The sequence below is a fragment of the Paraburkholderia sp. CI2 genome (assembly GCF_014201055.1).
Taxonomy (GTDB): Bacteria; Pseudomonadota; Gammaproteobacteria; order Burkholderiales; family Burkholderiaceae; genus Paraburkholderia; species Paraburkholderia tuberum.
In genome coordinates this window covers 1-56,159 of record NZ_JACHDL010000034.1, presented here as the reverse complement: position 1 = coordinate 56,159, position 56,159 = coordinate 1, and the positions used below count along the sequence as shown (strand labels likewise).

Below are 56,159 nucleotides of genomic sequence, written 5' to 3'. Positions count from 1 at the left end.
ATGTTCGCGCACGGCACGGTGAAGGCGCTGAACGGCGTGTCGTTCGCGCTCGACCGCGGCAAGACGCTGGCGGTAGTCGGCGAGTCCGGCTGCGGCAAGTCGACGCTCGCGCGTCAGCTGACGATGATCGAAACGCCGAGCGCGGGCCGCCTGCTGATCGACGGCGAGGACGTGGCCGGCGCGAATCACGAGAAGATCGCGGCGCTCAGGCGCCGCGTGCAGATGGTGTTCCAGAACCCGTTTGCGTCGCTCAATCCGCGCAAGACCGTCGAGCAGACGCTCGGCGAACCGCTCGCGATCAACACGCAGATGAGCGCGACCGAGCGCGCCGAGCGCATCGCGCAGATGATGCGCACGGTCGGCCTGCGGCCCGAGCACGCGAAGCGCTATCCGCACATGTTCTCCGGCGGCCAGCGTCAGCGTGTCGCGATCGCGCGCGCGATGATCCTCGATCCGCAGATCGTGGTCGCCGACGAACCGGTCTCGGCGCTCGACGTCTCGATCCAGGCGCAGATCCTGAACCTGTTCATGGACCTGCAGGACGAGTTCAAGACGAGCTACGTGTTCATCTCGCACAACCTGTCGGTGGTCGAGCATATCGCCGACGACGTGATGGTCATGTACTTCGGCGGCGTCGCTGAACTCGGCGACAAGCAGCGCATCTTCTCGAAGCCGCGTCATCCGTACACGCGCGCGCTGATGTCGGCGACCCCGTCGATCTTCGAGGCCGACCGCACGATCAAGATCAAGCTGCAAGGCGAAATGCCGTCGCCGCTGAATCCGCCGTCGGGCTGCACGTTCCATCAGCGCTGCCCGTACGTGATCGACCGCTGCCGCAGCGAGGAGCCGAAGCTGCGAGAAGTGGATGGCCGCCTGGTCTCCTGTCACCGCGCTGAAGAGGTGGGGGACGTGGATGCCTGATGTGGTGGCGGCGCGTCGTCTTGCGCGCCGCTTGTGTGAGGGCGGCTGGATAGCCGTCTTCGCGCGGCGCCGCGGGGCGCGTGCGCTGGGAGGCGCCGCGCCCTGCGGCGCATTTGCTGGAAGGTTCGCCGGCAAGTTTTTTCGCACGTTTCTCTGCGCGTTTGTTCATGCGCTCGCGCGCGCCTTTTTCTCCGTATTTCTTCCCGCGTCGCTGTCCGCTTTATTTCGCGTAGGCTGCGCGCTGTCGGTCGGCGCGGCCGTACCCTGCATCGCTCACGCGGCCGGCGCGGCGGCCAGGGCGCCAGCCCAGGCGGCCCGTCCTGCCGTCACGGTGCCAAGCCCGCCACCGCCGTCGATTGCGCCGCCCCCGATCCCCGGCACCACGGCGAGCGGACCGGTGCGCCAGCAACCGGCGCGCATGCCGTTCTATGTCGCGACGCGCGGCAGTACGACGATCTACGTGCTCGGCACGCTGCACGTCGGCGATCCCGCCGACTATCCGGCGGGGCAGCCGTTCCGCGCGCCGATCCTCGCGGCGCTCGCCGCGTCGCCGACGCTCGCGCTCGAACTGTCGCCCGACGAGCTGCTGGTGTCGCAGGACGACGTGTCGAAGTACGGCGTGTGCAAGCACGACTGCCTGCCGGGTCTGCTGCCCGAGCCGCTGTGGCACAAGCTCGCGTTGCGGCTGCGCGGCAACCCGGCCGCGCTCGATGCGATCAAAAAGATGCGGCCGTGGCTCGCGTCGCTGGTGGTCGAGACCTACGACTCGCTGTCCGCGGGGCTGCAAACGGAATACGGCACCGAAGCGCAATTGCAGAACGTCTATCTGAAGACGCGCGGCAAGATCGTCGGACTCGAAACGCTCGCGCAACAGATGCGCGCGTTCACCGGACTGTCGGCCGCGCAGCAGCGGGAGATGCTCGCGCAGGATCTGGTGCAGACGCCCGCGCAGAACGTCGAGGACGTGCGCACGCTGCACCGGCTGTGGCGGGTCGGCGATGCCGATGCGATCGCCGCGTGGCAGGCTGCCAAATCGGAGAAGCTCGCGCGCGACCCGCGCGTCTCCAATTCGATCGACAACCGGATCGTCTACGAGCGCAATCGCCGCTTCGTCGCGAGAATGTTGCAGCTCGCCGCGCCGAACAAGCCGCTGTTCGTCGCGATCGGCGCGCTGCATCTGGGTGGGCCGAAGGGCGTGCTGCAGCTGTTGCGGCAGCACGGCTTCGTGGTTGAGGCGGGTTGAGTCGGTTCGAGACTGCGGCCGTAGCGGCGGGATCGATCAGAAGGCAACTGCAGACCACCGTATAGCGCGATCGCCGTGCTGAGCCAGGCCATCGCGATCAGCGCCATGAATCTCTGGCGCATTTCTCGGCGGAGTCCGAGTCGTGTTGCATCCTGTGCCTGTTAGCTTCGTCAGAACTTTTTTTCGCAGGCGACTAACAGGAAGGAGATCCTATTGGCGGACACGCACCGCACGGAATGGTTTGCTCTTTACCACATCGACCAACACATTGATGATTGGACGTTCGTAGACGGTGTGCGACGTGGTAGCTTTCGATTGCACCCGGTAGGACGATCCGGAGATCGTTGATATTGGCCGTCGCTCTATTAGCGATCGTTAGTCATTTGCGTCGGCCGCGCCACCGTTGATTGGACAGCAGCCGCTTTCGGACGACGAGGTACTGCGTCAGATGGCCAGCACCTCGTCGATATGAAAGGAACCGCCGGATCGGATCGGCGTGCGGTGTGATCGACGGTGATGCGAACGCTCAGACGCGCGCGGCGCCCGCCGCATGCACTTCGATGCCTGCGTCGGCGAGCGCGCCGCGAATGCGTCGCGCGAACGCCAGCGCATGCGGGCCGTCGCCGTGCAGGCAGATGGTCTGCGCGTTCAACGGCACCCACTGTCCATCGACGGATTTCACGCGCTGCTCGCGGATCATCACGAGCGTGCGCGCGAGCACTTCGTCCTCGTCGTCGAGCAGCGCGCCCGGCTCCTTGCGCGGCACGAGCGAGCCGTCGGCGCGATAGCCGCGGTCGGCGAACACCTCCTCGATCGCGGTCAGGCCCGCGTTGCGCGCGGCGCTCACGAGCCCGCTGTTGGCGAGCGCGAACACCGCCACGGACGGATCGAAATCGTGCACCGCGGAGACGATCGCGTCAGCGATCTTCGCCTCGCGTGCGGCCTGGTTGTACAGTGCGCCGTGCGGCTTCACGTGCGCGATGCGCCCGCCCTCGGCCTGCGCGATCGCCGACAGCGCGCCGAGCTGATACAGCACGCCCGCGTAGATCTCGCCCACCGGCAGATCCATTTCCTTGCGGCCGAAATTCTCGGGATCGTTGAAGCTCGGATGCGCGCCGATCGACACGCCTTTCTGCACGGCCCAGCGCACGCAGTCGCGCATCGCGTTGGGGCTGCCCGCATGCCAGCCGCATGCGATGTTGGCCGAGCTCACGAGGTCGAGCAGCGCCTCGTCGGAGCCGCAGCCTTCGCCGAGATCGGCGTTCAGATCGATTTCCATGGGGATTCCTTTACTTAGTGTCACAGCGCCGCGAGCGCCACCCGGCGCGCGCAACGCTCTTCATGCATCGCGATCGCGGCATCGATCTGCCGCAGATACGTGCGTTCTTCCAGCAAAGCCTGGCGCGCTTCGTAGGGCGTCGTCGGGATGAAACGGACAGCACCGTTCAGGCGCACCTGGGCGAGCTTCCACAGATCGGCCTGAATCACCGCGCCGATCTTCGGATAGCCGCCGGTGGTCTGCGCGTCGCTCATCAGCACGATCGGCTGACCGTTCGGGGGCACCTGGATCGTGCCGGGCAGCACCGCGTGCGACAGCAGGTCAGTCTTGTGCGTGCGCTTCAGCTCGGTGCCGGCAAGGCGATAGCCCATGCGGTTGCTGTTCGGCGTCACGAGCCACTCGTCGGACCAGAACGACTGCTGTGCATCCGCGGTGAAGCTGTCGTATTCGGGGCCGCGCAGCACGCGGATCGGTATGGCCCACGGCACGCCCGACGGATGACGACCGCGCCGCAGCGGCTCGTTGACCAGCACGAACTTGCACCAGGCGGGCGCCTTCACGCCGAACTCGGACGCCTCGGGCGTGAAGCCGAGGTGGCCGCGCTGCTGCGGCGCGCCGACCGGCAGACGGTCGCCGTCGTTGAGCGCGCGGCCGCCGAGTCCGCCGAAATGGCCGGCAAGGTCGGTGCTGCGCGAGCCGAGCATCGGCAGCACGTCGATGCCGCCCGCCACGCAGACATAGCCGCGCATGCCGCGCTTCGCCGCGTGCAGCACGAGCTCCTGGCCGGCCTGCACGGGCAGACTCCAAAACGAATAGACGGGTTTGCCGTCGAGCGTCGCGCCGAACTCGGTGCCGGTGATCGCGACGCGCGTCGCGCGCAAAAAGCGCAGCGCGGTCGGGCCGAAGGTGATTTCGAGGCCGGCCGCGTCGGGGCGGTTGCCGACCAGCCGGTTGCCGACTTCGAGCGACAGCCGGTCGAGCGCCCCCCCCATCGCGACGCCGAGATGCCGATAGCCGTGGCGGCCGAGGTCCTGGATCGTGGTCTGGAGACCCGCGCGGATCACGTCGATCATGCGTGCATCCCCGCGATCGTGAAGCGCACCCGGTCGCCGGGCTGCAGCAGCGTGGGCGGACGGCGCGCCGGATCGAACAGCGGCACCTCGGTGCGGCCGATCAGCTGCCAGCCGCCCGGCGACACCGCCGGATAGATGCCAGTCTGCTCGCCGCCGATGCCGACCGAGCCCGCCGGCACCTCGAGCCGCGGCGACGCGCGGCGCGGCGTGTGCAGCGCGGCGTCGAGCCCACCCATATAGGCGAAGCCGGGCTGGAAGCCGAGAAAGAACACCACGTAGACGCCGCCCGCATGACGTTCGACGACCTCGCGCGCGCTCAAGCCCGTATGTTCGGCGACCGCCCGCAGATCGGGGCCGAATGCGCCGCCGTACTGCACTGCAATCTCGACGTCGCGCCCGGGCGCGACGGCTTTGGCCGCTGCGTTCCAGGCCGTCAGCAACTGCTCGCCGAGCGCGTCGGCGTCGGTCGAGAGCGGGTCGAACACGAGCGTCAGATTGTTCATGCCGGGCACGACTTCGAGCACCTGCGGCCAGTCGCGCGCGGCTTCGGCCGCAGCCCACACGCGCTGCTGGCACTCCAGCGTGGCGGGCGGCGGCGCTTCGCAGACGAGCGCGGCATCGCCGAGGGGAAAAATTCGTGGTTGGCTCATGACTGGGCGGCCCGGATCGAGTCGGAGGATGAGGCGGACAGCGCGGTGCGTTGGCGCATGCCCGGCACGGAGTCGGCGACGTTTGGAGCGTACATTATCAATAAAATATCGACGATTTACCAATAAGCGTTTTTGCCAGGCTCGTCGACGGCGAGCATCGTCGTACACTTGCGACACTTTTCCAGCCCATTTTCGTCACGGGAACCTCGTATGACGCGTCATCCCACCAAGATCGTTTCGTCGGAACATCTCGTCTCCGAGAACAGCGCGGAACTCTCGGAACTCGAATACGCGCTGATCATGGCGGGCAATGCGTTCAACCGCTGGATGGTGCGCTGCATGTCGGCGGCGGGCGACAAGGACATGACCGCGATCGAGGTATCGCTGCTGCACCACGTGAGCCATCGCGAACGCCGCAAGAAGCTCGCGGACATCTGCTTCGTGCTGAACATCGAGGACACGCACGTCGCGACGTACGCGTTGAAAAAGCTCGTAGCTAGAGGGTACGTAAAAAGCGAAAAGACCGGCAAGGAAGTGTTCTTTTCCGCAACCGACGCGGGCCGCGAACTATGCCTGAAGTATCGCGAGGTGCGCGAAAACTGCCTGATCTCGACGCTCAAGGAAAGCGGCCTGACCAACCAGCAGATCGGCGAGGCCGCGCAGTTGATGCGCAATGCGTCGGGCCTGTACGACACGGCGGCGCGCGCGGCGGCTTCGCTGTAACGACGAAACACCGCGCAAGCGCCGGCGGCGTCACACGCCGCGCATCGCGCGTTCAGCCCGGCAGCGCCGGATGAAACCCCGCCTCTGTGACGATCAGATCGAGCGGAATGTCATGCGCCTCGCGTTCCAGCGTGTCGATGCGGCACGCTTCGTAGGCGATGCCGACCGTGATCGGCTTGTGCGCCGCCGGCCAGCCGGCCAGCGTGCGGTCGTAATAGCCGCCGCCGTAGCCGAGGCGGTAGCCGTCCGGGTCGAAACCCACGCAGGGCACGAACAGCAGCGCGGGCAGAACCACGCGCCCCGAGGTGGGCTCGGCAATCTTGTGATGGCCGATTTTCATCGGCGTCGCGGGCGTCCAGGCATGGAATTCGAGCGCCATGCCACGTTCTTTAATGATTGGCAGACTGGCTTCGTGGTGCGAGTCCGCGGCAAGCCAGATCGAAATCGCCCCGCGCGCGTCGAACTCGCCGGCAAGCGGCCAGTAGAATCCCGCGCTGCGTACCGCGTAGTGCTTCAGCGCGTCGAGCATCCGACGCCCGAGCGCGGCATTCTTCGCCGGCTCGCAAGCCGCTTGTATACGGCTTTCCAGCAACATCCGGCGCAGCGCCTTTTTCGTTGCCGGGACAGGGTTGCATGCTATGCTTGGGTCCAATTCGCGCTCCAGAAACAACGATGTCAAAACGCCTTTTTCGAGTATATCGCGCGGCCAGTATCGCGCTTGCCGCAGCGGCACTCGTGGCCTGCAGCACTGCCTCGGCCGTCAAGCCCCTTCCGATCTCGCAACTCACGAACGACGACCAGATTTTCGTCCAGCTTCGCGAAGCCTCGCGTACTAACGACGCGGCGCGCGCAGCCCAGCTCGCGAGCATGATCCCGAATTATCCGGCGCCCTCGTATCTGGAGTACTTCCAGATCAAGCCGCAGCTGTTCGATTCGACCGGCCATGCGCGCATCGACGCGCCGGACGCGCCCGTGCTCGCGTTCCTGCAGAAGTACGACGGCCAGGCGATCGCCGATCGCATGCGCAACGACTACCTGACGGTGCTCGGCACGCGTCACGACTGGCGCAACTTCGACCAGCAGTATGCGAAGTTCGTGCTCGACGACGACACTCAGGTCAAGTGCTACGCGCTCGAATCGCGCGCGTCGCGCGGCGAGAACGTCGCGGACGCGGCGCGCGCGCTGCTCGTCGAGCCGAAGTGGTACGGCGACGGCTGCGTCGATCTGATCACGGTGCTCGGCGTGAACCACCAGTTCAGCGCCGACGACATCTGGGCGCAAATTCGTCTCGCGTACGAGCAGAACTACACGAGCACCGGCAGCAAGCTCGTCGACGCGCTCGGCGACCAGCCGCCCGACCCGGTGCTGTTCAGCCAGGCGACCAATACGCCGCCGCTATTGCTCGCGCGCGGCGTCGGACCGGATGCGCAATCGCACCAGCTGGCGCTGCTCGCCATCACGCGCATGGCGCGCAACGATCCGGCCATGGCCGCGGCCACGTTCGCGTCGGTCGCGCCGTCGCTGAATTCGCCGGAACGCGCGATCGGCTGGGGCACGATCGGCTATCAGGGCGCGCTCAAGCAGATGCCTGGCGCGGTCGACTGGTTCCGGCTGTCGGCCAACGCGCCGCTGTCGAATCCCGCGTACGAATGGCGCACACGCAGCGCGCTGCTCGCAGGCGACTGGAACATGGTGCGCTGGTCGATCGAGCAGATGCCCGAGTCGCTGCGCAAGCAATCGTCGTGGGTGTACTGGCACGCGCGCGCGCTGAAGCAGGCCGGCGACACGGCTACGGCCAGTCAGGAATTCCAGTCGATCGCGTCGAACTTCAACTTCTACGGCCAGCTCGCGCTCGAAGAGCTCGGCCAGAAGATCACCGTGCCGCCGAAAACCACCGTGACCGACGCAGAAGTGCAGCAAGCCGGCACCACGCCGGGCTTCGATCTCGCGCAGCGCTTCTATGGGCTGAATCTGCGGCTCGAAGGCAATCGCGAGTGGAACTGGCCGTTGCGCAACATGTCCGACCGGCAACTGCTCGCCGCCGCCGAGTACGCGCGCCGCATCGAGCTGTACGACCGCACCGTCAACACCGCGGACCGCACGAAGAGCGAGCACGATTTTTCGCTGCGCTATCTATCGCCGTTCCGCAACATCGTCGAGCAGGACGCGGAGTCGAGCGGGCTCGACGTCGAGTGGGCGTACGGGCTGATTCGCCAGGAGTCGCGCTTCATCATCAACGCGCGCTCTGGCGTCGGCGCGGGCGGACTGATGCAGCTGATGCCCGCCACCGCGCAACTGGTCGCGAAGAAGATCGGTCTGGGACCCGTGTCGCGCGAGCAGATGAACGACATCGACACCAACATCCTGCTCGGCACGAACTACCTGGCGATGATCTACAATCAGTTCGACGGGTCCGCCGTGCTGGCCACCGCTGGCTACAACGCAGGTCCGGGCCGTCCGCGCAACTGGCGGCAGTCGCTGCAGCGCCCGGTCGAAGGCGCGGTCTTCGCCGAGGCGATTCCGTTTCAGGAAACTCGCGACTACGTGAAAAATGTGTTGTCCAACACGGTCTACTACGCGGCATTGTTCGAAGGCCGTCCGCAATCGCTGAAGGCGCGCCTGGGTTACATCGCACCGTAAGCGCCTTGGCGCCGCAATCTCGCTTCGAGGTTGCGGCGCGCTTCGCCAGCCGTTGCCGCGGCTTCCATCAGGGAGTCGAAAAATGCGACATCAAGCCATCGCGGTCATCGGCGGTTCAGGGTTCATCGGCAGCTACCTCGTCAACGCGCTCGTCGAGATGGGCAAGGACGTGCGCGTCGCCACACGGCGACGCTACAACGCGCGACATCTGACCATGCTGCCGATCGACGTGCTCGAAACCGACGTGTTCGATCCGGTGCAACTCGCGCGCTTCGTCGAGGGCGCGGATTGCGTAATCAATCTCGTCGGTATCCTGAACGGCAAACGCGGCAAGCCCTATGGGCGGGAGTTCGCGCATGCGCACGTCGAGCTGCCGACGCGCATCGTCGCCGCCTGCGAAGGCAAGGGCGTGCATCGGCTGATTCATCTGAGCGCGCTAGGCGCCAATCCGAACGGCCCGAGCATGTATTCGCGCTCGAAGGCCGACGGCGAGAAGGCCGTGCATGCGGCCAACGTCGCGTGGACGATCTTCCGGCCGTCCGTCGTGTTCGGACCCGAGGACGCGTTTCTGAACAAGTTCGCGTTCCTGCAGCGCGTGTTTCCGGCCATTCCGCTCGCGATGCCGGACGCGCAGTTCCAACCGGTCTATGTCGGCGACGTCGCGAAGGCGATCGTCAACGTGCTCGATCTCGATGGCGCGAGCGGCCGCACCTACGAGCTCGGCGGTCCGACCGTCTACACGCTCGAAGACCTGGTTTCGTACTGCGGCGACGTGATCGGCAAGCATGCGCGCATCATCCGTCTGCCCGAGCCGCTCGCGCGCCTGCAGGCGTTGAGCTTCGAATTGGCGCCGGGCGAACCGGTGATTTCGCGCGACAATCTCGATTCGATGAAAGTCGCCAACATTCTGAGCGGGCCGCTCGCGCCCGAGCTCGGACTCGAACCGGTCAGCATCGAAGCGATCGTGCCGACGTACCTGACCGGTGCTGCCTCGGGTTCGCGACTCGACACGTTCCGCGCCAACGCCGGGCGCTGAAGCCTTTCCCTCTACCTGATAACAAGTATGAAACTGCTGATTGGTGACAAGAACTATTCGTCGTGGTCGATGCGTCCGTGGCTGCTGCTCACGCACTTCGGCATTCCGTTCGACGAGGAACTGATCCTGCTGGACGAAGCAGACACGAATGCGAAGATCCGCGCTCAGGCGCCGCGCGGACCGGGCAAGGTGCCGTGCCTGATCGACGACGCCGGGCAGGCCGTGTGGGATTCGCTGGCGATCGCCGAAACGCTCGCCGAGCGCTTCCCGCAACACGCGCTGTGGCCGCGAGACGCGGCGGCGCGCGCGCATGCGCGCAGCGTCAGCGCCGAGATGCATTCGGGGTTCGGCGAGTTGCGCTCGAAGATGTGGATGAACATCCGTGCGTCGTTCCCGGGCAAGAACGCGACGCCGGGCGCGCTCGCCGATATCGCGCGGATCGAGACGATCTGGCGCGACTGCCTCGAGACCTACGGCGGTCCGTTCCTGTTCGGCGAATTCGGCATTGCCGACGCGATGTTCGCGCCGGTCGCGATGCGCTTCAACACGTGGAAGCCGGCGTTGTCGGAGACCGCAGCCGCCTATGTCGAGCGGCTCACCGAGCTGCCCGCTGTCAATGCATGGATCGACGCCTCGCGCCGCGAAACGCACGCGATCGCCTATCAAGACCAATGCCCATGAATATCTATGCAGTAGGTGGCGCGGTCCGCGACGAGCTGCTCGGCGTGCCGGTGCAGGACCGCGACTACGTGGTGGTGGGAGCGACACCCGAGCAGATGGTCGCGCAGGGCTATCGGCCGGTGGGCAAGGACTTTCCGGTATTCCTGCATCCGCAGACGCAGGAGGAGTACGCGCTCGCGCGCACCGAGCGCAAGACGGCGGCCGGCTATCACGGCTTCCAGTTTTTCTATGCGCCCGACGTGACGCTCGAAGAAGACCTCGCGCGCCGCGATCTGACGATCAACGCGATGGCGCGCGAGGTGCGCCCGGACGGCGAGCTGACCGGCCCCGTCATCGATCCGTTCAACGGCCAGGCTGACTTGCAGGCGCGGCTTTTTCGCCATGTCAGCGCCGCGTTCCTCGAAGATCCGGTGCGGATTCTGCGCATCGCGCGTTTCGCGGCGCGTTTCGTCGATTTCACGGTCGCGCCGGAAACGCTGGCGCTGATGCGCGAGATGGTCGCCGACGGCGAAGCCGATGCGCTGGTGGCCGAGCGCGTGTGGCAGGAGGTGTCGCGCGGGTTGATGGAGAAGAAGCCGTCGCGGATGTTCGGCGTGCTGCGCGACTGCGGCGCGCTCGCGCGGATTCTGCCGGAGATCGACGCGCTGTTCGGCGTGCCGCAGCGCGCCGACTATCACCCCGAGGTCGATACCGGTGTCCACGTGATGATGGTGCTGGACCATGCCGCGCAGCAGGGCTACGCGCTGCCGGTGCGCTTCGCGGCGCTGACGCACGACCTCGGCAAGGCGACCACGCCGGAGGACCTGCTGCCGCGGCACATCGGCCACGAGGGCCGCAGCGTCGATCTGCTGAAGCCGCTGTGCGAGCGGCTGCGCGTGCCGAACGAGTGCCGCGATCTGGCGGTGCTGGTCGCGCGCGAGCACGGCAATATTCATCGCGTGATGGAGATGGGGGCGGCGGCTCTGGTGCGCCTGCTCGAGCGCAGCGACGCGATCAGGAAGCCGGCGCGCTTCGCCGAGGCGCTGCAGGCCTGCGAGTCGGATGCACGCGGGCGGCTCGGCCTCGAGATGAGCGAGTACCCGCAGGCCGAGCGGCTGAGGCTTGCACTGGTGGCCGCGCGAGGCGTGGATGCAGGGGCAGTGGCGCAGCGGCTCGCCGATGCGCCGGCCGGCATCAAGGACGCCGTGCATGAGGAGCGCGTGCGTGCGGTAGAGGCTGCGCTGGCTTCAAGTCGCGCGGGCGTAAAGTAGCGCGCGACGGCGCCTACAACACCCGCGCCAACAGCGACAACAGCATCGACAGCACCAGCGTCGACATGAACGGAAACGGATACTCGCGGCCGAACAGCCGCAAGGTCACGTCGCCGGGCATCCGGCCGATGCCGAGCTTCCTCAGCCACGGCCAGCACGACGACAGCACCGCGACGGCAACGAAGGTCGTCAAAAGCCAGCGAATCATCGCGAGTCCTCGAGCCAGAGCGGATTCACAATCACAGCGTATGCGAACGATCGCCGCTCGAAAAGGCGCGCAGCGTATCGTCGAGTCCACGCGAAAACGCGATCACCTTGAAGAGCTCGCCCATCTCCGCCTCGGACAGCAGCTTCTGTACCGCGTTGGCGGCGGGAAGAAAGCGCGCGGCGTCGGCGGGATCGATTTCGCCGAGCACCTCGGTGACGCCCGCGTTCAGCAGGAAGCGCGCTTGCGATGTGAAGCCGAGCAGGTCCGCGCCGGTCTCGACGCCCGCCTCGGCGATGCCGGTGAATTCGACGTGCGCGGTGATGTCCTGCAGACCGGGGTACAGGAACGGGTCGCCGTGCGCGCGGTGCCGGTAGTGGCACATCAGCGTGCCCTGCGCGCGCTGGTCGTGGTAGTACTCGTGGCGCGGAAAACCGTAGTCGATCAGCAAGATCGCGCCGCGCGCTAGCATCGTGCAGATGGTGCGCGTGAAGGCGCGCGCGGCTTCGTGCGTTTCTGTCACGTAGTCGTCGCCGGCCGGTTCGCGGGTCGCATCGATTTCGGTCAGCAGCGCGAGGTCGGCGGCAGCCGCGACGGGCCGGTCGTCGAACGCGAAGGCGCCGTCGCGCCATACCACGCCGCGCTCGCGCCAGACACCGCCGTTTTGCGCGAAGAGCCGCACCGGCATCGCATCGAGCACCTCGTTGCCGATCACCACGCCTTCGAAGCGCTGCGGCAACGCGTCGAGCCAGCGCACTTTCGCGAGCAGCGCGGGCGCGGCCGCCGCGATCGTTTCGCGCTGCCGCTCGCGCAGCTCACCCGATAGATCGATGATCGAATAGCTGTCGAACCCGGCGCCGAGCGTGTCGAGCGCATTGAGCAAGCCCGCGGCGAGCTTGCCGGTGCCGGCGCCGAACTCCATCACGTCGCGCGTGCCACTCGCCTCCAACGCTTCGGCGAGCGGGCGCGCGAGCGTCGCGGCGAACAGCGGCGACAATTCCGGCGCGGTGACGAAGTCGCTGCCGTCGTCGGCGCGCAGGCCGAATTTACGCGCACCGCCGCTGTAGTAGCCGAGACCCGGCGCGTACAACGCGCGCTCCATGTAGCGGTCGAACGGCAGCCAGCCGCCGGCCGCGTCGAGCTGCGCGCGGATCTCGGCGACGAGCGCGTCGGACTGCGCGAGCGCGCTCGGGCCGGGAGCAGGTAAACTATCGGGTTGGTGAGCTTTGGGATTCATCCCCGCATTGTAAATGACCGTTTCTCCGGACATCGCTGCCCGCGCGGCTGAACTGCCGCCCGAAACGCCCCGCGTCGTGCTGATTACGGGCGCCGCGCGCCGCATCGGGCGCGCGCTCGCCCTCGGCTTCGCCGCGCGCGGCTGGGACGTGGCCGTGCACTACGGTGCCTCGCGTGAGGACGCCGACGAAGTGGTCGCGCAGATCGTCGCGCTGGGCCGCCGCGCGGTCGCGCTGCACGCCGAGCTCGGCGACGAGGCGCAGGTCGCCCGGCTGCTGCCGGACTGCGCCGCTGCGCTCGGGCGGCCGTCGTGCATCGTCAATAACGCGTCGCGCTTCGAGGAAGACACGGCGCGCGACGTCGGCTACGAGCTGCTGCTGAAGCTGACCGCGATGAACGTCGGCGCGCCGCTCGTGCTCGCGCGCATGCTTTACGACGCGACGCCCGATGCGGCGTTGCGCGACGAAAGCCAGCGCGGCGTCGTCATCAATGTGCTGGATCAGAAGCTGTACAACATGAACCCGGACTATCTGTCGTACACGCTGTCGAAGGCGGCGCTGCAGACCGCGACGGTCGCGCTCGCTCAGGCGCTCGCGCCGAAGCTCCGGGTGGTCGGGCTCGCGCCCGGCCTGACCATGCAATCGGGCGACCAGACCCAGCACGGGTTCGAGGCCGCTCACCGTATGACGCCTCTTGGCCGTGCGTCGCGGCCCGAGGATATCGTCGCCGCCGCGCTGTATCTCGCGGATGCAGCCAGTGTCACCGGAACGACGCTGGTGGTCGACGGCGGGCAGCATCTCGTGCCGCTGCCGCGCGACGTGATGTTTTTGACGGGCGCCTGACCCGCGCGCGTGGCCGGCCTTCGAGGCGGCCAACGCGTGTGGCGAAGCGCCCCTTTGCGTGCCCCGCACGCTTTTTTGGACTGGAACGAACATGTTTGCCGCTCTTTCGCACCCCCGGCTCGCCGATTGCCGCCGGCTTTTTCTGCGCAATTACGAAGTGCACATCAATATCGGCGTGCACGACTTCGAAAAGCGCGGCGAGCAGCGCGTCGTGATCAACGTCGAACTGTTCGTGCCGCTCGCGATGTCCACGCCGGTGCACGACAAGCTCACCGAAGTCGTCGACTACGACTTCATGCGCTCGACGATCGCGAGGCGCGTCTCGCAAGGCCATATTCATCTGCAGGAAACGCTGTGCGACGACCTCGTGCGCGCGATGCTCGAACATCCGCAGGTGCGCGGCGCGCGCGTGTCGACCGAAAAGCCGGACGTGTATCCGGACTGCGATGCGGTCGGCGTCGAAGTCTTCCGCATCAAGGAGGACTGAGCGATGAACGCACCGGAAATCCTGACCGCAGACAACGAAGCCGCTGACGCCACCGCGGCACCGAGCGCCGCCCGCGCCCCGAAATCGCCGCTCACGCGCCGCGAGCAGAAGGAAGCGTACGAGAACAACAAGCTCTTCAAGCGTCTCGCGCGCCAGGTCGGCCAGGCGATCGGCGACTACAACATGATCGAGGACGGCGACAAGGTGATGGTGTGCCTGTCGGGCGGCAAGGACAGTTACGCGATGCTCGAGATCCTGATGCGGCTGCGCGAGCGCGCGCCGATCAATTTCGACATCGTCGCGGTAAACCTCGACCAGAAGCAGCCGGGCTTCCCCGAGCACGTGCTGCCCGAGTATCTGAGCCAGCTCGACATCCCGTTTCACATCGAGAATCAGGACACCTACAGCATCGTCAAGCGGCTCGTGCCGGAGGGCAAGACCACCTGTTCGCTGTGCTCGCGGCTGCGGCGCGGCATCCTGTATCGCGTCGCCGGCGAGCTCGGCGCGACCAAGATCGCGCTCGGCCATCATCGCGACGACATCCTGCAAACGCTGCTGCTGAACCTGTTCTATGGCGGCAAGTTGAAGGGTATGCCGCCCAAGCTGCAATCGGACGACGGCAAGAACATCGTGATCCGGCCGCTCGCCTACGTGAAGGAAACCGATCTGGAGAAGTACGCCGAGCTGCGTGAATTCCCGATCATTCCGTGCAATCTGTGCGGTAGCCAACCAAACCTTAAGCGCGCGGAAATGAAGGCGCTGGTCCGCGACTGGGAAAAGCGTTTCCCGGGCCGCATCGAGAACATGTTCAATGCGTTGTCGAACGTGGTGCCGTCGCATCTGATGGATCACCAGCTGTTTGCGTTCGCGGGGCTGCGCGCGAGCGGCGAAGCCGACCCGCAAGGTGACATCGCGTTCGACGAAGAACCATGCTCGAGCGGCGACGAAGGCGCGCCGCTCACCAGTGCGAAGACCATTTCGCTGGTCCAGTTCGACGACCTGTAACGAGCGAAAAGTGCCTGTTCCGGCGGCATTCCGGCGCTTTTCCGCTGGCTTGCAAACCCTGCCGAGGCCGCGTCTGCGGCCTTTTTTGCAGGTGCAGCATGATAGAATCGTCCGCTCCAAACTCGTCTATTTGCCGACGCCATGAACATCGTCATTTTGGCGGCAGGTACCGGCAAGCGCATGCGGTCCGCGCTTCCCAAGGTGCTCCATCCTCTGGCCGGCCGGCCGCTCCTCGCTCATGTCATCGACACCGCCCGCGCGCTGAAGCCCGCCCGCCTGATCGTCGTGATCGGCCACGGCGCCGAAGCCGTGCGCGAAGCCGTCGCGGCGCCCGATATCCAGTTCGCGGTGCAGGAGCAACAGCTCGGCACCGGCCACGCGGTGCAGCAGGCGCTGCCGCTGCTCGATCCATCGTTGCCCACGCTGGTGCTTTATGGCGACGTGCCGCTCACGCGTGCGCAAACGCTGCGCACGCTGACCGGGCGTGCCGGCCTGGACGGCTACGGCGTGCTCACCGTCACGCTCGACGACCCGACCGGTTACGGCCGCATCGTGCGCGATCAGCACGGCAACGTGCAACGCATCGTCGAGCAGAAGGACGCGAGTACCGAGCAGCTGAAGATCGCCGAAATCAACACCGGCATCATCGTCGCGCCGACCGCGCGCCTTGCCGGCTGGCTCGCGGCGCTCAAAAACGACAACGCGCAAGGCGAGTTCTATCTGACCGACGCGGTCGAAATGGCGATCGAAGCCGGCCTCGAAGTCGTCACCACGCAGCCCGACGACGAGTGGGAAACGCTCGGCGTCAACAGCAAGCAGCAGCTCGCCGAGCTCGAGCGGATTCATCAGCGCAATGTCGCCGACGCACTACTCGTCGCGGGCGTGACGCTCGCCGACCCGGCGCGCGTCGACGTGCGCGGCACGCTCGAATGCGGCCGCGACGTGTCGATCGACGTCAACTGCGTGTTCGAAGGCCGTGTGACGCTGGCCGACAACGTCAGCATCGGGCCGAACTGCGTGATTCGCAACGCGAGTATCGGCGCCGGTACGCGCGTCGATGCGTTCACGCACATCGAAGGCGCGGAAGTCGGCGCGAAGGCCGTTGTCGGTCCGTATGCGCGCTTGCGCACAGGCGCGGCGCTGCAAGACGAGTCTCATGTAGGGAACTTCGTCGAGATCAAGAACGCGGTGCTCGGTCATGGCTCGAAGGCCAACCACCTCACCTACATCGGCGATGCGGATGTCGGCGCGCGCGTGAATATCGGCGCGGGCACGATCACCTGCAACTACGACGGCGCCAACAAATTCCGCACCGTGATCGAGGACGACGTGTTCGTCGGCTCGGACACGCAACTGGTCGCACCGGTGCGCGTGCAGCGCGGCGCGACGATCGCGGCCGGCACCACGGTGTGGAAGGACGTCGCCGCCGACGCGCTGGTGTTGAACGATAAAACCCAGACGAGCAAGACGGGCTATGTGCGCCCTGTCAAAAAGAAAAGCTGATCGATACGGCGTGCCCACGAGGCGCGCTCACTGAATCCGGCACTGAAAAGGAATACACCATGTGCGGCATTGTCGGCGCGGTTGCGCAACGTAATATCGTTCCCGTCCTGGTCGAAGGACTGCGGCGCCTCGAATATCGCGGCTACGATTCGTGCGGCGTCGCCGTGCTCGGCGCTCGCGGGCCGAGCCGCGCGCGCAGCGTCGCGCGCGTGGCCGACCTCGAAGGCCAGGTGCGCGACGGTCACCTCGAAGGCGTGACGGGCATCGCGCATACACGCTGGGCCACGCATGGCGCACCGGTCACCGACAACGCGCACCCGATCTTCTCGCGGGATGCGCTGGCGTTGGTACACAACGGCATCATCGAAAACTACGAGACCTTGCGCGAAATGCTGCGCGGCAAGGGTTACGAGTTCGTCTCGCAGACCGACACTGAGGTTATCGCGCACCTGGTCCATAGCCTGTATCGCGGCGACCTGTTCGCTGCGGTGCGCGAGGCGATCGCGCAACTGCACGGCGCGTATGCGATCGCGGTGCTGCACAAGGATCAGCCGCATACGGTGGTCGGCGCGCGTCAGGGCTCGCCGCTCGTGGTCGGGCTCGGGGACGGCGAAAACTTCCTCGCATCGGACGCGCTCGCGCTCGCAGGCAGCACCGAGCGCTTCATCTTCCTCGAGGAAGGCGACGTCTGCGAACTGTCGCTCGATGGCGTGCGCATCGCCGATCGCCAGGGCGAGGCCGCGCAACGCGAGGTGCGCCAGGTGGCCGCCTATGGCGGCGCGGTCGAACTCGGCCCGTATCGCCACTTCATGCAGAAGGAAATCTTCGAGCAGCCGCGCGCGATCACCGACACGATTCCGCAGGCCGACGCGTTCGATGCGTCGATCTTCGGCGAAGGCGCGCGCCAGGTGTTCGCGGACATCGACAGCCTGCTGATTCTCGCGTGCGGCACCAGCTACTATTCGGGGCTCACCGCCAAGTACTGGCTCGAATCGCTCGCGAAGATTCCGACTCAGGTCGAGATCGCGAGCGAGTATCGCTATCGCGAGTCGGTGCCGAATCCGAAGTCGCTGGTGGTGGTGATTTCGCAGTCGGGCGAAACCGCCGACACGCTCGCGGCGCTCAAGCACGCGCAGGAGCTCGGCCACAAGCACACGCTCGCGATCTGCAACGTCGGCACGAGCGCGATGGTGCGGCAGACCGAGTTGTCGTTCCTCACGCACGCGGGCCGCGAGATCGGCGTCGCGTCGACCAAGGCATTCACTACGCAGCTGGTTGCGCTGTTCACGCTGGCGGCAACGCTCGCGAAGCTGCGCGGACGTTTGAACGACGACCAGGAAGCGAGTTATCTGAAGCAGTTGCGCCACCTGCCGGCGGCGCTCAACAGCGTGCTCGCGCTGGAGCCCCAGATCATCGCGTGGTCGGAGGAGTTTTCGCGCAAGGAACATGCGTTGTTCCTCGGACGCGGCCTGCACTATCCGATCGCGCTCGAAGGCGCGCTGAAGCTCAAGGAGATTTCGTATATCCACGCCGAGGCGTATCCGGCTGGCGAGCTGAAGCACGGGCCGCTGGCGCTCGTGACCGAAGCGATGCCGGTGGTGACGGTCGCGCCGAACGACGCGCTGCTCGAAAAGCTGAAGTCGAACATCCAGGAAGTGCGCGCGCGCGGCGGCGAGCTTTATGTGTTCGCCGATGCCGATACGAAGATCGTCAACGGCGAAGGGCTGCATGTGATCCGGATGCCAGAGCACTATGGCTTGCTGTCGCCGATCCTGCACGTCGTGCCGCTGCAGTTGCTCGCGTATCACACCGCTTGTGCGCGTGGCACGGATGTGGATAAGCCGCGGAACCTGGCGAAGTCGGTGACGGTGGAGTGACGAAGACGTAGCGGCAAACCGGGCCGCAAGCTCACGCATTCCGCCGCGCCGCCATGCGGTCCGGCGGACGAAACACCATCGGCATCTGTCTTTCCACGGTGCCTCGACGTGACGACGCCACATCGACTACCCTCTGTCGACATCCCACGTGGCCTCGTCATCATGAAGACCTCATCTCCCAACACGCTAACCGAAAAGCTGAAGTCACGCGTCGTGCTAATCGCGCTGTTCGTCGGTTCGATGTGGGCGGTGTTCTTTCTGTCGGTTGCGTTGCCGTTCCTGCGTTTGAACGAACACGGCGTCGTGCCGCGTTCGCTCGACGGCTTGCAGGGCATCCTGTTCGCGCCGTGGCTGCATGCGAGCCTCGGGCACATCGCCGCCAACACGAGCGGGCTCGTCGTACTCGGCTGGCTGTGTACGTGGCCGAACATCGCCGGCTTCTGGCGCGCGACCATCGGCGCGATGCTCGGCGCCGGTCTTTGCGCGTGGCTATTCGGCGCGCCGTATTCGGTGCATATCGGCGCGAGTGGGCTGGTGTTCGGCTATGCGGGCTACCTGGTCGCCCGCGGCTACTACACGCGCAATCTCGTGTCGATCCTCGTGGCCCTGGTCGTCGTCAGCAGCTACGGTCTGAGCCTGCTGTTCGGCCTACTGCCGATCTATCCGGATGTGTCGTGGCAGAGCCATGCCGGCGGCGTACTCGGTGGTGTGCTCGCCGCGCGTGCGGGGGCCGGCGCGGCAAACCGGGTACGCGTGCGCTGACCCATCCGCATTTTTTCGCGTATCGGCATATCGCCGGGTGATCGACGAATCCTACAACTCCGGCCGCGCCAGATCGCTCGCGACGATGTGTTCGCCATACACCTGCGCGGCCGCGAGCGCTTCGAGTCGGCTCGCGTGTGGGCCCAGTTCGGGCGCGCCATCGAATGGAAACAGCACGCGGCCGTCGGTCGTGCGCAGCACCTTCAACACGCCGAAGAAGCGCCGGTAGCCGGCCATTTTCGCGCTCGCCGAAATCTCGAAGTCGTCCTCCGACGTGCCGGGGACGCTGGAAATAAACGCGGTCTTGCTCATAGCTGAAAACATCGGTTGTTCGTTGAGGCGGCGCGCAACGATGCGCGCGGCCGACGCGCATTGTCTCAAATCGGCGCGAAGCGTGAATCGAGTCGGCAACCCGCTGGTTCGCCAATGGTTTTATCGGTGAACGAACGTCAACTTTCACGGCAATGTCATAGGCGCTCCATAAAGTCTGCCCACAAATAAAACCGCATCCCCGACAGGGCAACAAAGAGACAGCAACAGAGGGCAACGAACATGTCACACCGCATTGGGCTACGCGCACTCATCATGGCCGCTTGCGCGGCTTTAATCGCTTTGATCGTGGCCGCCTGCGGCTCGTCTTCTTCGTCCGGCGGGCTGCAACTGACCGGACAGCAGCAGATTCGCCACGTCTTCGTGATCACGCTCGAAAACGAAAACTACGCGACCACATTCGGCGCCAACACCAAAGCGCCGTATCTCGCGCAAACGCTGGCATCGCAAGGCGCGCTCGTGCAGCAGTACTACGGCACGGGCCACGTGAGTCTCGACAACTACATCTCGATGATCAGCGGCCAGTCGCCGACCAACGAGACCGACAACGACTGCATGACCTATCAGGACTTCAAGCTGACCGGCATGACGTCCGATGGCCAGGCGATCGGCTCGGGCTGCGTGTATCCGGCGAGCGTGAAGACGTTGCCGGACCAGCTGAAGGCAGCGGGCTATACGTGGAAGGGCTATGAAGGCGACATGGGCAACGATCCGTCGCGCGAAGCCGCTACCTGCGGCCATCCGACGCTGAACACGACGGACCTGACGCAGTCGGCCGAAGCGCCGAGCGCGGCCGTGCCGCTCGGCGACCAGTATGCGACGCGCCACAATCCGTTCATGTACTTCCACTCGATCATCGATTCGCCGGATTGCGGACAGCACGTCGTCAATCTGAATAACCTGCAGAACGATCTGCAATCGGTCTCGACCACGGCGAACTTCAACCTGATCACGCCGAACCTGTGCGACGACGGCCACGACGCACCTTGCGTGAACGGCCAGCCGGGCGGCCTGACGAGCGCGAACACGTTCCTGCAGAAGTGGGTGCCGATCATCACCGCATCGCCGGCGTTCCAGAAGGATGGCCTGCTGATCATCAACTTCGACGAAAGCAGCTACGCGACGGTCACGCAGTCCGCGTCGGGCGAGGATCTGGTATTTGCGGGCACGACCTGCTGTAGCCAGCAACCCGGCCCGAACCTGCCGTCGTTCCCGGAGACTTCGTCGCTCGCCTATAACGGCATCACGATCAACCTGACCAAGTCGAGCTACGGCGGCGACCAGACCGGCGCTGTGATGATCTCGAAGTTCATCAAGCCGGGCACGGTGTCCACGGTGCCGTACAACCACTATTCGATGCTGAAGAGCATCGAGGACATCTTCCAGCTGGACCACCTCGGGTATGCGGGACAGGCCGGTCTGGTGGGGTTCGGCAGCGACATCTTCACGAACCTGTAAAAGACTCGATGCTGTCTTCTGTCATGCGATTCACGGCGCGCGCGAGCGCGCGTCGGATAGCGCTCGCCGCCCTGATGGGCGGCGCGTTACTGGGGGGCGCCGGTGCGGCGCGCGCTGTTGCGTCGAATGCGACACCGGCATCCGCCGATGCGAAGCCCGTCTATAGTGACGCCGCCGCGCTCGGCAAACTGATGTTCTTCGATCCGGCGCTGTCGGCTTCGGGCAAGATGTCGTGCGCGAGCTGTCACAGTCCCGAGCACGCGTACGGGCCGCCCAACGGTCTCGCCGCGCAACTGGGCGGCGTGGACTTGCATCAGCAGGGCACGCGCGCGGTGCCGAGCCTGCGCTACGTGCTGAACCGTACGCCGATCTGGACGCATGCGCAGGCGGCGAGCCTGTCCGAGCGGCTCAGCGAAACGGACAACGCGCCGGTCGGCGGCTTCGGCTGGGACGGGCGCTTCAACTACCTGCACGATCAGGCGAACTTCCCGCTGTTCAATCCGAACGAGATGGCCAACAAGGATCCGGCCGCATTGCTCGCGAAGATGCAGCGCGCGCCATACGCTGCGCGCTTCAAGGAAGTATTCGGCCAGAACATTTTTGCCGATCCGACCAAGGCGTTCACCCAGGCGATGTACGCGATCGAGCGCTTCGAGCTCGAAGACCCGAGTTTTCATCCGTACACGAGCAAGTTCGACTACTACCTGGACGGGAAAGTGCAACTAACTGCACAAGAGTTGCGCGGCAAAAAACTGTTCGACGACCCCGCCGGCGGCAATTGCGCATCCTGTCATATCGACCAGTCGGGCGTGAACGGCGCTCATCCGCTTTTCACCGACTTCAACTTTCAGGCGCTTGGCGTGCCGCGCAACGCTGAACTGAAGGTCAACGCCGATCCGAAGTATTTCGACATGGGCCTGTGCGGACCATTGCGTACGGATCAGAGCGACAAGCTGAACTGCGGACTGTTCAAGTCGGTATCGCTGCGCAATACCGCGACGCGTCACGTGTTTTTTCACAACGGTCGCTTCCACACGCTGAAAGAGGCCTTGCGTTTCTACGTGCAACGCGATACGAACCCGGACAAGTGGTATCCAAGGGATGCGCACGGCAAAGTCGACAAATTCAACGATCTGCCGGTCGCACTGCGCGTGAACGTCGATACGACCAACGAGCCGCTGACGCGCAAAACGGGCGAGCGTCCGGTCTGGTCCGAGCGTGATATCGACGACGTCGCCGCGTTCCTCGCGACGCTGAGCGACGGCTATGACCTGAAGTCAAAAGCGGTCAAATGAACCCATCGGAAAGCGGGACGAGTTCCGCTCACCCTTGATTTAAAAGACAAAAATTGCCGAGGAAAGGCGCCGCCCGATGCAGCGGCGCTATAATGCGCGGATCTTTGCTTCCTCCGACGTCCACTATGAGCCGGTTACTTTGCCTGATCGTGCTTTCGCTCGGCCTCGCGCAAACCGCGGCGGCCGACGAAAACACCGACCGAATATCGGCGTACCTGACGCAGAAGTTCGGTGTGGGCAAAGAAAAGGCTCAAAAGATCTCCGACGCGGTGCAATCCGCCGCCAACAAATACTCCCTTCCTCCGGCGCTGCTGCTCGCCATCATCTCGATCGAATCCCGCTTCAAGGAAAAAGCCCGCGGCGCCAATGGCGCGACGGGGCTGATGCAGGTCGTGCCGCAGGCGCACCGCGGCCTGCTGCGCAACGTGAAGGATCTGACCGAGCCGGGTGCGAACATCGAAGCGGGCTCGGCGATTCTGTACGGCTACATGCGCTCGGCGAACGGCGATCTGAATACCGCGCTCAAGAGCTATGGCGGCTCAAAGGCTTATGCGCAGAAGGTGAATCTGCGCGTGGAGGATTTCGCGGCGGTTGCGACACCCGCTGACGGCGCTTCCGGGGCCGCTGGGCGGGCCGCGTCGTGCGAGGCGGATCGTTGCGCCAGCGCGAACCCGTGGGCCGACGCGTTCAGCGTGCCGGCGGCGCTCATTGCATCCGCGGCACCCGCCGCGAGCGGGGCAGCCGGGGCATCGTCGGCCGCGACCTCTGGGTCGACTTCGGCCGCGACGATTGGCTCGACGCGCACGACGTCGAACTAGGCACGCACGCGCGGTCTCTTCTCGTATTTTCACCCGTTTGCACTGCGAGGGCGCGGCGGCGTGCTTCAAGTTGACGCCCTATTTCCCGCTGTAATAGGGTCCGGGCTGTACCTTGCACGCTTTTTACGCACGTGACGCTGCCCGCTCTACAATGCATTTCCATTCGCGCTCACGAGGCGCTTCTTGCAACCGATCATGCAGAACCCCTTTTCCCGCACCACCGCCGCGGCCCTGTTCGGGCTGGTCGCGCTCACGGCATGCAGCAGCACGCCGCAACCCCAATTCACCCAGGAACTGTTCGAAACCGGCGCAAGCCCGTACGCGCGCAATTTCAATTCGAGTACGGGCGATAGCTGCGAAGCCGCGCGCCGCGCATTGCTGAGCCAAGGCTATCTGACGACGATGTCGCGTCCCGATACCGTCGACGGCACGAAGAATTTTCAGCCGACCGGCGATTCGCACGTGGTCGTCGAATTTCACGTCGTGTGCACGCCCGGCGAAGAGGCGGCCGATACCAGCATCGTGTACGTGAACGCGGTGCAGAACGGCTTCGCATTGAAGAAGAGCGATACGTCGGCGAGCGTCGGGCTCAGTGTGCTCGGTTCGCTGTCGCTGCCGATTCGCTCGAATAGCGACGCGATGGTGAAGATCTCGAGCGAGACGATTCCGTCGGGCAAGTTCTATGACCGCTTTTTCGGTCTCGTCGATCATTACTTGCAGACGGTCGTGCGCACGCAGCCGGTGACGAGCAGCCCGATCGAGACGCGGACGCTGCCGATGCCGGTAGCAGCGCCGCTTCAACTGACGATCCCTGAGCCGGTGCCCGAGCCGGTAGCGGCGACCAGCTCCGCTGCAGTTCGAGCGACGTCGACCGTGCCGGTTCAGACGACGTCACCAGCGCTCGCCCAACCGACGACCGACAAGCCTGTCGCCGTGACGCCACCAGCTGCGGCTCAGGCGGTCGAGCCAGCGCCCGCGCCAGTGCAGTTAACCGCACCCGCACCGGTTCCGTTGACGACACCGTCGACATCCTCGCCGGTCCAACCCGCCGACCCGATTGGCCAGGCTGCAGCGATCGAACCCGCGAGCGGCACGGCGCCTCTGGTGCCGTGACAGCGGCGCAGCGGCTTTCGCATCGAGGCTGATCAAGGTCCGATCAGCCTCTGATTCAGGCGCGCAGCGATATTCACCTTATGGTGTTTACTTGATACGTATACATACGTAGTAGTAGTTAACAAGGGTTAACCGATTCTGTGGATAAGTCGCAAATGTCGCGCCGCTTCAACATCATGCGAAACCTATAACCCTGCGGAACACGTCGGTAGAAAAACTACATAACTGGGATAAGTTCGAACACCGTTTGCCGACCCTGATCTTTATCAAGATTTCGCGCACAGGCTGTTCGTCGCGCTAACCCGAAGTTATTCAGAGGTCGCTGTGGATAACCACGCCTCCGACCGACACTTCCCGTTGCTCCCGCATCGACGGCTCGCGCGACGCGAAGGGCTCGCCAACGCACAGATTTCCGCCCACCGAACGCGCACATTGATAACTCGGTACGAAGATTGCACGCCGTCTTATTGCAAGCGCAACTGTTGCTATTTAGTCAAAACCATTTGCCCAGCGAACAATCCGGCATAGAGTTAAAGTGCTTTGTGAGGTTTCTGGTGCAGTGCGGGGGATGTATGAAACGCAGATCAGCACGACAGCTAGTCCGTCTTCTGTCGGACCTTCGACATGCGGCCCATTGCAGCTCGTTGCGCGCGGTCGCGACCAGTCGGATGATGGCGCTGGCAGCCGCCGAGGCCGCCGAGAACGGCGACGCCGCTCGCGACGACGACAGTCCCGAGTCCACGCGCGATGCGCAGCGCGACAAGCTGTTCCGGAGCAGATCATGAGAGCCGCGAGCGAACAGTCGTTGCGGTTTCTGGTCGAGAAGTGGCTTTCGCCATCGCCGGCCGAGCCGGTTCACGTGACGGAGTTCAGCCGCACACGTGCGGGCGGGCGGCGCTATGTGCGGGTGGAGACGTCGCCGGAACAGGGCGGGCGGGGTTTGTTCTTCTTTCGCCACGACGACGGCTGCTGGTGCGTGTTTCCGCCAACCGCCGATACGCCGAGCCCATTCGCTCATCCGCGCGCGGCATAGTTGGGCGAAGGGGCAAGACGCCTGTCGGCGCGCATCGCGCACCGAGCGTTGGCGTCGAATCGTTTTATAACGCTGTAAATCACATCACCTGCGGCGCACGCTGCCGGGCGCGTTTCCAGCCCGGCAGTATCTGACACACGATCAATCCCGCGAGCATCAGCGCAGAGCCGAACAACGCGCGAGTCGTCAGCGTTTCGCCGAGGACGAGCCAGCCCGCAAACGCCGCGAACACGCCTTCCATGCTGAAAATCACCGCCGCATGCGAGGGCGCCGCGTAGCGCTGCGCGACCACCTGGATCGTATACGCGACGCCCACCGATAACGCACCGCCGTACGCGATCGTCGGCGCGGCTCGCGCAATTATCGCGGCGCTAAAGGGTTCGACGGCAAGGCCGATCGACAGACACACGAGCCCACAGGTCACGAACTGCGCGAGTGCGAGCATCAGCGTGTCGTGGCGCGCCGCGAAGCGACCGACCAGCATCATCTGCGCGGAAATCACCAGCGCCCCGGCGAGCTGATACCAGTCGCCGTACAGCATCGAAAAGTGCTCGTCGACGCTCAGGAAGTACATGCCAACGGCCGCCAGTAGCGCGCCAAGCCACGTACCGAGGCCAGTCCGGTGGCGAAACAGCACGCCGAGCAGCGGCACGATCACCACATACAGCGAACTGATGAAGCCCGCGTTCGCGATCTTCGTGTACTGCAGGCCGATCTGCTGCAGCGAGATCGACACGGCCAGCACGACGCCGAGCAGCCCGCCCGCGCCAAGCAGTTCGCGGGCTCCGCCGGGCGCGCGCTTCGTCAGCTCGGCGAGCGCCGGGCGGCGCACGCAGACGATCGTCGTCAGCACGACGAGCGCGCCGAGCAGAAAGCGCAAGCCGGTAAACAGGAACGGGCCGATCGTATCGAGGCTCAGTCGCTGTGCGACGAACGCGGAGCCCCAGATCATCGCGGCGATCAGCATCAGCACGTTCGCGCGCAGGTGTTGGCGGGTATCGGGATTCAAGATTTCTTCTGATTTGTCTTGGGATCGCGCTGGGAAGCCGCGCAGGCGCGCCACGCGGTGCTCAGCCGGTAAGGAATCGCTCACATGATACGCGGGCGTCGCGCGCCGGGCAGGCAAAGCCTGCGAGTCGCGCGATAATCGCGCAACGGCCGTGCGGTCGCCGGCCTGCGAATCGCGGTGATCAAGCGACTTGCGGACCGGACCGCGATCCCCCGCTCCTTCCACGAGCAAACGACATGGACGACAAGGACTGGATCGCGGGCGCCGCGAAGGCGCTCGCGATCATCGAAGCATTCGACGAAGAGCACGCGCGCATGACGCCAACGATGGTCGCCGCGCGCGCCGGCCTGTCGCGCACGGCTGCGCGCCGCTATTTGCTGACGCTGCGCGAGCTCGGCTACGTCGACACCGACGGCAAGCTGTTCTGGCTCGCGCCGCGCGTGCTGCGGCTCGGCCAGTCTTACCTCGATTCGGCGCGGCTGCCGCGCACGGTGCAACCGTTCCTGCAGCGGATCACCGCGACCGTGCAGGAAACCGCGCTGGTCGCGATCCTCGACGAACACGACGTCGTCTACGTCGCGCGCAACGGCGTGAATCGGGCGATGGCGGTCGGCTTCGTGACCGGCTCGCGCGCGCCGGCGCCGTTATCGTCGGCGGGGCTCGTGCTGCTCGCGTTCCAGCCGCCCGACAGCATCGACCCGTGGCTCGCGTCCTATCCGATCAAGGTTTTCACGCCGTACACCTATTCGACCGTCGAACGGCTCAGAGAAGTGCTTGGCGAAATCCGCCGCAACGGCTACGTGGTCACCGACCAGCAGCTCGAGATCGGTGTGCGCGGCGTCGCGGTCCCGCTGCGCGACCGGCACGGTACGGTGGTCGCGGCGATCAGCGTCAGCATGCCGATCGGCGAGGAGTCGGCGAACGCCGCGCTGCACCGCGTTTTGCCGGCGCTGCAGGAGACCGCAAGCCTGCTGCGGAACCTGGTTTGAGCGCCGCGAAGCGGTCGGCGAGGCGCGCGGGCGGCGGCTTCACGGGGACCTGGTAGGGTCCTTGGTGCGCCTTGCAGGTAGATGAAAGCACGCTGAAAGCAGGCTGTCTCCCGGAAAATACATATCGAGTTTTGCGCATGACAAACCGCCTACGCCTGGGTAATACTCTCCCGCGGGGAGCACAAGGCACCTCGAAGTCCAGCCGCTCTACCGTGCAGCTGTATTCATTCACATTGACTCAGTCGTCTGGTTTGGGGATCAACACATGAAAAAAGTTATCGTCTCGCTCGCAGCCGCTTCGATCGCACTCGTTTCCGTTCAGGCTTTCGCGCAGGCATCGGATGCCGCTGCTATGGAAGCAGCAAGCGCACCGAAGAAGCACCACGTCAAGCAGCTGAAGACCCACGGCAAGAAGGCACACGTTTCCGCCGCAGCTTCGGCAGCAGGCACGAACGACAAGGGCGTGCAGAACTAAGCCAACGCGCGCTCGTTGGGCGCGACATAGCGCTGCGCCGCACCGGTTGCCGGTCGGTGCAGCCGGTGACGGCAGATGCGTTGCCAGCAAAAAGGCCAGAGCTCGCGCTCTGGCCTTTTTGCTGTTGCGGCGGATATTGCGCGCGGGAAGATCAGCCCGCGAGCCCGCGCCGGATCACTTCATCCAGCAGCCCGTTCAGGCCGTCCGGATGACTGGCGGCGCGCGTTTTCAGCTCCTCCACCAGTTCGCCGTTGAGCTTGCACGCAAACGGGACGAGGCCTTGCGCCTGATCGAGCTTGCGCTGCTCGCGCCGGTCGATCTTCGGCTCGGTCGCCGCGTTCTTGCCACCGCGGTTAGCGGTCGCCTGTTTCATCGCGTTGCCCAGTTTCAGCGCCTTGTTCTTTTCAAGGTCGGTTTTTTTCATCATCGGAAAGGCCTCTGCCAAATAGATCAACCCGCATTGTACGCAAGCGCGGGGCGTCAGCCGACACCGTCCGGTGCGCCGGCGGAGACGCTGTCCATCAACGCGCGCATCCTCTGCCAATGCGTGCCTTCCCAGAACACGCGTCTGCATACATCGCAGGTCACGAAGCGGCTGTGCCGCTGCAGCACGCCGCGCGGCACGCGCGGGCCGGCTTCCTCGCGCGCGATGCGTCGCAGCGGCGCGTTGCATACGAGGCATAGCCGAAACGGTTGCGCGCTGCGCGCGAGGTCGAGCCGCTCGAACACTTCGCGCAACTGCTCGCGCGGCCGCAGCGCGCGCACGTAGCAGCCATGCGTGATGTTGCGGCGTTTGAGCAGCTCGCGGTCGCGCGTCAGCACGATGCGCTGCTGCGCGGCGGCGAGCGCCTCGATATCGGCGTCGGGAAAGTGGTTGTCGTACAGCGTATCGAAGCCCGCAAGCCGCAGAAGCGGCGCGAGGCCGCCGAGATGCGCATCGGCGATGAAGCGCATCACGCGCAACGGCCGCTCGCGCACGCGCAGCAGCGGCTGGATGTCGAGCGCCTCGAATTTCGGATAGACCGCGACGCGGTCGCCGTCGGCGAGCGGATGATCGAAACCGACCGAGTCGCCGTTCACCAGTATCAGCTCGACCTCGGTATGCGGCACACCGAGCACTTCGATCATGTGCTTGGTCGTTGCGCCGCGCGCGCAGACGCAGGTGAACGCGCGCCGGCGCAGCGGCCGGGCGATGAAGTCGTTCAGCTCCTCGTAGAAGCGGAATGTCGCGGTGACCATGCCTGCAGTATCGCACCGCTCGGGTTGCGCGTTGTCCTGCGCTTGTCGCATGAGTGTGCTCTACTTCGGGTTCTATAGAAGACGGAGCGATAGATGGACATCGGTTTTATCGGTCTCGGCGAGATGGGCGCCGCGATGGTTGCAAACATTCTGAAAGCCGGGCACCAGGTGCGCGTGTGGAACCGCTCACCGGAAAAGGCTCAGCCGCTGGCCGGGCTGGGCGCGCAAGTCGTCGCGACGCCGGCTGAAGCGTTTGCGGGCGACGCCGTGTTCTCGATGCTCGCCGACGATGCCGCGCTGCGCGAAGTCATCACCGCGTCGTTGCTCGAACATGCGCCGCGCGGGCTGATCCACGCGAATATGGCGACGATTTCCGTGGCGCTCGCCGAGGAACTGGCGACCGCGCACGCGTCGCGCGGCGTGCATTACGTCGCCGCACCGGTGCTCGGGCGGCCCGACGTCGCGGCCGCGGGCAAGCTGACGATCGTCGCCGGCGGCCCGGCCGAATCGATCGACCGGATCCAGCCGATTTTCGACGCACTCGGCCAGAAGACCTGGCGCATCGGCTCGCTGCCGCAGCAGGCGAACGTGATGAAGCTGGCCGCGAACTTCATGCTCGGCGCGGCGATCGAGACGCTCGGCGAAGCGGCCGCGCTCGTGACGGGCCACGGCCTCGCGATGCAGGACTTTCTCGACGTGATCACGAGCGGTCTGTTCCCGGGACCGGTGTACTCGGGCTACGGCAAGCTGATCGCCGAGCAGCGCTTCGAGCCGGCGCTGTTCAAGGCGCGTCTGGGACTGAAGGACGTGCGCCTCGCGCTCGCCGCCGCCGATGCGGTGACGACGCCGATGCCGGTCGCGAGCGTGGTTCGCGACAGCCTGATCGAGGCGATCGCGCACGGCGACGGCGAGAAGGATTTCGCGGTGCTGGGTCAGGTCGCGACGCGCCGGGCCGGCCGCTGACGGCGCTGTCGATCGCCCGACGCGAGCGATCGACGCAGCGTGGCCGCATCAGTCGCGCTGGGCGGCAAGGCATAATAGCCGCCCGATCCCCCTACACCCGATTTCGATGACTCTGCATACCTGGTGGCTGTTCGCCGCCACCGTCTTCGTCGTTTCCGCGATTCCCGGTCCCAACATGCTGCTCGTGATGACGCACGGCGCCCAGCACGGCCTGCGTCGCGCGAGCGCGACGATGGCCGGTTGTCTGTCGGCGCTGGTGCTGATGCTGGCGGTATCGGCGGCGGGGCTCGGCGTGTTTCTGGCGGCATGGCCGACCATGTTCAATGCACTGCGCATGATCGGCGCGGCCTACCTCGTATATCTGGGCATCAAGGCATGGCGCGCGCCGGCCGACGAAACCGCCGCGCACAACGTCGACGACCTGACAGCCCGGCCCGCGCGCTCGCGCTCGCGCTTCGCGCTATTTCGCAACGGCTTTCTGGTCGCGAGCAGCAATCCGAAGGCGATCCTGTTCGCGGCCGCGCTGCTGCCGCAATTCATCGATGCAACCCAGCCGAAGTTGCCGCAGTTCGGCGTGCTGCTCGCGACGTTCGCGTCGATCGAGGTCAGCTGGTATTTGGTGTATGCGGGTTTTGGCACGCGCATCGGCGCCAGGTTGAAGAGCCGCAGCGTCGCGCGGATGTTCAACCGGCTGACGGGCGGTGTGTTCGTCGGTTTCGGCGCGATGATGGCGCTGGTGAGGCACTAAGCACCGCGCGTGTCGGCAGACAAGGGAAAACTGAGCCGTACCCATGTGACCGTTGTATGTCTGCAACATTGAGGGTCAACCCTAATTTTCATGTTGCAACGCACCAAGCGGTCTGCTATAGTTCGTCTTGTCTCCTCCATGTCTCCTCTGATATGGATTCAGCCCGCCAACCTAGGTGGGCTTTTTTTTGCCCGGAATTCGCCGCGCGCCCAAAGCGGCGCCGCGACCGCGGAAAATCAAATTCAGAACTTATACGACACGGCCACGAAGGAAGTGATCGGGTTTGCGCCCAGATCCGCCTTCGACACGCCAAGCTCCGTCCCATCGGCCGCCTTGATGATGACCGACGACGTCGTCTTCAGCGCGATATACGTGACCGACGCAACGAGCCCCCAGTGCTCGGTGATGTTGTACGCAAGGCCCGCGTTGAACACCGGCGCCCACGACGACGACGCCTTCGCCGACACCTGCGTCAGCCCCGGCTTGCCCGCACCGGCGGCGAGTATGGCGCCGAGGCTACCAGACAGAAATGTTTTGTATCAATTTTAATGAGCGGGCTTTAAAACAAAAAAGCCGGTCTGCAAAGACCGGCTTTTTTCGTGGCACCGCGGATGCGGGTCGACTCGCCTAGCGTTTCAAACCGGTGTCTTCGGCCGCGCCGATCGCGAGATTCATGCACTGGATCGCCGCACCCGACGCGCCCTTACCGAGATTGTCCAGCCGCGCGACGGTCACGAAGCGCTCTTCGTTGCCGAACACGAACAGGTCGACGCGGTTGGTGTCGTTGTTCGCCTGCACGTCGAAGAAGCCGTTGTCGAGACTCGCGTCGGCGTTGAACGGCGCGACGTGCACGAACGCTTCGCCCGCGTAGTATTCGGCGAACTGAGCCTGCACGTCCTGCGGCGTCGTCTTCTTCGCGAGCTGGCCCGGCGAGAAGTACGTGGTGACCGCGAGGCCCTTGTAGAAGTCGCCGACGATCGGCGTGAAGATCGGCGCCGACTTCAGGCCCGTATGCGTGGCCATTTCCGGCAGGTGCTTGTGCGTGAGGCCGAGCGCGTACGGGCGCGGGCTCTTGAGTCTGTCGTTGCCGCCGGCTTCGTAGTCGGCAATCATCTTCTTGCCGCCGCCGCTGTAGCCAGTGATCGAATAGGCGTGCGCGGCGAACTCGGGCGCGACGACGCCGCCTTCGACGAGCGGGCGCATCGCGAGCACGAACGCCGAGGCGTGGCAGCCCGGCACGGCGATGCGTTTGGCGGTGCGCAGGCGCTCGCGCTGCGAGCGAGCCAGCTCGGGCAGGCCGTAGGCCCAGTCGGGCGAGGTGCGGAACGCGGTGCTCGCGTCGATCAGCACCGTGCGGTCGTTCTCGACGAGCGAGGCCGACTCGCGCGAGGCGACATCGGGCAGACACAGGAACGTGACGTCCGACGCGTTGATGAGACGACGGCGCTCGTCCAGGTCCTTGCGCTTCGCTTCTTCGATACGCAGGATTTCGACGTCGGCGCGCTGCGACAGGTATTCAAAAATTTTCAGGCCGGTCGTGCCTTCCTGTCCGTCGACAAAAACTTTCGTGCTCATCTCGATCTCACTCGCTGGAAACGGGGCGCGACGCCGCGCCGGAACGTTATTTTAAGACGTCATCGCCGCGACCGTGCGGTGCAGCGCGAAAAAACGACGATGCGCGCACAACGTGACGTTGGCGTGACCCGTTGCGCGGCGAATGCGGCCTGATGACCGAAGATGAACCGCCGATGAGCCGCGACGTCGTTTCGGCGCCGTTCAGCCATTAGCCGCGCGCCGCTACCCGCGCGGCGCTACCCGCGCGGCGCGATCCAGCGCGCGGTGACGCCCGCAATGCGCGCGCCGAACAGGCGCGCGGTTTCGAGATCGCCCGGCGGCGGCGCTTCGTCGGGCGACGCATCGGCCGCCGATTGCGTAAGCAGTCCGGTAAAGCCGCCGACGAAGTTCAGATCGTTGCGCGTCGCGGCCTTCGTGTTCGACGGCATCATGCCGGTGCCGGCCCAGATCATGCTGTGCTGCATCGCCAGCGTGACGAAGTACTGGATGGTCGAGAACTTGTCGCCGTTCATCGTCGCCGAGTTCGTGAAGCCGGCTGCGATCTTGTCTTTCCACGCCTGCGCGAACCACGGTTTCGAACTGGCGTCGGCGAACTTCTTGAAGTCGGCCGACGGGCCGCCCATGTAGGTCGGCGCGCCGAAGATCAGCGCGTCGGCGGCGGCGAGTTCGTCCCACGAGGCGTCGTCGAGGTCGCCGACCGGCATCATCTTCGCCTGCGCACCGGCTTCCAGCGCGCCCGCGAGCACGGCTTCGGCGACCTTCTTCGTGTGGCCGTAGCCACTGTGATAAACGATGACGATCTTCGACATGAAGTGCTCCAGCAAAGCGATCGGGAAGGCGAACGGCGCAAGCCAGGCGATGCGGCGCGGCGGCGCCCCATCACGACCGCGACGGCCGCCACTAGCGCCCGTAATTGACCTCGAGCCGCGCGCTGCCGATCGCGGCCGTGCCGATCTCGTGATCGAACATCAACGCGGGACGTCCTTGCGCGAGACGCAAATCGGCCGAGTTCAGCGCGTACACGGTGATGATATAGCGATGCGGTTTGCCGGGCGGCGGGCACGGGCCGCCATAGCCGTCGGTATCGAAGTCGTTGCGCGCTTCGACCGCGCCGAGCTTGCCCAGGAAACCGGACGAGCTCGCATTCTCGGGCAGGCTGTCGACCGTGGCGGGGATGCCCGCGACCGCCCAGTGCCACCAGCCGCGCCCCGGCGCGTCCTCGTCGAACATCGTGATCGCGAAGCCGCGCGTACCGGCCGGCGCGTCGCGCCATGAGAGCTGCGGTGAACGGTTGCCGCCCTTGCAGTCGTTCCGGTCGAACACCTGCGCATTCTGCACGGTGCCCCCCGCGCGTACGCTCGCGCTCGTCAGCGTGAACGGCTCGTCGGCCCGCGCACCGGCACTATGCGCTGCGAAAAGCGCGAGCATCGCGCCGACGGCGAGCGATTGATGCCGCCAAGATGAAGCCAGCGAAACAACCAGGCAACGCACGCGCATATGCCGGTTCTCCTGTAAGGGCGCGAGGCGCGGGTGCTCGCGACTGTCGTTGTCCTGAATTGTGCCCCACGGTCGAATCAAGTCTAACATCAGCGCTGATTAGCTCTGCGACGCAATATGTTCGCGTGCCGCGGAATTCGCAGACAGGAAATCAGCTATAGTAAGGGGGTTGTCGCGCGACCCTTACTGCATTTGACTCGTTTAAATAGCGAGCGTCAAAAGCAGTGTTAGAAGTTGTGGAGACCGGTTTATCCGTCCAGAGGAGGACGATGCAAGTTTCACTCAGGGTCGTGGTGGCAGACGATCATCCGGTTATTCTGTTTGGCGCTGAAAATGCGCTGCTCAAATTTCCCGGTATGCAAGTCGTTGGGCGCGCAAGGCAGTCGACTGAACTTATCAAAATGTTGCAATCCACCGAATGCGACGTGCTCGTCACCGACCTGGCCATGCCGGGCGGTCAGTACGGCGACGGCTTGCAACTCATCGACTATTTGCGCCGCAATTTCCCGAATCTGCCGATCGTCGTGCTCACCATGCTCGAGAACGCCGCATTGCTCAAACGGCTCAAGGAACTTGGCGTGACGTCGGTCGTGAACAAATCGGACGATCTCAGCCATATTGCGCTTGCGGTACAACACGTGGGCCGTCGCATGACCTATATGAGTCCGTCGGTGAAGGCGGTGCTCGATGGGTTGCGGGTCAATTCAGCCGGCAAGCGCGACGACTCGAAGCTGTCGCGGCGCGAACTCGAAGTCGTGCGCCTGTTCGTATCGGGTATGACGATCAAGGAAATATCGGAGCGTTTGAATCGCAGCATCAAGACGATCAGCACACAAAAAAACGCGGCCATGCGCAAGCTCGGAATCGATCGCGACTCCCAACTATTCCAGTATGCGCAGAGCAATGGTTTGCTGAATCTTTCGTCGAACTCGAGTAAGGACATCGCGAACCAGTCCTGATATCGGGCCTCGTTTCGTCCGCCTGGTAATCGGCGATAAACAATCGGCGATAAAAAAAGCCGCCTGTTGCGAAACAGGCGGCTTTTTCATTCAATCCGCATAAAGCGGCTACGTTTTTATTGTCACTGCCTTAGCGCGATGGCTTTATTGCGGCGTAGACGTCGCACCGCCATGTGCAGCGGACCACTCGGCCGGCGCGTGCAGGAATTTTTCCACTTCGTCGATCGTCTTCGTGTCGAAGTAGTTGTTCTGCTTCGCGACGCGCAGCACGTCCCACCACGTGGCGAGCGCGTGCAGATCGACGTCGATGTCTTTCAGCACCGACACGCTTTCCTTGAAGATGTTGTAGTGGAACAGCACGAAGCAGTGGTTCACCGTCGCGCCGGCGGCGCGCAGCGCGTTGATGAAGTTGATCTTGCTGCGGCTGTCGGTTGTCAGGTCTTCGACGAGCAACACGCGCTGGCCTTCGGTCAGCAGACCTTCGATCTGAGCGTTGCGGCCGAAACCCTTCGGCTTCTTGCGCACGTACTGCATCGGCACCATCAGGCGGTCGGACAGCCATGCCGCGAACGGGATGCCCGCGGTTTCGCCGCCGGCGACCGCATCGATCTGCTCATAGCCGACGTCGCGCAGGATCGTCGCTTCGGCCATTTCCATCAGGCCGCGGCGCACACGCGGATACGAGATCAGCTTGCGGCAGTCGATGTACACCGGGCTCGCCCAGCCGGACGTGAAAATATACGGTTTCTCCGCATTGAAATGCACTGCTTGCACTTCGAGCAGCATCTTGGCGGTGGTGTCGGAGATCGTCTGGCGATCGAAGCCTGTCATGGGCGGATCCTTCGGAGTGAGCGGGGGAGAAGCGGGCGCTGGGCCCGGTGGCGCAGCAAGCGGGGTATGCCGCGCCATGCTGGGCGGGATACGCGGCCGGGGGAAGAGCACAGACCGGCTTTTGCTGCGCGCGTGGGCCGCTATTTTACCTGAAATGGGTCGCACCGAGGAGGCCGTCGTGCGCGGCGGCGCAGCCGGCGGGCGCTTTGGCGCGCGCATCGTGTTGTGACCGGGTGAGGCCGCCTTTACACTCACGCGACTTTCCCGGGACGCTTCCCACCCAGCCGCCTTCAGACCTACGGAATGCTTTCAATGAACGCCGCTCCACCCGCCTCCGCCTCCGCCACCGAAACCCGCTCCGCCGTCGAACCGGGCTATGCGGGCCGCGCGCTGCTTGCGTCGGTGCTGGGCTATGCGATGGACGGCTTCGATCTGCTGATTCTCGGCTTCATGCTGCCGGTGATCGCCGCCGACCTGCATCTGAGTTCCTCGCAGGCCGGTGCGCTGGTCACATGGACGCTCATCGGTGCGGTGGCGGGCGGCGTGCTCTTCGGCGTGCTCAGCGATTATTTCGGCCGCGTGCGCATGCTGACGTGGACGATCCTGATCTTCGCGGTGTTCACCGGCCTGTGCGCGCTCGCGCAAGGCTACACGGACCTGCTGATCTATCGGACCATCGCCGGGATCGGGCTGGGCGGCGAATTCGGCATCGGCATGACGCTGGTCGCCGAAGCGTGGCCGGCGTCGCAGCGGGCGCGGGTGTCGTCGTATGTCGGGCTCGGCTGGCAGCTTGGCGTGCTGGCGGCCGCGTTGCTGACGCCGCTGCTGCTGCCGGTGATCGGCTGGCGCGGCATGTTCGCGCTCGGGCTGCTGCCGGCGGTCGTGTCGTTCTTCGTGCGGCGCCGCGTCGAGGAGCCGGCGATTTTCAACCAACGCGTCGCGCGCGGCATGCGCAAGCTGCCGCTGAAACTGCTGTTCGTCGATGGACGCACGACGCGCGCGAGCCTCGGCGTCACGATCCTGTGCTCGGTGCAGAACTTCGGCTATTACGGGCTGATGATCTGGCTACCCAGCTATCTGTCGAAGACCTTCGGCTACTCGCTGACCAAATCGGGGCTGTGGACCGCCGCGACGATTCTCGGCATGGCGGCCGGCATCTGGCTATTCGGCATCGCCGCCGACCGCTTCGGCCGCAAGCCGACGTTCCTGTTCTACCAGGCGGGCGCCGTCGTCATGGTGTTCGTCTATGCGCAACTGACGACGCCGATGGCGTTGCTGATCGGCGGCGCGGCGATGGGGGTGTTCGTCAACGGCATGATCGGCGGCTACGGCGCGCTGATTTCGGAGCTCTATCCAACCGATGCGCGCCACCGCGCAAAACGTGCTGTTCAACGCGGGTCGCGCGGTGGGCGGCTTTGGGCCGGTCGTCGTGGGCGCGCTGGCGGCGCGCTACTCGTTCGGCGCGGCGCTCGCGCTACTGGCGTCGATTTACCTGCTGGACATCCTCGCGACCCTGTTTCTGATTCCTGAGCGACGCGGCGCCGAACTCGACTGACCGCGTCGACGAAGCGCGTCCTTCAATCGCTTCGAATACTGCGAATGCGTGGACCATGCGGCCCGCATGGCGCCTCGCCGCGTGGCGGAAAAGCACGGCCGGGTCGTGGCGACGCAGCGTCCTGAGCGCCTGTTTCGCTAATGGCGAGTCCTGTTAACCACTCAGTGCATCGACACGTCCGGGGTGTACACTGATCGACCCGCGAAGCACTCCACATCGTCCCGTGTTCGTCGAGGTAAGCCGTCGCGCCTGACCGGGCGCGTGCGAAAACCGCCTCGGTCGTCTATCCGTCCGACAGATGAAAGCGCTGCAACGATGTGTGTCGCCGGGCCCAATCACTTACGTCTCGCAGGCCTAGAAATGGACGAACAACTCAAGCAAAGCGCTCTCGCATATCACCAGAATCCGAAACCTGGCAAGATTTCGGTGACGCCTACCAAGGCACTGTCGAACCAGCTGGATTTGTCGCTCGCGTATTCGCCGGGTGTGGCGGCAGCCTGTATGGCAATTCACGAGGAACCGCTCGACGCGCAGAAGTACACGTCGCGCGGCAACCTCGTCGGCGTGATCACGAACGGCACCGCTGTGCTCGGCCTCGGCAACATCGGCCCGCTTGCCGCGAAGCCGGTGATGGAAGGCAAGGGGTGTCTGTTCAAGAAGTTCGCGGACATCGACGTGTTCGACATCGAGCTGAGCGAATCCGATCCGGACAAGCTCGTCGAGGCGATCGCGATGCTCGAGCCCACGCTGGGCGGCATCAACCTCGAGGACATCAAGGCGCCCGAGTGCTTCTACATCGAGAAGAAGTTGCGCGAACGTATGAAGATTCCGGTCTTCCACGACGATCAGCACGGCACCGCGATCATCGCGTCGGCGGCGATCCTGAACGGCCTCAAGGTGGTCGGCAAGAGGCTCGACGAAGTGAAGCTGGTCTGTTCGGGCGCGGGCGCGGCGGCCATTGCGTGTCTGGATCTGCTCGTCAATCTCGGTCTGTCGAAGCAGAACATTCTCGTCGCCGACTCGAAGGGCGTGATCTACGAAGGGCGCGGCAACCTCGATCCGTCGAAGGAGCGCTATGCCGCGCACACCGAAGCGCGCTCGCTCGCCGATGCGATCCGCGGCGCGGACGTGTTCCTCGGCTGCTCGAGCGCAGGCGTGCTGAAGCCGGAGATGGTCGCCGAAATGGGCTCGCAGCCGCTGATTCTCGCGCTCGCGAACCCCGAGCCGGAAATCCGTCCGGAAGAAGCGCGCAAGGTGCGCCCGGACTGCATCATCGCGACCGGCCGGTCGGACTATCCGAACCAGGTCAACAACGTGCTGTGTTTCCCGTTCATCTTCCGCGGCGCGCTCGACGTCGGCGCGACGACGATCACCGAAGAAATGAAGCTCGCGTGCGTGCGCGCGATTGCCGAACTGGCCGAGGAAACCGACCAGGGCGATGAAGTCGCGAAGGCCTACGAAGGCCATTCGCTCGAATTCGGTCCCGAATACCTGATTCCGAAGCCGTTCGATCCGCGCCTGATCATCAAGATCGCGCCGGCCGTCGCGCAGGCCGCAATGGATTCGGGCGTCGCGACCCGCCCGATCCAGGACATGGATGCGTACCGCGAACAGCTCGGCGCGACCGTCTATCGCTCGGGCATGGTGATGCGGCCGGTGTTCGCGGCGGCGAAGTCGGCACCGGCGCGCATCGTGTTCGCGGAAGGCGAAGACGAGCGCGTGCTGCGCGCCGCGCAGTTCGTGCTGCTCGAAAAGATCGCCAAGCCGATCCTGGTCGGCCGTCCGTCGGTGATCGAGATGCGTCTGAAGAAGATGGGCTCGAAGCTCAAGTGCGGTGAAGACGTCGAGATCGTCGATCCGGAAGACGATCCGCGCTATCACAAGTGCTGGCAGGCGTATCACGAACTCGGCGCGCGCGAAGGCGTGACGCCGGACGTCGCGAAGGCCGCGATGCGCAAGTTCAACACGCTGATCGGCGCGATCCTCGTGCGCCTTGGCGAAGCGGACGGCATGATCTGCGGCATGATCGGCCAGTACCACACGCATCTGAACTTCATCGAGCAGGTGCTCGGCAAGGCCGACGACGTCGAGAACTTCGCCGCGATGAATCTGCTGATGCTGCCGGGCCGTAACCTGTTCATCTGCGACACGTACGTCAACGAAGTGCCGACCGCCGAGCAGCTTGCCGACATGACGATGCTCGCCACGCGCGAAATCGAGAAGTTCGGCATCACGCCGAAGGTCGCGCTGCTGTCGAACTCGAACTTCGGCAGCGCGCCGTCGTCGTCGTCGCAGCGCATGGCCGCGGCGCGCAAGCTGATCACGCAACGCGCGCCGTCGCTCGAAATCGACGGGGAAATGCACGGCGACGCGGCGCTGTCGGAGGCGGTCCGCAAGGCCGCGTTCCCAGGCACGACGCTCGCCGGCGAAGCGAATCTGCTGATCATGCCGAACGTCGAAGCGGCGAACATCGCGTACAACCTGCTGAAGGTCGTGGGCGGCGAGGGTGTGACGGTCGGGCCGTTCCTGCTGGGTGCGGAAAAGCCGGTGCATATCCTGACGCCGGCCGCGACCGTGCGCCGGATCATCAACATGACGGCGGTTGCCTCGGCGAACGCGCGCGAGTCGGTGAACGCGAAGTAACGTGTATCACGTGAGGTTGGCGTGGGCGCAGCAGTAACGCGCGCGCGGCGGCCTGGGCAGAAGCGCTACGGAACCCCGGTTCCGTAGCGCTTTTTTGCGCCTGAAAAAAAGCGGCGGTCCGTGCAGACCGCCGCTTTTCGGTTCAGCTGGGAGAGTCGATCAAGCCGCGTGCTGCGTCTTGCCCGCATCCGGCGAACGCCAACGCGCGAGCAGCTCGTTCCACTTGATGCGCACGCCTTTCAGGTTGTTTTCCTTCACATGCCCATAGCCGCGGATGCCGTCGGGCAGATTCGCGAGCTCGACCGCGAGATCGCGTTTCTGAAAAGTCAGCCCGCCGATCAGCTCACGCACCAATGCCTCGTATTCGCCGATCAGCGTGCGCTCGGTGCGACGCTCCCCGGTGTTGCCGAACACGTCGAACGCGGTGCCGCGCAGGAACTTGAGCTTCGCGAGCACGTGCATCGCGCGGAACATCCACGGGCCGTACTTCTTCTTCACCAGATGGCCGTGCGCGTCCTTCTTCGATAGCGTAGGCGGCGCGAGATGCAGGTGCAGCTTCCAGTCGCCTTCGAACGTCGCGTTCAGTTTTTCGATGAACGCCGGGTCGCTGTACAGACGTGCGACTTCGTATTCGTCCTTGTACGCCATCAGCTTGTGCAGGTTCTTCGCGACCGCCTCGGTCAGCGGCATTTGGCCGTCGGCGGAATCGAGCGCTTCTTCCGCGGCTCGCACCTGCGACACCAGCGCGCGATAGCGCTCCGCGTACGCACGGTTCTGCCAGGCGGTCAGATAGTCGGCGCGCTTGTCGATCAGCGGGTCGAGCGCCTTCGGCGTATGCAGCGCGATGATCTTGCCGCCCGCGCTGTCGGCCGGATCGCCGCGTCCCTGCGTTTGCGCGAGCTTGCGTACCGCAGCCAGATCGTGCGCGGCACGCCGGCCCCATTCGAACGCCGCGCGGTTCTTGTCCACCTGCACGTTGTTCAGCTCGATCGCGCGAATCAGAGACTCGTGCGTGAGCGGTACCCAGCCGCGCTGCCACGCATAGCCGAGCACGAACGGGTTCGTGTAGATCGCGTCGCCGAGCAGCGCGACGGCGAAGTGATTCGCGTCGACGGTCGAGACGTTGTCATCGCCGGCCGCGGCGCGCACGTCGGCTTCGGTGCTGCTGCCGGGGAAGCGCCAGTTCGGGTTCTTGATCAGCTCGGCCGTCGGCGTGTGCGCGCTGTTCAGCACGACGCGCGTGCGATCCGCGTGCATCCGCGACACGCATTCGTCGCTGGCGGTGACGATCGCGTCGCAGCCGATTACGAGGCTCGCTTCGCCCATTGCGATGCGGGTCGCGTGGATGTCGGCGGGCTGCTTCGCGATCTGCACGTGGCTCATCACGGCGCCGCCTTTCTGCGCGAGGCCGGTGACATCGAGCACCGTGACGCCCTTGTTCTCGAGATGCGCGGCCATGCCGAGCAGCGCGCCGATCGTGACGACGCCCGTGCCGCCGACGCCCGTCACCAGAACGCCGTACGGACGGTCGATGGACGGCAACTCGGGATCCGGCACCGGCGGCATTTCGGCGCCGGCGCCCGACGCCGCCTTCGGCTTGCGCAACTGGCCGCCTTCAACGGAGACGAAGCTCGGGCAGAAGCCGTTCACGCACGAGAAGTCCTTGTTGCAGGTCGACTGGTTGATCTGGCGCTTCGTGCCGTACTCAGTATCGAGCGGTTCGACCGACAGGCAGTTCGACTTCACCGAGCAGTCGCCGCAGCCTTCGCACACCGCTTCGTTGATCACGACGCGCCGTGCTGGATCGGGATACGCGCCGCGTTTCCTGCGACGGCGCTTTTCGGTCGCGCAGGTCTGGTCGTAGATCAGGATCGTGGTGCCCGGAACCTCGCGCAGCTGACGCTGCACGTCGTCGAGCTGGTCGCGGTGGTGAATGTCGACGCCGGGCGCGAGGCCGACGTTTGCCGCGTACTTCTCCGGCTCATCGGTGACGATGACGATCTTCGCCGCGCCTTCGGCGGCGAGCTGATGCGTGATCTGCGGCACGCTCAGCACGCCGTCGACCGGCTGGCCGCCCGTCATCGCGACTGCGTCGTTGTACAGCAGCTTGTAGGTGATGTTCGCCTTTGACGCGATCGCCGCGCGAATCGCGAGCAGCCCCGAGTGGAAGTAGGTGCCGTCGCCGAGATTGGCGAACACGTGCTTGTCGTTCGTGAACGGCGCCTGGCCGATCCACGCGACACCTTCGCCGCCCATCTGGCTGAACGTGCTGGTGCTGCGATCCATCCAGACCGTCATGTAATGACAGCCGATGCCGGCCATCGCGCGCGAGCCTTCCGGCACGTTGGTCGACGTGTTGTGCGGGCAGCCCGAGCAGAACCACGGCTTGCGCTCGACTTCGACGCGCGGCCGCGCGAGCGCCTTTTCCTTCGCCTCGATCACCGCGATGCGCGCGGCAATGCGGGCGCGCACATCCGATGGCAGATCGAACTTGTCGAGCCGCGTGGCGATCGCCTTCGCGATGATCGCGGGCGACAGCTCGTAGTGCGCCGGCAGCAGCCAGTTGCCCATCGGCACCGACCATTCGCCGCCCGCGCCGTCCTTCTCGTCGAACTTGCCGAATACGCGCGGGCGCTGCGCGTCGGGCCAGTTGTACAGCTCTTCCTTGATCGCGTATTCGAGGATCTGGCGCTTTTCCTCGACCACCAGAATTTCGTCGAGACCGCGTGCGAAGGCCTGCGCACCTTGCGCTTCGAGCGGCCACACGCAGCCGACCTTGTACAGCCGGATGCCGATGCGCGAGCAGGTTTCGTCGTCGAGACCGAGGTCGGTCAGCGCCTGGCGCACGTCTAGATAAGCTTTGCCGCCGGTCATGATGCCGAAGCGCGCATGCGGCGAATCGATTTCGACGCGGTCGAGTTTGTTCGCTCGCACGTAGGCGAGGCCCGCGTACCACTTGTAGTCGAGCAGACGCGCTTCCTGCACGAGCGGCGGATCGGGCCAGCGGATGTTCAGCCCACCGTCGGGCATCACGAAGTCTTCCGGCAGGATGATGTTGGTGCGGTGCGGATCGATATCGACCGATGCGGACGATTCGACCACGTCGGTCACGCACTTCATCGCGACCCAGAGGCCCGAGTAGCGGCTCATCGCCCAGCCGTGCAGGCCGAAGTCCAGATATTCCTGCACGTTCGACGGAAACAGCACCGGCAGCCCGCATGCCTTGAAGATGTGTTCGGACTGATGCGCGAGTGTCGAGGATTTGGCCGCGTGATCGTCGCCGGCGAGCACGAGAACGCCGCCGTGCCGCGACGAGCCGGCCGAGTTGCCGTGCTTGAAGACGTCACCGGACCGGTCGACGCCGGGGCCCTTGCCGTACCACATCGAAAACACGCCGTCGTATTTGGCGCTAGGGTACAGATTGACCTGCTGCGAACCCCACACGGCGGTGGCCGCGAGGTCTTCGTTGACGCCGGGCTGGAACACGACCTGATGCGCGGCCAGATGCTTTTTCGCTTTCCACAGCGACTGGTCGAGCCCGCCGAGCGGCGATCCGCGGTAGCCGGAGATGAAGCCGGCCGTGTTGAGGCCGGCGGCGCAGTCGCGTTCCTGCTGCAGCATCGGCAGACGCACCAGCGCCTGGATGCCGCTCATGTACGCGCGGCCGCGATCGAGGGTGTATTTGTCGTCGAGCGTGACGGAAGACAACGCGGCTTCGAGCGAGGCTCGCTGACCTGCGTCTAGCGGGGCATTCATTATGTGTACTCCTCCACTTCAGCTTGGGATCACCAAAACTTTTCTGGCCCCCGGCATCTCGTGAATGCTGGGGCCGGGGTCGTCATATTGACGGGTTTTAAGCGATGGTAGCACTGGTGGAAACCCGCCGCAGCGGATCAAAAATCGCCCCGCGCACGATCTGATTTCGGCCGGTTTCGCGACGAGTTGCCGACGTGTTGTCAGCAGTTGTCGCGGATTTCCGCCGGAATGGAGTTGTATTGCGCCTGCGCGTGTAACAAGCTGTAAAACCTACAAATTTGCGGAACCGCAGTGAAAACGACTGTCTAATCCCGACCTGCGAGCGATGCCGAACGCCGCGCATTCTGTGCAGCTTCTGGACAGCAGGGCAGTTAGAAAAGGAGTACGCATGAACACAAGAAACATCCAGACCTTCCTGATGGTTTCCGCCGCTTTCTTCGCGATGAGCGCGCCGGTGCGCTCGAATCCGGGCAGCACGGGGGCACTGTCGAACGCGATCATCCGCACGGCGCAGGTGGCGCCGGCGCGGGTCGACGGTGCGATCGGCAGCGATCTGTACAGGCAGAATTCATGACGCACCGCATCGCGCGCGTCTAGTGACGACCGGCCGCCGTTCCGAACAGAGCGGCGGCGTTGCAACGTAAAAGGGCGAGGATCCTGCGATCCTCGCCCTTTTTTCTTCTGCGCGCCGATCAGGCGCGAGTCTCCGTGGTCAGGTCTTGTCCTGCACGACGCCGCGGCGAATCTGATCGAGCTCGATCGATTCGAACAGCGCCTTGAAGTTGCCTTCGCCGAAGCCCTGGTTGCCCTTGCGCTGAATGATCTCGAAGAAGATCGGGCCGATCTGGTTTTCGGTGAAGATCTGCAGCAGCAGATCGTCCGGTGCGCCGTCGATCAGGATCTTGCGCTTGCGCAGTTCCTCGAGCGGCTCGCCATGATTCGGCACGCGTCGGTCGACGAGTTCGTAGTACGTGTCGATCGTGTCGAGCAGTGAAATGTCCGATGCGCGCAGGCCGTCGACGGTGCGGTAGATGTCGCTGCTGCCGAGCGCGATGTGCTGGATGCCTTCGCCGTGGTACGCGTCCAGGTATTCCTGGATCTGACCGGCGGTGTCCGAGCCTTCCTCGTTGATCGGAATGCGAATCTTGCCGCACGGCGAGGTCATCGCTTTCGACTTGACGCCCGTCACCTTGCCCTCGATGTCGAAGTAGCGCACCTCGCGGAAGTTGAACAGGCGCTCGTAGAACTCCGCCCATTCCTGCATGCGGCCGCGATGCACGTTGTGCGTCAGGTGATCGATATAGGTCAGGCCGTGGCCGACCGGGTTCGGGTTCGCGCCCGGAATCGGCTCGAAGTCGACGTCGTAAATGTCGATGTCACCGATGCTGTTCGGCGTCGCGCCGTTCTTGCCGCGCCAGCGGTCGACGAAATAGATCAGCGAATCGCCAATGCCCTTGATCGCCGGGATGTTCAGCTCCATCGGGCCGGTCTTGTTGTCGAAACCCCATGCGCCTGTTTCGAGCGCTTGGGCGTAGGCCTTCGCGGCGTCCTGTACGCGAAACGCAATCGCGCAGATCGACGGGCCATGCAAGCGCGCGAAGCGCTGCGCAAACGAATGCTTCTCCGCGTTGACGATGAAGTTGATGTCGCCCTGACGATACAGCATCACGTCCTTATGACGATGCCGCGCGACGGCCGTGAAGCCCATCCGTTCGAACAGCTTGCCGAGCGCTTTCGGGTCCGGCGCCGTGTATTCGATGAATTCGAAGCCGTCGGTGCCGACAGGATTTTCCCAAGTTGAAACCTGCATCGTCTGTCTCCAATTCCATGCAAGAGGGTTGCCGAGGCGCGCTGGCGGTGAGCGCGCGGGACGGTCGGCTGAGCGCGACCGGATGGGGCAAGTGTAGAACCGCGATGAAGACAAAAACTTGCGAACTTAATCACGCGTCGCTACGCTTGAGCCAGTTTATGGCTCTATTCGAACGACACGTGGCAGAACATGGCTATTGGCGAGATAGATGCGATCGATCGACGCATTCTGGCGATCCTTCAGGAGAATGGCCGGCTGTCGAATCAGGAGATTGCGGAACGGATCAATCTGTCGCCGAGTCCGTGCCTGCGGCGGATTCGCCGGCTCGAGGAAAGCGGCGTGATTCGCGGCTATGTCGCGCTGCTCGACGCGCAACGTCTCGGGCTTGACCTGCTCGCGTATGTCAGCGTGCGGCTGGAGAAGGGTGGCGGTCGCGCGTTCAGTCCGCATGGCGAGGCCACGCACGCCGATCTGTTCGGCGCGGCCGTGCAGACGTGGCCCGAAGTTGTCGCATGTCACGCGATGACGGGTGAGATGGATTACCTGCTGCGCGTCCAGGTGGAGGACATGGCGCACTTTTCGCGCTTCGTGCAGGATCAATTGCTGCGGCATCCATCGGTGATCGATGTGAAATCGAGCTTTTCGCTAGAAAAGATCAAGGAAACGACAGCGCTGCCCATTTTGTAGGCTTCACGCGCACGGTCCTACGCGTGGCGTTGATTGGGTACAGATAGAAAAAAGGCGACCTTGCGGCCGCCCCAATCTCATTTCCCCGTAGCGATTATTCAGGCAGCGACAGCCACCGGCATGAACGACTCGAACAGTCGCGATGCCTGGCGTGCGTGGCGCTTGAGCGCGTAATCGAACACGGCGGCCTGCTCCTGCAGCATTTCCGCGAGGATGCTCGACTGATCGGCCGGCGACAGCGTCAGATAGGCGTCGGCTTCGCCATACGCGTACTCGATCTTCATGCCGGCCTTCCTGGCGATGTGCATCATGGTCGAATTGCGCGCCAGGCAGTGGATGTACAGCGTCGTCACATGCGTGTTGCGGCTGCGGATCGCGGCGCGCTCGAATAGCCTCGAGCCGATACCGATGCCGCGTGCGCTTTCGAGCACGGAGACGCCGAATTCGGCGGTGCGCTTGTTGCCTTCGGCCGGCAGGTAGGCCAGATGGCCGACGCCGCTCAGTTCCAGCTTGCTGTTGAACACGCCGAACACGGTGTCACGCGTAAAGTCGATCGCGCGCACGTAGTTTTCGATCACATGGTTCGGCACGACCTGGCCGAAGCGCAGCAGACGGTCTTCTTCGTCGAGCGCGAGGAAGTGAGCAAGCAGGCGTTCGCGATCGGCGGCGGTGAGTTCACGGACCAGAGCGTGCGCGCGTTCAGCAGGCAGCGACGCGCGATCGTTCGGCGCGATCGGCTCGGTGTTGCGATGGGTCAGCATGTTCATGGTCGGGTTCTCCTTTTAATCAGGCGGCGTTGTGCACCGCAAAACCGATTTTAACGGAAACCTAAGCCATTCACTAGGGAAAACCCGTATCAAAAGTCGAGGTGAATACCTAGAGCGCTGGAACCCTAAATTTAATTATTTGATTTTAAACAGAAGTTAAAAGTGATCGTACGTTCGTGACACGATGCTGCATGGATTCCCTGCGCTGATTTATTTGGTCTGCGTGTTGTTGCTTTGCAACATCCAGTGCGCGGGTTGCGATCTGTTCAGACCATCGTCTACTTGGCGGGCGCGCTGCCGAGACCATGCTCGACCATGCCGACCACCTGCTCGGCGAACTCGCGATAGCCCATCCGGCCGTCCGGCTTGAGCCACGTGAAGGTCCAGTTGATCATGCCGAACACCATCATCGTCAGCGCGGTCTGGTTGTCGCGTGTCGCGCGTTCGGGATAGGCGCGCACGAGCTGCCGCGCGAAGGCGGCGACTACGTCGCGCTGACGGTTCAGGATGATCTCGCGCTGCGAATCGACCAGATACTTGACATCGTTCAGCAGCGCGACGTGCCGGCTGTGCGACGTCTCATACTCGGACAGGAACGCGCGGATCAGCTCCGCGAAGGTTTCTCGCTCGCTCAGTTCGCGCCGCTGGCTCGATCCTTCCACCTCGGCGATGATCAGCATCAGGCGCTTCGTGTAGCGATCGAGCAGATCGAACAGGATTGCTTCCTTGCTCTCGTAATAGTGATAGAGGCGCGCTTTCGAGGTGCCGCTCGCCGCGGCAAGATCGGCCATCGAGGTGCTTGGATAGCTGGTTTGCGCGAACTTCGCGGCGGCCAGTTCGAGAATCTGCTCGCGTTGGGTTTCGTGGTCGGGGGCTCGGGTGCGGGCCATATTCGTCTGTTCTTATCTTATTGGGGTGAGCAGGGGGCGGATGCCGCGCGCAGTTCGAGCGAGCGCCATACGTTCGCATCGCCGCGCAGGCGGATGCGCCGCAGCGCCGCGAGTTCGCGCATGCGCCACAGCACGATGCTGTCGCTGACGAGGAACCACAACCCGGCGGTCATCACATAGGCGGCGACGCGCGCGGCGGGCTGCCAGTCGTCGGTTGCGCGGTCGAGGATCAGCGCGTCGATTTCGGCAACACTGCCGCTCGTGAAGGTGTTGTCACGCCAGCGCCGCGTCTCGCCGTTCGCCTGTTTGACCTCCTGCCATTCGAGCGCGAGCCGGCTGATGCGCAGCACGGAAATCGGCGCGGCGTCCGGCAGGTGTGTCTGCAATACGTCCGGCGCAAACATGCCGACCGATGTCGCGCGATCCTTGCGGGTATGCGCCCACGCTTGCGGATCGGTGAGGTCGGCGATCGACAGACGCACTTCGTTCAAACGCTGCGGGCTGTTGCGCACCAGGTAGCAGACGCGGCGCAGCATCAGTTGATCGGACGCGCTTTCGGCGTGCCACACCACGAGATTCGCGGTGCTGCTGGCGAGGCCGTCGAGCACCGCGGCCTGTTCGCGGAACTCGCGCACGAAGTCGCGTTGCGTGTCCGCGCTGACGCGTTCCCAGAAGTCGGCGCGCACGTGCGGAGCGTCGTCGACGCCGCGTAACGGGCCGACCGCCAGATCGTCCCGCAGCGGCTGCACGCGATCGTCGCGGCCCGCCTGGTCCAGCGCGGTACGCAGCGACTCGGCGGCGACATCGCCGTTGGTGAGGTGAATCGTGCTCATGGGCAAGGGCTTGCAGTGACGTCAGCAGCTGTAACAAAAAGAGGCCGCTCGCCGACTGGAACCCGATGTCCCGATCGATGAGCGGCCCCTAGTTTAAGCGGATCGCGAAACGGCCGAAAGCGGTGGCGGACGTCACAGGAGGGCAGTCCGTACCTAGGCCACGAAAGCACTCGACTCAACGTTCGTCGTAACTGACGACGACCTTGTCGCTAACCGGATGACACTGACACGTCAGCACGAACCCGTCGCGGACCTCGTGTTCTTCGAGCGTGTAGTTCTTTTCCATCTTCACTTCGCCCTCGAGCACCTTCGCGCGACAGGTGCAGCACACGCCGCCCTTGCACGCATACGGCAGCGCGAGACCGGCGCGCAGCCCGACGTCGAGCACGCTCGTGCCCTGATACGGCAGGCGCAGCTTGCGGCGCTTGCCGTCGAGCACGATTTCGAGCTCGGCCGCGGGGGTGTCCGCGGTGATCTCGACGGGCGGCACGCCCGCCTGCGGCAGCGGCGTGCCGAAGCGCTCGACGTGCACCTTCGCGGGCGGCACGCCGGCTGCCTTGAGCGCGGCCTCGGCCGCATCCATCATCGGCGCGGGGCCGCAGATGAACGCTTCGTCGATCGCGTCGGCCGGCAGCAGCTGCTCGATGAACGCCGCGCATTTTTCCTGGTCGAGCACGCCGTTAAACAGCTCGACGTCCTGCAGGTCGTCCGACAGCACGTGATACAGCACGAAGCGGTTCATGAAGCGGTTCTTCAGATCCTCGAGCTCCTCGGCGAACATGATCTGGTCGACGCTGCGGTTGCCGTAGACGAGCGTGAAGGTGCTGCGCGGCTCGACTTCGAGCGTCGTCTTGATGATCGCGAGCACCGGCGTGATGCCCGAGCCGCCCGAGAACGCGAGGTACTGCTGCCCCTGTTCCGCGTTCAGGTGCGTGAAGAAACGGCCGTCGGGCGTCATCACGTCGATCGTGTGGCCCGGCTGCAGCGTGTCGAACGCGAAGTTCGAGAAACGCCCGCCGCGCACGCGCTTGATGCCGATGCGCAACTCGCCGTCGCGATCGTAGTCGGTGACGCCCACGCAGATCGAATACGAACGGCGCGTTTCCTCACCGTCGATATGCGTCTTCAGCGTGACGAACTGGCCCTGCGTGAAGCGATAGTGGTCGCGCAGTTCGGGCGGGACTTCGAAGGCGACCGAGACCGCATCGGCGGTTTCGGGGCGCACTTCGCGGATACGCAGCGGATGGAATTGCGGGGTCGCCATATCAGTACGGTTTGAAGTAGTCGAAGGGTTCGCGGCAGTCGAGGCAGCGATACAGGGCCTTGCAGGCGGTCGAGCCGAATTGCGCGAGCCGCTCGGTGTGCGCCGAGCCGCAGCGTGGGCAGCCTGGGGCCGGCAGCGCGCGCGGCACGAAGCGCAGGACTTTCTCCTGCGGCGCCGCTTGCGCGTGGGCGGCCGCGCCGCAGTTGCCCGTCGGCGGCGCGATGCCGTAGACGCGCAGTTTTTCGCGGGCTTCGGCGGTGATCCAGTCGGTGGTCCACGCCGGCGCGAGCACGGTGGCGACGCGGTATGGCGTGAGCTGCGCGGCCTCGAGCGCACGGCCGACGTCTTCGGCAATCTGCGACATCGCCGGGCAGCCCGAGTAGGTCGGCGTGATCACGACTTCGAGCGCGCCGTCGGCGGCGCGTCGCACGTCGCGCAGGATGCCGAGCTCGCGGATCGACACCACCGGGATCTCCGGGTCGGGTACCGCTTCGAGCACGGTCCATGCGCGCGTGAGCGCGGGATCGGGCGTGGCGGTCGTGGCAGCGGCGGCGTTCGCGGGCCGCGGGGCGGTCGAGGTCGTCATCGCGTACTCACCAGCTGGCGCCCGGATGCTGGCGCGCGAGGCTCTGCATTTGCGCGAGCACGAAACCCATGTGCTCCGAATGCTCGCCGTGCTTGCCCGTGCTCACGTGCCGCAGCGCCGAGGGCAGCGTCAGCGTGGCCTGGTCGAGCGTGGCGCGCACGTCGTCGAGCCACGCGGCTTCCAGCGCCGAGGTGCGCGGGCCGATGCCGGCCGCCGCGACTGCGTCTTCCACCGCGTCCGCACTGAAGAACTCGTACGTGTACGGCATCAGATAGTCGAGCGCGGCCTGCGCGCGACGGTGCGATTCGTCGGTGCCGTCGCCGAAACGGATCAGCCACTCGCTCGCGTGATGCACGTGGTACTGCGTTTCCTTGATCGACTTCGCGGCGATCGCGGCGAGCTGCCCGTCGCTGGAGCCCGTCAGCGCACCCCACAGATGCATCATCAGCGTCGCGTACAGGAAGTTGCGCACGATCGTGACCGCGTAATCCTTCCCGGCCTGCGCGGTGCCGGCGAGCGGCCCGTAATGCGGCAGCTCGGCGAGCGTGTAGTTCGCGAATTCGCGCTCGGCGCGGAAGTACGCGTAGTCGTCTTCGCTGCGCTGACGGCCGGTGAGCGGCGCTTCGAGCGCGGCCGCGTGCGTGTACAGGAGGCGCGCCTGGCCGATCAGGTCGAGGCTCATGTTCGACAGCGCGATGTCCTCTTCGAGGATCGGGCCGTGGCCGCACCACTCGGTGTTGCGCTGACCGAGGATCAGCGCGGTATCCGCGAGGCGCAGCACGTACTGGAGATGTGCGGGCGTAATGGGCGTAGTGGACGTAGTGGTCATGGCCGCGCTTACATGTGGTTGACTTCGTCGGGGAGCGTGTAGAACGTCGGGTGGCGATAGATCTTGTCGCCCGCCGGTTCGAACAGCTCGGCCTTCTCGTGCGGCGCCGAGGCCGTGATCGCCGAGGACGGCACCACCCAGATGCTCACGCCTTCCTGGCGGCGCGTGTAGACGTCGCGCGCCATGCGCAGCGCCATCGGCGCGTCGGCGGCATGCAGACTGCCGCAGTGTTTATGGTCGAGTCCCTGCTTGCTGCGCACGAACACTTCCCAAATCGGCCATTCCTTGTTCATTGCTGATCTCCTGATTCCTTTGATGTGCGGTGCCACTCAGGCGGCGTGCTGTTGCGCGCGCTGGCGCTGCTTTTCCGCGTGGGCGAGCGCGGCTTCGCGTACCCAGGCGCCGTCTTCATGGGCCTTCACGCGGGTCGCGAGGCGCTCGCGGTTGCACGGGCCGTCGCCATTGACGACGCGCCAGAACTCTTCCCAGTCGATGTCGCCGTAGTCGTAGTGACCGCGCGCCTCGTTCCATTTGAGGTCCGCGTCGGGCAGCGTGACGCCGAGCACCTTCGCCTGCTCGACGGTCGCATCGACGAATTTCTGGCGCAGGTCGTCGTTGGTGATGCGCTTGATGCCCCATCTGGCCGACTGGTTGCTGTGGACCGAATCCTTGTCGCTCGGGCCGAACATCATCAGCACCGGCCACCACCAGCGGTTCACCGCCTGCTGGACCAGCTCGCGCTGCGCCTCGGTGCCCGCCATCATTGCGAGCAGCGCGTCGAAGCCCTGGCGCTGATGGAACGACTCTTCCTTGCAGATGCGGATCATCGCGCGGGCGTACGGGCCGTACGTGCAGCGGCATAGCGGGATCTGGTTCATGATCGCCGCGCCGTCGACGAGCCAGCCGATCACGCCGACGTCGGCCCAGGTGGGTGTCGGGTAGTTGAAGATGCTCGAATACTTGGCCTTGCCCGCGTGCAGCGCGTCGATCAACTGCTCGCGCGAGACACCGAGCGTTTCGGCGGCGCTATACAGATAGAGGCCGTGGCCGGCTTCGTCCTGCACCTTGGCGATCAGGATCGCCTTGCGCTTGAGGCTCGGCGCGCGCGTGATCCAGTTGCCCTCGGGCAGCATGCCGACGATCTCCGAGTGCGCATGCTGCGAGATCTGCCGCACCAGCGTTTTGCGGTACGCGTCGGGCATCCAGTCCTGCGGCTCGATCTTGCCGTCGGCGCTCATGACCGCGTCGAAGCGAGCCTGTTGTTCGGGCGAATTCGCGTCCGCGTCCAGCGGGGCGACGTTGCCGGGGATATCGAGGGATTGGGTGTACATGAGGGACGCTCTCTCTGGAGGAGTGGTCTGTGTCGGCGTAGTATAAACCAACCGACCGGTCGGTTAATAAATTTTTTGTGCAGAGACGTTGGGGCTGATAGCTCATTGAGGGCGTCGAAGCATGCATGCTGGTTTGCCCGGTTTCGACGGGCCGGCGCTTCATGACCGGCCGTCACCCCGCGCCGACACTTACCGGTAAAATTGCGAATTGGCCGCGATTTGCGGCCCACTTGCGTCTCCGGTACTCATGTTACGTCTAAGCGAAATCAAACTCCCGCTCGATCATCCCGAAAGCGCCCTCGAAGCCGCCGTCCGTGCGCGCCTCACGGAACTCGGCGTGGCGCGGGACGGGCTCATCCGATACACCGTGTTTCGCCGCGCGCACGACGCGCGCAAGCGCGCCGACATCAAGCTCACCTACATCGTCGATGTCGAGGTCAAGGATGAAGGGGCCGCGCTGAAACGGCTCGCCGACGTGCCGCATTGCGGCGCGACGCCTGATATGCGCTACAAGTTCGTCGCCGCAGCGCCCGCCCAAGTGAGCACGCCGCGTCCGGTCGTCATCGGCATGGGGCCGTGCGGACTGTTCGCGGGTCTGATCCTCGCGCAGATGGGCTTCCGGCCGATCATCCTCGAGCGCGGCAAGGCCGTACGTGAGCGCACCAAGGACACGTTTGGCCTGTGGCGCAAATCGGTGCTGAATCCCGAGTCGAACGTGCAGTTCGGCGAAGGTGGCGCGGGCACCTTTTCGGACGGCAAGCTCTACAGCCAGATCAAGGACCCCAAACACTACGGCCGCAAGGTGCTCGACGAATTCGTGCGGGCCGGTGCGCCGGAGGACATCCTGTACCTGAGCCGGCCGCATATCGGCACGTTTCGTCTCGTCAGCATGGTCGAGAAGATGCGCGCGAGCATCCACGAGTTGGGCGGCGAAGTGCGCTTCGAAACGCGTGTCGAGGACATCGACATCGACAACGGCCAGGTGCGCGGGCTGAAGCTGTCGACCGGCGAGACGCTGCGCTGCGACCACGTTGTGCTGGCGGTCGGCCATAGCGCACGCGATACCTTCCAGATGCTGTACGACCGCGGCGTCCACGTCGAGGCGAAGCCGTTTTCGCTCGGTTTTCGGATCGAGCATCCGCAAGGGATCATCGATCGGAGCCGTTTTGGGAAATTTGCCGGTCACAAACAGCTCGGCGCAGCCGACTACAAGGTGGTGCACCACTGCAGCAACGGGCGAGCGGTTTATAGCTTCTGCATGTGTCCCGGCGGCACCGTGGTGGCGGCCACGTCCGAGCTGGGGCGCGTCGTCACGAACGGCATGAGCCAGTACTCGCGCGCGGAGCGCAACGCGAACGCGGGCATCGTGGTCGGCATTACGCCAGACGACTACCCGGGCGGGCCGCTCGCCGGCATCGCGTTCCAGCGGAAGTGGGAGGAGCGGGCGTTCGAGCTCGGTGGCGGTAACTATATGGCTCCAGGGCAGTTGGTCGGCGACTTCATCGCGGGGCGGCCGTCCACTTCACTCGGCTCGGTCGTTCCGTCGTACAAGCCGGGCGTGCGGCCAACCGATCTCAGCACCGCGCTGCCCGACTACGCGATCGAAGCGATTCGCGAAGCGCTGCCACAGATGGAGAAGAAAATCGCCGGTTTCGCGATGCATGATGCGGTGCTGACCGGCGTTGAAACGCGAACTTCGTCGCCGGTACGCGTGCGTCGCGGCGACGACTACCAGAGTGTCAACGTCAACGGGCTGTATCCGGCGGGCGAGGGTGCGGGGTATGCGGGCGGGATCTACTCGGCGGCAATCGACGGAATCGAGGTCGCCGAAGCGGTCGCGCTGAAGATCATGAGTCAGCAAACGGCGTGAGTCCGAGCCGGCACAGCCGCCGGGCGCCGGGGTAAGCGGACCTGCCTGCGATTGCCGGCGATTGCCGCGTCGTTCGGGCACAATGCGCGTTTCGCCTCGAACCGATCCTCCGAATGACCATTCGCACCCTGGCTGTCGCATGCGGCGCGGCGCTGCTCGCCCAATTTGCCCCGTTTGTCGTTTCCTCGAGTGCGTTCGCTGCCGAAGCGTCCGAGCATTGGGTCGTCGTTTGGGCGACCGCGCTGCAACCGATTCCACAGCGGGCCGAGTTGCCACCGCTGTATCGCGCGCCGGAAGTCGCCGGGCGCACCGTTCGGCAAATCGTGTATCCGACGTTGTCGGGGAGGGTGGCGCGAATTCATCTGAGTAATGCGTACGGCAAGACGCCTCTCGTCATCGACGAACTGCGCATCGCGCGCTCGGCCGGTGGCGCTGCAGCAGTCGAGGGCGCCGGCAGTCGGGTGACGTTTGGCGGTAAGGGCGCGGTCAGCGTCCCGCCTGGCGGCGAGCTGGACAGCGATCCGGTCGCGATCGATGTCGTCGAGGGCGCGCCATATGCGATCAGTGCGTTCGTGGGACCGGAGCAGCGGATCGTCGCATGGCACCGAGTGTCGAATCAGGTGAATTATGTGTCCTGGCCCGGCAATCACACCACCGACGCGTCCGCCACGGCGTTTCCCGGCCGCTTCACGCAATATGTGTGGGTCACGGGTTTGTCGGTGGAGGCGGCGGCACCGTCGCTTGCCGTGGCCGCGATCGGCGACTCGATCACCGACGGCATGCGCTCCACCCTCAACCAGAACCGTCGCTGGCCGGATGCGCTGGCTCGGCGGCTGGCGGCGAGCGGCGCGCAGTCGACCGCGATCGTGAATCTCGGCATCAGCGGCAACCGGCTCCTGAGCGACTCGCCTTGCTATGGCGACGCGCTTGCGAGCCGCTTCGAGCGCGACGTTTTGCGACGTCCAGGCGTCAAAGCGGCGATCCTGCTGATTGGCATCAACGACATCAACTTTGCGGCAATGCCGCCTCATGGCGGGCTCGACTGCGATTTTCCTCATACGTCGGTCACGGCTGCCGATCTGATCGCCGGTTACCAGCGAGTGATCGCGGCCGCGCGGCGCAACGGTGTCAAGATGTTCGGCGCGACGCTGACGCCGGCGTCGCTGCCACCGGAGCGGGAAAACATCCGACTCGCGGTTAATCAGTGGATCCGAACTAGTCGTGCTTTCGATGGCGTCGTCGACTTCGACGCGGCGTTGCGCGATCGGGCGCAGCCGGAGCGTCTGCAGCGCGCTTTCGATAGCGGCGATCACATCCATCCAAGCGACGCGGGCTACGCGGCTATGGCCGCTGCAGTTCCTGTCGAGGTCGTGGTGGATGCGACCCGGAAGTGAGCGGCAACTTTTTTAAGCGAAAGCAAAAACGGGTATTGACGAGACGCGAAAGAGTCTCCATAATCTCATTTCTCTGCTGCAGACGCAGCGACGCAAACGAAGCAGTGCCGGGTAGTGGTGGTTCAGGTGGTTCAGGTGGTTCAGGCGCGGCGGGTTTGGCGGACCGATCTTTAAAAACTAACAGTCGATAAGTGTGGGC

52 protein-coding genes and 3 pseudogenes (1 of these 55 running past the window's edge) are annotated in these 56,159 nt (G+C 64.8%); 30 read left to right on the top strand and 25 right to left on the bottom strand.

All coding sequences use genetic code 11. From position 1 onward, the window contains the following. The 3 genes and pseudogenes from HDG32_RS32350 to HDG32_RS32340 all read left to right on the top strand — a co-directional run. On the top strand, positions 1–921 hold the 3' portion of the coding sequence (locus HDG32_RS32350; protein ID WP_184073566.1) for a peptide ABC transporter ATP-binding protein. It extends 99 nt beyond the left edge of the window; only the last 921 of its 1,020 coding nucleotides appear in the window; its start codon lies off the left edge, out of view; it ends in the stop codon at positions 919–921. Then, positions 914–2,164: a TraB/GumN family protein gene (locus tag HDG32_RS32345; RefSeq protein WP_184073596.1), complete on the top strand. Its 1,251-nt coding sequence runs from the start codon at positions 914–916 to the stop codon at positions 2,162–2,164. Before HDG32_RS32350 ends, HDG32_RS32345 begins: the two co-directional genes overlap by 8 nt. A gap of 219 nt (positions 2,165–2,383) precedes the next feature. Beyond that, positions 2,384–2,506: pseudogene (locus HDG32_RS32340) on the top strand (tlde1 domain-containing protein); the annotation flags it as partial. Positions 2,507–2,690: 184 nt separating this feature from the next. On the opposite strand, the gene pxpA reads toward HDG32_RS32340, so the two are convergent. Genes pxpA through pxpB form a run of 3 tightly spaced genes read right to left on the bottom strand, consistent with a single transcriptional unit; the run spans position 2,691 to position 5,166 of the window. Beyond that, entirely contained in the window at positions 2,691–3,443 is a 753-nt protein-coding gene (pxpA, locus tag HDG32_RS32335; protein WP_184073564.1) for a 5-oxoprolinase subunit PxpA, read from the bottom strand. A 20-nt stretch (positions 3,444–3,463) separates the two neighbouring features. Then, positions 3,464–4,516, bottom strand: a complete 1,053-nt coding sequence (locus HDG32_RS32330; protein WP_184073562.1) for a biotin-dependent carboxyltransferase family protein — start codon at positions 4,514–4,516, stop codon at positions 3,464–3,466. After that, positions 4,513–5,166 (bottom strand): 5-oxoprolinase subunit PxpB, encoded by a 654-nt coding sequence (gene pxpB / locus HDG32_RS32325; protein ID WP_184073560.1) that lies wholly within the window; start codon positions 5,164–5,166, stop codon positions 4,513–4,515. Before pxpB ends, HDG32_RS32330 begins: the two co-directional genes overlap by 4 nt. Before the next feature lie 210 nt (positions 5,167–5,376). Here pxpB and HDG32_RS32320 point away from each other — a divergent pair, with 210 nt between their 5' ends. Next, positions 5,377–5,889 (top strand): winged helix DNA-binding protein, encoded by a 513-nt coding sequence (locus HDG32_RS32320; protein ID WP_184073558.1) that lies wholly within the window; start codon positions 5,377–5,379, stop codon positions 5,887–5,889. A gap of 52 nt (positions 5,890–5,941) precedes the next feature. Here the strand turns inward: HDG32_RS32320 and HDG32_RS32315 are convergent, their stop codons facing one another. Further along, entirely contained in the window at positions 5,942–6,484 is a 543-nt protein-coding gene (locus HDG32_RS32315) for a 5-formyltetrahydrofolate cyclo-ligase (RefSeq protein WP_260336673.1), read from the bottom strand. 77 nt (positions 6,485–6,561) lie between these two features. On the opposite strand from HDG32_RS32315, the gene HDG32_RS32310 reads away from it, so the two are divergent. The 4 genes from HDG32_RS32310 to HDG32_RS32295 all read left to right on the top strand — a co-directional run bounded on the left by HDG32_RS32310 (position 6,562) and on the right by HDG32_RS32295 (position 11,496). Beyond that, positions 6,562–8,529: a lytic transglycosylase domain-containing protein gene (locus tag HDG32_RS32310; RefSeq protein ID WP_184073556.1), complete on the top strand. Its 1,968-nt coding sequence runs from the start codon at positions 6,562–6,564 to the stop codon at positions 8,527–8,529. Positions 8,530–8,611: 82 nt separating this feature from the next. Continuing rightward, the gene (locus tag HDG32_RS32305; RefSeq protein WP_184073554.1) at positions 8,612–9,565 is read left to right on the top strand and encodes a complex I NDUFA9 subunit family protein; all 954 of its coding nucleotides are present in this window, start codon (positions 8,612–8,614) and stop codon (positions 9,563–9,565) included. Positions 9,566–9,592: 27 nt separating this feature from the next. Then, positions 9,593–10,246, top strand: coding sequence for a glutathione S-transferase family protein (locus HDG32_RS32300; protein WP_184073552.1), 654 nt, complete (start codon positions 9,593–9,595; stop codon positions 10,244–10,246). Continuing rightward, on the top strand, positions 10,243–11,496 hold the full coding sequence (locus HDG32_RS32295) for a multifunctional CCA addition/repair protein (protein WP_184073550.1): 1,254 nt from the start codon (positions 10,243–10,245) through the stop codon (positions 11,494–11,496). The genes HDG32_RS32300 and HDG32_RS32295 overlap by 4 nt, the downstream gene beginning before the upstream one ends. A gap of 13 nt (positions 11,497–11,509) precedes the next feature. Here the strand turns inward: HDG32_RS32295 and HDG32_RS32290 are convergent, their stop codons facing one another. Beyond that, positions 11,510–11,704 (bottom strand): DUF2905 domain-containing protein, encoded by a 195-nt coding sequence (locus HDG32_RS32290; protein ID WP_018418711.1) that lies wholly within the window; start codon positions 11,702–11,704, stop codon positions 11,510–11,512. Between the two features lie 31 nt (positions 11,705–11,735). Next, positions 11,736–12,938 (bottom strand): class I SAM-dependent methyltransferase, encoded by a 1,203-nt coding sequence (locus HDG32_RS32285; protein WP_090805533.1) that lies wholly within the window; start codon positions 12,936–12,938, stop codon positions 11,736–11,738. 13 nt (positions 12,939–12,951) lie between these two features. On the opposite strand from HDG32_RS32285, the gene HDG32_RS32280 reads away from it, so the two are divergent. The 6 genes from HDG32_RS32280 (at position 12,952) to HDG32_RS32255 (ending at position 19,413) form a co-directional block, all read left to right on the top strand. Then, entirely contained in the window at positions 12,952–13,779 is an 828-nt protein-coding gene (locus HDG32_RS32280; protein WP_184073548.1) for an SDR family oxidoreductase, read from the top strand. Positions 13,780–13,870: 91 nt separating this feature from the next. Further along, complete coding sequence (locus tag HDG32_RS32275; protein ID WP_090802589.1) at positions 13,871–14,266, top strand: dihydroneopterin aldolase; 396 nt, start codon at positions 13,871–13,873, stop codon at positions 14,264–14,266. A gap of 3 nt (positions 14,267–14,269) precedes the next feature. Beyond that, complete coding sequence (ttcA, locus tag HDG32_RS32270; RefSeq protein WP_184073547.1) at positions 14,270–15,271, top strand: tRNA 2-thiocytidine(32) synthetase TtcA; 1,002 nt, start codon at positions 14,270–14,272, stop codon at positions 15,269–15,271. Between the two features lie 141 nt (positions 15,272–15,412). Next, positions 15,413–16,774, top strand: a complete 1,362-nt coding sequence (glmU, locus tag HDG32_RS32265) for a bifunctional UDP-N-acetylglucosamine diphosphorylase/glucosamine-1-phosphate N-acetyltransferase GlmU (RefSeq protein ID WP_184073545.1) — start codon at positions 15,413–15,415, stop codon at positions 16,772–16,774. Positions 16,775–16,833: 59 nt separating this feature from the next. After that, entirely contained in the window at positions 16,834–18,651 is a 1,818-nt protein-coding gene (gene glmS / locus HDG32_RS32260; protein WP_184073543.1) for a glutamine--fructose-6-phosphate transaminase (isomerizing), read from the top strand. Between the two features lie 162 nt (positions 18,652–18,813). Continuing rightward, positions 18,814–19,413 (top strand): rhomboid family intramembrane serine protease, encoded by a 600-nt coding sequence (locus tag HDG32_RS32255; RefSeq protein WP_184073541.1) that lies wholly within the window; start codon positions 18,814–18,816, stop codon positions 19,411–19,413. 51 nt (positions 19,414–19,464) lie between these two features. On the opposite strand, the gene HDG32_RS32250 is transcribed toward HDG32_RS32255, so the two are convergent. Beyond that, complete coding sequence (locus HDG32_RS32250) at positions 19,465–19,725, bottom strand: DUF6723 family protein (RefSeq protein ID WP_184073591.1); 261 nt, start codon at positions 19,723–19,725, stop codon at positions 19,465–19,467. Between the two features lie 240 nt (positions 19,726–19,965). Here HDG32_RS32250 and HDG32_RS32245 point away from each other — a divergent pair, with 240 nt between their 5' ends. The 5 genes from HDG32_RS32245 (at position 19,966) to HDG32_RS32225 (ending at position 25,460) form a co-directional block, all read left to right on the top strand. After that, positions 19,966–21,201, top strand: a complete 1,236-nt coding sequence (locus HDG32_RS32245) for an alkaline phosphatase family protein (protein ID WP_184034723.1) — start codon at positions 19,966–19,968, stop codon at positions 21,199–21,201. Positions 21,202–21,224: 23 nt separating this feature from the next. After that, entirely contained in the window at positions 21,225–22,496 is a 1,272-nt protein-coding gene (locus tag HDG32_RS32240; protein ID WP_184073589.1) for a cytochrome c peroxidase, read from the top strand. A gap of 125 nt (positions 22,497–22,621) precedes the next feature. Then, positions 22,622–23,314, top strand: a complete 693-nt coding sequence (locus tag HDG32_RS32235) for a lytic transglycosylase domain-containing protein (protein ID WP_184073539.1) — start codon at positions 22,622–22,624, stop codon at positions 23,312–23,314. A 195-nt stretch (positions 23,315–23,509) separates the two neighbouring features. Beyond that, complete coding sequence (locus tag HDG32_RS32230; RefSeq protein ID WP_184073537.1) at positions 23,510–24,427, top strand: DUF2242 domain-containing protein; 918 nt, start codon at positions 23,510–23,512, stop codon at positions 24,425–24,427. A 781-nt stretch (positions 24,428–25,208) separates the two neighbouring features. Beyond that, the gene (locus tag HDG32_RS32225; protein WP_184034717.1) at positions 25,209–25,460 is read left to right on the top strand and encodes a hypothetical protein; all 252 of its coding nucleotides are present in this window, start codon (positions 25,209–25,211) and stop codon (positions 25,458–25,460) included. Between the two features lie 79 nt (positions 25,461–25,539). Here HDG32_RS32225 and HDG32_RS32220 read toward each other — a convergent pair whose 3' ends face one another. Continuing rightward, entirely contained in the window at positions 25,540–26,469 is a 930-nt protein-coding gene (locus HDG32_RS32220) for a DMT family transporter (protein ID WP_184073535.1), read from the bottom strand. Between the two features lie 236 nt (positions 26,470–26,705). Between HDG32_RS32220 and HDG32_RS32215 the strand changes: the two genes are divergently transcribed. Together HDG32_RS32215 and HDG32_RS32210 are read left to right on the top strand one after the other, a co-directional pair. Beyond that, on the top strand, positions 26,706–27,458 hold the full coding sequence (locus HDG32_RS32215; RefSeq protein WP_018418696.1) for an IclR family transcriptional regulator C-terminal domain-containing protein: 753 nt from the start codon (positions 26,706–26,708) through the stop codon (positions 27,456–27,458). Positions 27,459–27,723: 265 nt separating this feature from the next. After that, entirely contained in the window at positions 27,724–27,933 is a 210-nt protein-coding gene (locus HDG32_RS32210) for a hypothetical protein (protein WP_184056380.1), read from the top strand. Between the two features lie 151 nt (positions 27,934–28,084). On the opposite strand, the gene HDG32_RS32205 is transcribed toward HDG32_RS32210, so the two are convergent. After that, on the bottom strand, positions 28,085–28,360 hold the full coding sequence (locus tag HDG32_RS32205) for a hypothetical protein (protein WP_018418694.1): 276 nt from the start codon (positions 28,358–28,360) through the stop codon (positions 28,085–28,087). A 53-nt stretch (positions 28,361–28,413) separates the two neighbouring features. Next, positions 28,414–29,172 (bottom strand): Mut7-C RNAse domain-containing protein, encoded by a 759-nt coding sequence (locus tag HDG32_RS32200; RefSeq protein ID WP_184073587.1) that lies wholly within the window; start codon positions 29,170–29,172, stop codon positions 28,414–28,416. A gap of 93 nt (positions 29,173–29,265) precedes the next feature. Between HDG32_RS32200 and HDG32_RS32195 the strand changes: the two genes are divergently transcribed. Both HDG32_RS32195 and HDG32_RS32190 read left to right on the top strand, forming a co-directional pair. Continuing rightward, on the top strand, positions 29,266–30,135 hold the full coding sequence (locus tag HDG32_RS32195; RefSeq protein ID WP_184034705.1) for an NAD(P)-dependent oxidoreductase: 870 nt from the start codon (positions 29,266–29,268) through the stop codon (positions 30,133–30,135). A gap of 106 nt (positions 30,136–30,241) precedes the next feature. Continuing rightward, positions 30,242–30,883: a LysE family translocator gene (locus HDG32_RS32190; protein ID WP_184073533.1), complete on the top strand. Its 642-nt coding sequence runs from the start codon at positions 30,242–30,244 to the stop codon at positions 30,881–30,883. A gap of 242 nt (positions 30,884–31,125) precedes the next feature. On the opposite strand, the pseudogene HDG32_RS32185 reads toward HDG32_RS32190, so the two are convergent. The 4 genes and pseudogenes from HDG32_RS32185 to HDG32_RS32170 form a co-directional block, all read right to left on the bottom strand. Then, positions 31,126–31,401, bottom strand: a pseudogene (locus HDG32_RS32185) (OmpW family outer membrane protein); the annotation flags it as partial. A 109-nt stretch (positions 31,402–31,510) separates the two neighbouring features. After that, positions 31,511–32,458, bottom strand: a complete 948-nt coding sequence (gene argC, locus HDG32_RS32180) for an N-acetyl-gamma-glutamyl-phosphate reductase (RefSeq protein WP_184034699.1) — start codon at positions 32,456–32,458, stop codon at positions 31,511–31,513. A 236-nt stretch (positions 32,459–32,694) separates the two neighbouring features. Next, positions 32,695–33,267, bottom strand: a complete 573-nt coding sequence (locus tag HDG32_RS32175) for a flavodoxin family protein (protein WP_026225500.1) — start codon at positions 33,265–33,267, stop codon at positions 32,695–32,697. A gap of 91 nt (positions 33,268–33,358) precedes the next feature. Further along, positions 33,359–33,955, bottom strand: coding sequence for a YbhB/YbcL family Raf kinase inhibitor-like protein (locus HDG32_RS32170; RefSeq protein ID WP_184073532.1), 597 nt, complete (start codon positions 33,953–33,955; stop codon positions 33,359–33,361). A 269-nt stretch (positions 33,956–34,224) separates the two neighbouring features. Here HDG32_RS32170 and HDG32_RS32165 point away from each other — a divergent pair, with 269 nt between their 5' ends. Further along, positions 34,225–34,914, top strand: coding sequence for a response regulator (locus HDG32_RS32165; protein WP_184056372.1), 690 nt, complete (start codon positions 34,225–34,227; stop codon positions 34,912–34,914). Between the two features lie 144 nt (positions 34,915–35,058). On the opposite strand, the gene HDG32_RS32160 is transcribed toward HDG32_RS32165, so the two are convergent. Then, positions 35,059–35,745, bottom strand: coding sequence for an orotate phosphoribosyltransferase (locus HDG32_RS32160; protein ID WP_184073530.1), 687 nt, complete (start codon positions 35,743–35,745; stop codon positions 35,059–35,061). Between the two features lie 312 nt (positions 35,746–36,057). On the opposite strand from HDG32_RS32160, the pseudogene HDG32_RS32155 reads away from it, so the two are divergent. Both HDG32_RS32155 and HDG32_RS32150 read left to right on the top strand, forming a co-directional pair. After that, positions 36,058–37,300, top strand: a pseudogene (locus HDG32_RS32155) (MFS transporter). 360 nt (positions 37,301–37,660) lie between these two features. Continuing rightward, entirely contained in the window at positions 37,661–39,943 is a 2,283-nt protein-coding gene (locus tag HDG32_RS32150; RefSeq protein ID WP_184073528.1) for an NADP-dependent malic enzyme, read from the top strand. Positions 39,944–40,102: 159 nt separating this feature from the next. Here HDG32_RS32150 and HDG32_RS32145 read toward each other — a convergent pair whose 3' ends face one another. Beyond that, entirely contained in the window at positions 40,103–43,699 is a 3,597-nt protein-coding gene (locus HDG32_RS32145; protein WP_184073526.1) for an indolepyruvate ferredoxin oxidoreductase family protein, read from the bottom strand. A gap of 388 nt (positions 43,700–44,087) precedes the next feature. Between HDG32_RS32145 and HDG32_RS32140 the strand changes: the two genes are divergently transcribed. Next, positions 44,088–44,273, top strand: coding sequence for a hypothetical protein (locus tag HDG32_RS32140; protein WP_184056361.1), 186 nt, complete (start codon positions 44,088–44,090; stop codon positions 44,271–44,273). Positions 44,274–44,411: 138 nt separating this feature from the next. Here the strand turns inward: HDG32_RS32140 and hppD are convergent, their stop codons facing one another. Continuing rightward, positions 44,412–45,509 carry a 4-hydroxyphenylpyruvate dioxygenase gene (hppD, locus tag HDG32_RS32135; RefSeq protein ID WP_184073524.1) on the bottom strand — a complete coding sequence of 366 codons (1,098 nt, stop codon included), beginning with the start codon at positions 45,507–45,509 and terminating at the stop codon, positions 44,412–44,414. A 189-nt stretch (positions 45,510–45,698) separates the two neighbouring features. On the opposite strand from hppD, the gene HDG32_RS32130 reads away from it, so the two are divergent. Beyond that, positions 45,699–46,196 (top strand): Lrp/AsnC family transcriptional regulator, encoded by a 498-nt coding sequence (locus HDG32_RS32130; protein WP_184034682.1) that lies wholly within the window; start codon positions 45,699–45,701, stop codon positions 46,194–46,196. A 98-nt stretch (positions 46,197–46,294) separates the two neighbouring features. Here HDG32_RS32130 and HDG32_RS32125 read toward each other — a convergent pair whose 3' ends face one another. The 8 genes from HDG32_RS32125 to paaA form a co-directional block, all read right to left on the bottom strand. Further along, positions 46,295–46,963: a GNAT family N-acetyltransferase gene (locus HDG32_RS32125; protein ID WP_184073522.1), complete on the bottom strand. Its 669-nt coding sequence runs from the start codon at positions 46,961–46,963 to the stop codon at positions 46,295–46,297. Positions 46,964–47,241: 278 nt separating this feature from the next. Then, positions 47,242–47,853 carry a TetR/AcrR family transcriptional regulator gene (locus HDG32_RS32120; protein WP_184073520.1) on the bottom strand — a complete coding sequence of 204 codons (612 nt, stop codon included), beginning with the start codon at positions 47,851–47,853 and terminating at the stop codon, positions 47,242–47,244. Positions 47,854–47,870: 17 nt separating this feature from the next. Continuing rightward, positions 47,871–48,686: a DUF1835 domain-containing protein gene (locus tag HDG32_RS32115; RefSeq protein ID WP_184073518.1), complete on the bottom strand. Its 816-nt coding sequence runs from the start codon at positions 48,684–48,686 to the stop codon at positions 47,871–47,873. Between the two features lie 175 nt (positions 48,687–48,861). Beyond that, positions 48,862–49,950: a 1,2-phenylacetyl-CoA epoxidase subunit PaaE gene (paaE, locus tag HDG32_RS32110; protein WP_184034674.1), complete on the bottom strand. Its 1,089-nt coding sequence runs from the start codon at positions 49,948–49,950 to the stop codon at positions 48,862–48,864. Position 49,951: 1 nt separating this feature from the next. Further along, entirely contained in the window at positions 49,952–50,536 is a 585-nt protein-coding gene (paaD, locus tag HDG32_RS32105) for a 1,2-phenylacetyl-CoA epoxidase subunit PaaD (protein ID WP_184073516.1), read from the bottom strand. A 7-nt stretch (positions 50,537–50,543) separates the two neighbouring features. Beyond that, a complete protein-coding gene (gene paaC / locus HDG32_RS32100; RefSeq protein ID WP_184073514.1) occupies positions 50,544–51,365 on the bottom strand; it encodes a 1,2-phenylacetyl-CoA epoxidase subunit PaaC in 822 nt (273 codons plus the stop codon). Between the two features lie 8 nt (positions 51,366–51,373). Next, positions 51,374–51,658: a 1,2-phenylacetyl-CoA epoxidase subunit PaaB gene (gene paaB / locus HDG32_RS32095; protein ID WP_018418671.1), complete on the bottom strand. Its 285-nt coding sequence runs from the start codon at positions 51,656–51,658 to the stop codon at positions 51,374–51,376. A 36-nt stretch (positions 51,659–51,694) separates the two neighbouring features. Further along, entirely contained in the window at positions 51,695–52,696 is a 1,002-nt protein-coding gene (gene paaA, locus HDG32_RS32090) for a 1,2-phenylacetyl-CoA epoxidase subunit PaaA (RefSeq protein ID WP_184056337.1), read from the bottom strand. A 247-nt stretch (positions 52,697–52,943) separates the two neighbouring features. On the opposite strand from paaA, the gene HDG32_RS32085 reads away from it, so the two are divergent. After that, the gene (locus tag HDG32_RS32085) at positions 52,944–54,566 is read left to right on the top strand and encodes an NAD(P)/FAD-dependent oxidoreductase (RefSeq protein ID WP_184073512.1); all 1,623 of its coding nucleotides are present in this window, start codon (positions 52,944–52,946) and stop codon (positions 54,564–54,566) included. Positions 54,567–54,679: 113 nt separating this feature from the next. After that, a complete protein-coding gene (locus HDG32_RS32080) occupies positions 54,680–55,960 on the top strand; it encodes an SGNH/GDSL hydrolase family protein (RefSeq protein ID WP_184073510.1) in 1,281 nt (426 codons plus the stop codon). Positions 55,961–56,159 lie beyond the last annotated feature (199 nt).

Coding starts and splice junctions, on each gene's coding strand:
- HDG32_RS32345 (WP_184073596.1), top strand. CDS start 914: ATGCCTGATGTGGTGGCGGCGCGTCGTCTTGCGCGCCGCTTGTGTGAG.
- pxpA (WP_184073564.1), bottom strand. CDS start 3,443: ATGGAAATCGATCTGAACGCCGATCTCGGCGAAGGCTGCGGCTCCGAC.
- HDG32_RS32330 (WP_184073562.1), bottom strand. CDS start 4,516: ATGATCGACGTGATCCGCGCGGGTCTCCAGACCACGATCCAGGACCTC.
- pxpB (WP_184073560.1), bottom strand. CDS start 5,166: ATGAGCCAACCACGAATTTTTCCCCTCGGCGATGCCGCGCTCGTCTGC.
- HDG32_RS32320 (WP_184073558.1), top strand. CDS start 5,377: ATGACGCGTCATCCCACCAAGATCGTTTCGTCGGAACATCTCGTCTCC.
- HDG32_RS32315 (WP_260336673.1), bottom strand. CDS start 6,484: ATGTTGCTGGAAAGCCGTATACAAGCGGCTTGCGAGCCGGCGAAGAAT.
- HDG32_RS32310 (WP_184073556.1), top strand. CDS start 6,562: ATGTCAAAACGCCTTTTTCGAGTATATCGCGCGGCCAGTATCGCGCTT.
- HDG32_RS32305 (WP_184073554.1), top strand. CDS start 8,612: ATGCGACATCAAGCCATCGCGGTCATCGGCGGTTCAGGGTTCATCGGC.
- HDG32_RS32300 (WP_184073552.1), top strand. CDS start 9,593: ATGAAACTGCTGATTGGTGACAAGAACTATTCGTCGTGGTCGATGCGT.
- HDG32_RS32295 (WP_184073550.1), top strand. CDS start 10,243: ATGAATATCTATGCAGTAGGTGGCGCGGTCCGCGACGAGCTGCTCGGC.
- HDG32_RS32290 (WP_018418711.1), bottom strand. CDS start 11,704: ATGATTCGCTGGCTTTTGACGACCTTCGTTGCCGTCGCGGTGCTGTCG.
- HDG32_RS32285 (WP_090805533.1), bottom strand. CDS start 12,938: ATGAATCCCAAAGCTCACCAACCCGATAGTTTACCTGCTCCCGGCCCG.
- HDG32_RS32280 (WP_184073548.1), top strand. CDS start 12,952: ATGACCGTTTCTCCGGACATCGCTGCCCGCGCGGCTGAACTGCCGCCC.
- HDG32_RS32275 (WP_090802589.1), top strand. CDS start 13,871: ATGTTTGCCGCTCTTTCGCACCCCCGGCTCGCCGATTGCCGCCGGCTT.
- ttcA (WP_184073547.1), top strand. CDS start 14,270: ATGAACGCACCGGAAATCCTGACCGCAGACAACGAAGCCGCTGACGCC.
- glmU (WP_184073545.1), top strand. CDS start 15,413: ATGAACATCGTCATTTTGGCGGCAGGTACCGGCAAGCGCATGCGGTCC.
- glmS (WP_184073543.1), top strand. CDS start 16,834: ATGTGCGGCATTGTCGGCGCGGTTGCGCAACGTAATATCGTTCCCGTC.
- HDG32_RS32255 (WP_184073541.1), top strand. CDS start 18,814: ATGAAGACCTCATCTCCCAACACGCTAACCGAAAAGCTGAAGTCACGC.
- HDG32_RS32250 (WP_184073591.1), bottom strand. CDS start 19,725: ATGAGCAAGACCGCGTTTATTTCCAGCGTCCCCGGCACGTCGGAGGAC.
- HDG32_RS32245 (WP_184034723.1), top strand. CDS start 19,966: ATGTCACACCGCATTGGGCTACGCGCACTCATCATGGCCGCTTGCGCG.
- HDG32_RS32240 (WP_184073589.1), top strand. CDS start 21,225: ATGCGATTCACGGCGCGCGCGAGCGCGCGTCGGATAGCGCTCGCCGCC.
- HDG32_RS32235 (WP_184073539.1), top strand. CDS start 22,622: ATGAGCCGGTTACTTTGCCTGATCGTGCTTTCGCTCGGCCTCGCGCAA.
- HDG32_RS32230 (WP_184073537.1), top strand. CDS start 23,510: ATGCAGAACCCCTTTTCCCGCACCACCGCCGCGGCCCTGTTCGGGCTG.
- HDG32_RS32225 (WP_184034717.1), top strand. CDS start 25,209: ATGAGAGCCGCGAGCGAACAGTCGTTGCGGTTTCTGGTCGAGAAGTGG.
- HDG32_RS32215 (WP_018418696.1), top strand. CDS start 26,706: ATGGACGACAAGGACTGGATCGCGGGCGCCGCGAAGGCGCTCGCGATC.
- HDG32_RS32210 (WP_184056380.1), top strand. CDS start 27,724: ATGAAAAAAGTTATCGTCTCGCTCGCAGCCGCTTCGATCGCACTCGTT.
- HDG32_RS32205 (WP_018418694.1), bottom strand. CDS start 28,360: ATGATGAAAAAAACCGACCTTGAAAAGAACAAGGCGCTGAAACTGGGC.
- HDG32_RS32200 (WP_184073587.1), bottom strand. CDS start 29,172: ATGGTCACCGCGACATTCCGCTTCTACGAGGAGCTGAACGACTTCATC.
- HDG32_RS32195 (WP_184034705.1), top strand. CDS start 29,266: ATGGACATCGGTTTTATCGGTCTCGGCGAGATGGGCGCCGCGATGGTT.
- HDG32_RS32190 (WP_184073533.1), top strand. CDS start 30,242: ATGACTCTGCATACCTGGTGGCTGTTCGCCGCCACCGTCTTCGTCGTT.
- argC (WP_184034699.1), bottom strand. CDS start 32,458: ATGAGCACGAAAGTTTTTGTCGACGGACAGGAAGGCACGACCGGCCTG.
- HDG32_RS32175 (WP_026225500.1), bottom strand. CDS start 33,267: ATGTCGAAGATCGTCATCGTTTATCACAGTGGCTACGGCCACACGAAG.
- HDG32_RS32170 (WP_184073532.1), bottom strand. CDS start 33,955: ATGCGCGTGCGTTGCCTGGTTGTTTCGCTGGCTTCATCTTGGCGGCAT.
- HDG32_RS32165 (WP_184056372.1), top strand. CDS start 34,225: ATGCAAGTTTCACTCAGGGTCGTGGTGGCAGACGATCATCCGGTTATT.
- HDG32_RS32160 (WP_184073530.1), bottom strand. CDS start 35,745: ATGACAGGCTTCGATCGCCAGACGATCTCCGACACCACCGCCAAGATG.
- HDG32_RS32150 (WP_184073528.1), top strand. CDS start 37,661: ATGGACGAACAACTCAAGCAAAGCGCTCTCGCATATCACCAGAATCCG.
- HDG32_RS32145 (WP_184073526.1), bottom strand. CDS start 43,699: ATGAATGCCCCGCTAGACGCAGGTCAGCGAGCCTCGCTCGAAGCCGCG.
- HDG32_RS32140 (WP_184056361.1), top strand. CDS start 44,088: ATGAACACAAGAAACATCCAGACCTTCCTGATGGTTTCCGCCGCTTTC.
- hppD (WP_184073524.1), bottom strand. CDS start 45,509: ATGCAGGTTTCAACTTGGGAAAATCCTGTCGGCACCGACGGCTTCGAA.
- HDG32_RS32130 (WP_184034682.1), top strand. CDS start 45,699: ATGGCTATTGGCGAGATAGATGCGATCGATCGACGCATTCTGGCGATC.
- HDG32_RS32125 (WP_184073522.1), bottom strand. CDS start 46,963: ATGAACATGCTGACCCATCGCAACACCGAGCCGATCGCGCCGAACGAT.
- HDG32_RS32120 (WP_184073520.1), bottom strand. CDS start 47,853: ATGGCCCGCACCCGAGCCCCCGACCACGAAACCCAACGCGAGCAGATT.
- HDG32_RS32115 (WP_184073518.1), bottom strand. CDS start 48,686: ATGAGCACGATTCACCTCACCAACGGCGATGTCGCCGCCGAGTCGCTG.
- paaE (WP_184034674.1), bottom strand. CDS start 49,950: ATGGCGACCCCGCAATTCCATCCGCTGCGTATCCGCGAAGTGCGCCCC.
- paaD (WP_184073516.1), bottom strand. CDS start 50,536: ATGACGACCTCGACCGCCCCGCGGCCCGCGAACGCCGCCGCTGCCACG.
- paaC (WP_184073514.1), bottom strand. CDS start 51,365: ATGACCACTACGTCCACTACGCCCATTACGCCCGCACATCTCCAGTAC.
- paaB (WP_018418671.1), bottom strand. CDS start 51,658: ATGAACAAGGAATGGCCGATTTGGGAAGTGTTCGTGCGCAGCAAGCAG.
- paaA (WP_184056337.1), bottom strand. CDS start 52,696: ATGTACACCCAATCCCTCGATATCCCCGGCAACGTCGCCCCGCTGGAC.
- HDG32_RS32085 (WP_184073512.1), top strand. CDS start 52,944: ATGTTACGTCTAAGCGAAATCAAACTCCCGCTCGATCATCCCGAAAGC.
- HDG32_RS32080 (WP_184073510.1), top strand. CDS start 54,680: ATGACCATTCGCACCCTGGCTGTCGCATGCGGCGCGGCGCTGCTCGCC.